The organism is Vibrio sp. 10N.286.51.B11 (assembly GCF_041469245.1).
GTDB classification, from domain to species: Bacteria; Pseudomonadota; Gammaproteobacteria; order Enterobacterales; family Vibrionaceae; genus Vibrio; species Vibrio crassostreae_C.
Genome location: NZ_JBFRKI010000010.1, coordinates 1 through 57,671 on the forward strand (window position 1 = coordinate 1; position 57,671 = coordinate 57,671).

The window sequence follows — 57,671 nt, forward strand, 5'->3', positions numbered from 1 at the left end:
ATGCTAATGGTCATTGGGTGTTCACCGCGAGCAGCGCGTTTAATCAGTTAAACGTCGGCGATAAAGTAGAAGAAACCTTCACGGTGTCGTCTGTTGATGGAACACCGTCCACTATCAAGGTGACAATCAACGGTACTAACGACACCGCTACTGTCAGCAGTGCGACCATCGCTATCGATGAAACTGACAAAGCGGTAACGACATCAGGAGCTCTCACCAGTACCGACGTGGATAATCCAGATAACGCATTCACACCGGATTCGATTACTGGCACCAACGGCAACCTCACCATTGGTGCTAATGGCCAATGGACATTCACCGCCAACAGTGCGTTTAATCAATTGAACGTCGGCGATAAAGTCGAAGAAACCTTTACCGTCTCTTCCGTTGATGGCACACCGTCGACCATCAAAGTGACGATTAATGGCACCAATGACCGCCCTACTATCTCAGGTACCTCAAGTGGCGCGGTGATCGAACAGGGCTTGAACACGGCAGGAAACCCCGATGCGACAGGGAGCTTAATCGCGACTGATATAGATAAGTCCGACACCGTTACGTGGGCAATCAATCAACCCCAAGGTCAATGGGGAACGCTGTCGATTGATCAGCATGGTCATTGGCACTATCAGCTAGACAATTCAACCGGCGGTGCCGCGGATAAACTCGCGGCTGGTGAACATCAGTCTGAATCATTCTGGATCACCGCTACCGATTCAACAGGAGCGACAGTCCCTCATAAAGTCGTTATCGATGTGCAAGGCAGCAACGACAAACCAATTGTCAGTGCGTGGACTCAGCTTCCTGCGGGTAAAGAGGATCAACCCGTAACCATCAAGGCTTCTGACTTGCTAACACATGCAAGCGATGTGGATAGTAGCGATGTATTGCACGTGACAAATTTGCAAGCGACACACGGTAGCCTGACTGATAATAAAGATGGCACTTATACCTTCACGCCAGATAAAGATTTCAATGGTGAGATTCGACTCACCTATGATGTGGTTGACGGCCATGGGGGCAGCGTCAGCACTCAAGCTAAGTTTGATCTTATCGCAACTCCAGATAACGCGATTATTACCGACGCACAAGCCAATGCAGACTTACGGGGAGTAACTGAAGATCGCGGCTATATAGATACCCACTACCAACTGCATTACGACGGCAGATTAAACATCCAAGACCCTGATAAGGGAGAGGCACAGTTTGATCCGAATATAGGCTCACAAACCTATCAAGGTATTGGCTACGACACCAAACTGGGTGGGCACATACTGCTCATGCGCGACGGTCACTACACCTATACCCTCGACAACCGCAATATACAGAACTTAGCGCAAGGCGAAGTTAAACACGATTCAGCCATTATACGCTCAGCAGATGGTACAACACACACGATAGAGCTAACGGTTCATGGTACCAACGATGCCCCAACCATCAATGCTCAGTCCCACTCAGTGACTGAAGGTGGAAGCGTTCTAAATGGACAAATGGTTGGCCAAGATATTGATACCGGTGCGGCCTTGACTTACAGCGCACCGCAGATTGATGGCTTGGTGGTTAATCCGGACGGCAGTTATAGCTTCGATCCTGCTCACTCTAGCTATCAATCGTTAGCATCAGGTGTCACGAAGACATTGACTGTTCCAGTAACAGTCACAGACGAGCATAATGCGAGCAGCACTCAAAACCTCTCAATAACGATTACAGGGGTTAATAATTCTGCCGTTATCGGCGGTGTCTATACTGGAGATGTTCATGAAGGGCATACCTATACAGCACCAGATGGTACAATGTCTGGTGGCTACGTCGATGATCGCTCACCAGATCATATGCATGGAAACATCGGCAAATTATGGAACGACGAAATACACACTGATGGTCACCTGAACATTGTTGATCCAGACTCCGGTGAAAGCCATGCCCAAACCGGCGTTTATTACGGCACTCATGGTCGTGTCATACTTCAGAGTAACGGAGATTGGAGCTACTACGCTTCCATAGGCCAAGACGCAACAGGTAGAAAGATTGATCACCTCGGCCAAGGTGAATCGATAACGGATACTGTCACCGTCAAATCGGCTGATGGCACCACTCACGATATTGTTGTCACCGTTCATGGCGATAACGACCGTCCGTATTGTTCTGGTGAAGTGCAACTGAACAACGGTAAAGAAGATCTTGCTCAAACCATCACAGCAACCGAGCTAATCGCTAATACTGTTGACGTAGACGCCAACGATGCAGGTAAGCTCACTATCGCTAATTTGCATGCTGACCATGGCTCGATTCAAGACAATCACGATGGAACCTTCACCTTCACTCCAAGCCACAATTACAACGGCAGCGTCCACTTCACCTACGATGTGAAAGACGCGCATGGTGGTACAACACACACTGGCGCATCAACGACGCTCTCGGCTGTTGGCGATAAAGCCCAAATCGCTGGCGTTGATACTGGTTCAATAACCGAAAACAGCGCGGGTGTCGACATGTCACCCGACTATGCTCACTCAGGCATCGCCACACTTGGCAATACAACACTCTATGCTGATGGCAAGCTGACCATCACAGACCCCGATGTAGGCGAGTCAGGATTTGAACGCCAAGGCAGCAATGGTTACGACTATCACGGCACCTATGGCGATCTAATCTTACTCACCGATGGCACCTGGCATTACCATGCCGATGCTGGGCATCTATCAGGTATAGGTGCTAGACCCACAACGCGTGGCACTGCAATTGACCAGCTTGGTGAAGGGCAAAGCCTAACCGATACGATTACAGTCCATTCAAAAGATGGTACAACACACGATATTGTCATCACCATTCACGGCAGTAACGACAGACCTTACTGTTCATCTGAAGTTGTGCTTGCAAATGGCAGTGAAGATACACGCCAAACCTTAACCACTGCGCAACTATTAGCGAATACCGTCGATGTGGATGCCAATGACGCCGGTAAGCTAACCATTGAAAACCTCCATGTCGACCATGGCTCTATTCTAAACAATGCCGATGGTACGTTTACGTTTACCCCAGAGAAAGACTATAACGGCGATGTACACTTCAGCTATGACGTTAAGGATGCACACGGTGGTGTGACCCACACCGGCGCAACCACCAACTTAGCTGCGGTTAACGACAACCCTGATGTGACGCCTTTAACCGACAGTGTCAGTGAGGGGGCCGATAATCATCACACCCTCAATCTGCTAGTAGGTGCCACAGATAAAGACGGCGACGCTTTAACTATCAGTCACCTTGAATATGCCATCGATGGTCAACCTCAGTCGGGCCAACTTCCAACGGGCATTACCTTAGATGCTGATGGGCATACGTTAATTGTTGATGCCACTGATCCCGCATTTAATCATTTGGCAAATGGTCAGTCGCAACAAATCGCTATCACCTATCAAGTAGAAGATGGCCATGGTGGAAGTACGCAACAAACCGCCACGCTTACGATTGCCGGGACAGATGATAAAGCCACACTGGTTTCTAATGTCATTCAGCTCACTGAAACACAAGCGCTGGATAGTGAATTTAAATTCTATAGAGGCCAGCTTCAGCTAATTGACCCTGATAGTGGTGATAACACTCAGTTTGTTTTTAGCGGGAAGTATTTAGGCCAAGGGGTTGAGCCTGGTCACCTTGATGTTTGGCCTAATGGCACTTATCAATTCAGATTAGAAGCTGTTACCAATCGTCATGCGGACGATCTCATTGGTAGCCTACATGCTGGCGAGTCGATGGAGCTCCCCTACGAAATCGAAACCAATGATGGTCAAAAGCTCACCATTATGGTGAAGGTGACCGGTGAAGATAACCAAGCAAAAATTGAAGTAACGCCCTACTCCAGCCTCAATAATCATGTTTACGAAGATCACACTTCCTTTGGCAATACCACTAATCAGCTCAGCAGTGGTGGCACGTTACACGTGATTGACCCCGATCACGACCAAGCCGGTTTTATTGCACAAACCATCACCACCGCCGAAGGTGGTCGGTTCAATATCAACGCAAAGGGCCATTGGTCATACGATATTGACAATGATAAAGTCCAACATTTAGGCGCAGGGGAAAGCTTCCAGCAAACCTTTACCGTTGAATCTATTGATGGCAGTGCTAAAAAAGATATCACAGTGACCGTTCATGGCACCAATGATGCGCCAATTGCCTCGGCTGAAGTGCGTTTAGCGAATGGCTTAGAAGATAGCAAAATTGTCCTCACCCCAGCACTGCTACTTGCTAACACAACTGATATCGATGATAACGATATTGGCAAATTATCCATTGAGAACCTACACGCCGACCATGGTTCGATATTAATTAATGGCGATGGCACCTTTACCTTTACGCCAGAAAAAGACTATAACGGCGATGTCCATTTTAGCTATGACGTCAAAGATGCCCACGGTGGTGTGACCCACACCGGTGCATCAACAACACTCTCGGCAGTTGGCGATGCTGCGATCTTCGCCGGAGATAAAAGCGGTCAAATAACAGAAGATCGCCACGTACAAGGTGATGCCCAACATACGATATTTGTCACTGGCGTGTTGAATGTTATCGATCCTGATGCCGGTGAAGATCATTTTTACGACACTCGTAATGCCCATGCGATCAGTGATCCCTATGGCGGTCATCTGACCATTGGAAAAGCCGGTGATTGGGCTTATTCGGTTCCCAATGCCAATATTCAGCACTTAGCGGCAGGGCAAGTCGAGCAGGTTCAATATGAAGTAACGACCGCTGGTGGTGATAAACAAATTATTACCATCAATGTGCATGGCACTAATGATAAACCAACAGTTTCTGAAGTTATCGCAGGTGCACATAACATTGATGAAGATGTTGCAAATGCGACCTCTGGGCAAATTATTATCAGCGATGTTGATCATAGCGATCAACATTCTGTCAGTATTGATAGCCAACATCAGCCACAGTATGGTTCTGTTACCTATAATAGCAATACACAAACTTGGGTCTACACACTTAATAACAGCAATAGCCATGTTAATGCTTTAAATAATGGTGAACAATTGACCGATAAGTTTTCTCTATTAGTCGATGATGGACACGGGGGCATTACAACTCAAGAAGTTGAAATGCGCATTGATGGACACAGCGATGTTCCACCAATGCCAACCCTAGTTGCCCCTGCAAAAATTACCGGCAGTGCAGGCAATCAGGACCTGCATGCCTCAATCGGAATTCCTCCAATTATTCACCAAGGAACGCCTACGCCAATGACAGGCTGGGGAATATCAGATCACCACGGACACTCTCTCACTGCATTACACGGTCAATTTGGTACTTTGCATGTCAATCCTGCAACCGGAGAGTTGAGTTACGATTACCAACAAACTTCATCAGGCGTCGTTAAGACACATACAGGAGGCTCTTACGGTAGTGGTACAGACGAAACCGACTCGTTTGTTTTAACCCTAGGAGGCGATCAAAACTCACAAGTCGCGGTGCACCTACATTTGCACTCGCAATCCGTCCATGGAAACAGCGGACATCACATTGACCAAACCACACTAACTGGCATGGATTTATCGCCAATCGCTCCACCACCTCCTCCAGCACCCGGCATGAGCCAAGCGGATGAACCGGATGCCTCTTTCAGCACCCCTGATGAAGTTACTCTTAATTTTGATGAGGTGACGGCAAACCTAGAACATACAGCGATAGGCGAACACGAACAGCGTTCTGGTGCCCATGCTTACCTAGACGCTCTGGGTATTAATGCTGACTCGCCGTCTATAGATTCACCGTCACACAATGTACCAGTAGCGCATGATATCGATATCATTTTCAGTGATGCCGAGAGTGCTTATGGGGCTGAGCAAACTGACGATGGTATGAGTGATGGGCTGTCTCACCATACCGATAACCCATCTATTGATGATTCTTTACACCATCATAATGACGTTGACGGACTGCCTGACATAGACCCAAATAACTAGAACATCACCCCTTCGGTTAGATAAAAAAAGGAGCACGGCATGTGCTCCTTTTTTATGCAAGCCAGAGTGGAGGACTTTACCTCTCTCCAAACGCCACGCTAACATTGGTATAAATCGGTTTCCATAAGTATTGGAACACCGACTTCTCGCCAGTTGTGATGTCTACTTCACCCGTCATACCCGGCAGTATGGAAAAGCTTTCAGGGTTATCACGGAAGTAAGGCGTATCAACCGACACTACAACTTCATAATAGATCTCGCCACGTTCGCTTTGACTTGTGGTCGGTGAAATACTCTCTACCGCCCCTTTTAAAGCCCCAAAGCGGCTGTAATCAAACGCATCAATCTTGACTCGAGTGGGCTGCCCAACACTCACAAAACCAATATCTCTTGGGGACAAACGTGCTTTGAAGTCAGCGTTCCCTCCGACAGGCACAATTTCAACTACCGTGCCACCCGGCTGAATAACACCACCATCCTGCGTGCTTGGTATGCTTTGCACCAAGCCTTGTAGCGGTGACACTAACATAGTGTTCGTCAATTTAGCTTGGCTTGAACGAACTCTAGCATTCAATGCTGATAAGTCAGATACGGCTTTAGAACGATCATCGCTCACTTTAGCTTTCGCTTCCGCCAGAAGCTGTATGATTTTTTGGTCATTACTGTCAGCTTGTCTAATCAATACCGACTTCTTACCACGAGCTTCTTCGATTTTCTGTTCGATACTGGCCAATTTTTGTCGCATTTCAAGCACACGTAAACGTGAAATGTTACCCGCTTTATAACCCTTCTCCAGTATGTTCAACTCTTGCTTAGTCGCATTTAACTCTTTCTCATAACTCGGCAAGGCCTTTTCTACGCTACGAAGCTGCTCTGCAATTTGCTCGCTCTCTTTCTCAAGCACCACACGCTTTTGGAAGTAGAGGGCTTTTTGCGCGTTCAGCTGCGCTTTTTGCTGGCTGACGATCTCTGGGTAATCGACCTCAAACTCAGCAAGGTTAGGCTCACGTTGCTCAAGCAGCGCATTCATACGTTCCACACTGGCTAGAAGCGTCACTTGTTGGGACTTTAGCTCTTCAAGGGCGGTACGCTGGAAAGTGGCATCAAACTCAACAAGCGGCTGGCCTTTCTCTACCAACTGGCCTTCTTTAACAAGAATTTGCTTTAACTTACCGCCAATCGCACTTTGTAATACTTGCTTCTCGCCTTCCGGAATCACAGCACCTTTGGCTTTGGCGATTTCATCAACTTGAGTGACTACAGACCAAGTGGCAAAAGCAATAACACATAAGGCAACCGACCATGTGGCCAGCGCCAATGTACGAGCCGTATTTTGTGATTCAACAAGCTCACCGTAGCGCTTGCCCTTCTCGATAGATTGTTTAGTCATTAGCGACTCCTTGCTTAGACTCTGATTGTTCTTGTTGGGCTGCATTTTGTTGAGCAGACGCCTCTTGAGTTGACGGCTGTAGCTCTTGAGATAACGGTTGCTCAGATAACTGCGGTTCTTGAGAAGCTTGAGGCTCTGAAGGCTGTTCCTGCTTCGAAGACTGCTCCGGCTCTAATGGACCGGCATAAACCACTGCACCTTCATTTAATACCACCACTTTATCGGCAAGCTTGATTAAATCCGGATCGTGGGACGTGTAAATCACCGTTGCTTTTCCTTTTTTCGACTTCACAAACTCACCAAATATACGTTTAGCATTTGGGTGAGCATCAGGCACAGGATTATCCATTAAGAACATTGGGTAGTCATAAACCAGCGCTTTTGCATCAATTAGGATCTGTGCGACGCTGCCAGACAACATGTCAAAAAGGCTGTCCGGCTGAATACTGCTGATGGAAGTATCGAGCCCACCTGATAATGTCTCGAACCAACGCTTTCCGCCGACCATTTCAATTGCAGAGATCATTTTCTGATCTTCGACTTTGTGACCGTCGTTTAGCCACTCTCGAATACTCAGCGTAAGCAAATCAGGATATGCGGCTCGAATGAAACACCAGTGGCGATAAAGCTGCGGGTCGTATTGAACGAGGTTAACGCCTTCAAGCTCGACCATGCCATTTTGGATAGGCTGCAAGCCAGACAGCACTTCAATTAATGTTGATTTACCGCTCCCAGAAGGGCCGGTAATCGCGACAACTTCACCGGCTTCAATATCAAAACTCACACCATTCAAAGCGGGGCGACTCTGTTTGGGATAGCGCAGCGTCACTTGGTCTAATTTCAAGTTAGGCGCTACCACGGGTAACGGGTGATGCTGGTAACTGAATTCACGCTCAGACGGCTGAGACAAAATACGGTTCACTTGCAGCTTGGATTGATTAAAGCTATTAAAACGCATCGCGCTGTTTGCCAACACCTGAGCAGGACCCGTCACCTTAGATATCAACATCATTGAAGCAATCAAACCACCGGGCGTCATCACTTGTTCAAAAATAAGTCCTATGCCTAACCCCATCACGGCGAGTGTCGAGCCCACACCAATGAAATAGTAAATCGAGGTGTACCGACTCTGGAGAACCGATTGATTAAAGGTCACTGTTGAAGCAAGAAGATTGGCTTTTTTGAAACGTTGAATCCAGTGCTCTGAGAATCCAGCACTGCGAATAAAGGCAAGCTTGGATGACAGCTCATTAGTCATGTTTTGACGATTCGTACCTGCGACTGTCGATTGCATCGAGCGCTTGCTGCTAGAGCGTATCGAGCGTTTTGCTAGCAAGTAATAAAGGATTAAAGAGACGACTGGAACCAGTACCAACCATCCGCCTAAAACTCCTATCGCTAGTACAAAAATTAGAATGAATGGTAGGTCAAATAACGCATTTCCTAATGGCCCCGATAGCACACCTGAAATACGCTCTGACAACATCACTTGGTTTTGCTGACTAGAAGAAGCTGTTTGCTGATTTTGAGCATAGCTATTACGAAGCAGACGCTGCACGAGGGATTGAGAAATCTCACGACTTACTCGGTTGGAAACTGAAGCAAACACTCGGCTACGTAATGTTCTCAACCAACCCATCATCACAAACAACAACGCCGCGCCAATGGCGATACCTTGCAACTCATGCCCTGCATCACCACCAATCACATGGTCATAAATCGACATCGTGATGAAGGGAACAGCAAGCGCAAATAAGTTAGTGATAAAGCTGACCAATAACAATTTAGGAATGATGGGACGAAACGCATGTAACCTTTCACCAACCCAATCAGGAGAGGCCTTCTCTAATGGTGGCCCTTCGATAACAATACAAAACTGAGGGACATCGGTGATGTCGTTATTGGCATTAAAGGCAACAAATTGCTTGGATTCCAAATGACCAGAGACCAGCTCATGTTCACCAAGTACCAGTAAGACCAATTTATGTTCACCAACTTCATCTAGGTTGGCAACCAAGCGATAAGGCAGTGCAAGCCTGTCGAACAAGGCAAACATATCGTCGATTGATTCAATGCCATTTTCATCGACCCATTGATGTGCGAACAACTGGATATTAGCATTAACTTCCAACTGCTTAAGAACGGAAAGGCTCTCGGTTTCTAAATGATTCATCACCTCTTGTCGACCGCTGGTATCTGCACGGTTGTTCGTACCTGAAGGGTTACCAATATCTAAACGATTCATACGACGGCCTCCTGATTGCTCTCGCTGTCGACCGTAATAGCTCGACTTTCCACTGTAATGATTCGATTAGCAAATTCGCGAAGCTTCGAATGGTAGCTCACCATCAGTATCGTGCGTCCTGCCGTTACTTCTTCTTCCAACACCTTAGCTAGATTCCCAAGGGCGTCTAAATCAAGTGAAGAATCCGGCCTTTCCAACATGATTATGGGTTTATCACTTGCCAATTGAGCCGCGATATTGAGCATTTTCACGTTACCCATACTCAACAAAGAAGCACTCGTATGGCCAATTTGTGTCTCTAGTCCATCGGGTAATCGAGTAATCTCTTTGGTTAAACCCAAACGCTTTGCATAGTCACTGGCGCTTTGCGTTTTCTCAGGGTCAAACCCGCACAAGTTGTCGAGAATAGTACCCGACACCAACTGCCCTTTAACGCCACAGTAGGCAGCAATATTGGTTACGGATGCGATTGAAACTGCAGCTCCGTTAATGAAGCACTCACCCGCTTTTAGATCATCAATACCTGCAATCGACGACAATAAATGACTGTTGGTGTGGCGATCCTCACTCTCTAACAAAACCAACTCACCTTTATTCAGTGTGACATCTGCATGAGAGAGTTCACCATATCTTTCAACGGTCGCTTGCTTGATTTCCAACGTCTCAAAGTCAGATAAGTGGTTCTCAACTTGCTCAGAATCTGAAGATTCCGATAATGATAAGTCACTCAATTTTTCTATTGCCTGATTGGCACTGTGTATTGAATTAAGCTTGATTCTAACCCCAACCAGAGCACTCAAAGGCGCAACCGCTCTGCCAGATAAGATAGAACATGCCGCCAAGCCACCAGTAGTTAACTGACCATCCAACACCCACAAGCTCCCCGTAATTACGAGTAAAACTGACGTGGCTAATGCGGCAAGCTGAATACATTCTTGGGCAAAGGCGTTCTGTTCTTCTTCTCTCGCTTTAGACTGAGAGCGAACGTTATTGAGGGATTTAAACTGATTGAAGATTCGAGACTCAACAGCCTGACGTTTGATTCCTTGAATGGTTTGGCTCAGTAAAATCAAGAACGCTTTTCGCTCCTGCTCATCTTGGGAAGCTTCTTCACTTAAGCTTTTAACGCGAATAGAAGATAACCAAACGATTCCGAGAGTAATCAGCCAAACTGCCAAAGGTATCGCCACCAGCTCACCGCCGATGTAAGCCACCAAGCCCAAGAAGATCAAGGCAAAAGGCAAATCAATAAAGCCTGCAATCACACCACCGGAATACCAATCTTTGACTTTGGATACAGAACCAAGCCCCTCTTCCACGCCGCCAACACCAATGTGGCGGAGATGGCCTGATGAAGCCGTTGTTACTCTTTCAACCAAAGTTTGATAGGTCGCTTTCTCGGTATTGCTGGCCGCGGCTGACAAAAGCCAAGTACGCACAAACCGGATCAATGCTTCCATGGCAACAGCCAACGCTGCACCCGCCAACAACAAAGTGGCAGTACCGTAACTTTGGTTAGGTAAAATACGATCGTAAATTTGCAAAACCGTTAACGGAACGGCGAGAGAGAGAAGATTTATGAGTAAAGAAGGCAGTAAGACTTTCCCCACCACCCCTTTGTTTTTCATTGAACTTGCGGGCATACACAATCCTTATCCATGCTTATGAAATAAGATTGGTACACCATGTTGAGTATTGCAAGGTAACGGACTGATTTAACGTGTTTTTCAATATAAATATGACACAGATCTTTCTACACAAATCTGTGGCTATACCCGTACCTTAAAAACGCTCCTTACAAACGCTCGTTACAAGTGCTCCTTACAAGTGCTCCTTACAAACAATTGTCGTAATCCGTTATCGCCTGCTTTAACTTTGAAAAGTCTGAGTTACATAAATACGGTTTCAGCGCTTCAAATTTATCTGAGGGCCACTCGTATATTTTGAATGACATGAGTTCGTCAATAACGGACTCATCAAAGCGGTATTTGACGACTTTAGCTGGAGAACCACCGACAATGCTGTATGGAGCGACGTCTTTAGTCACCACACTATTCGCTGCAACCACAGCGCCTTCGCCAATCGTCACACCGGGCATCACCATCGCTCTCATGCCTAACCACACCCCATCTTCAATGTGAGTGTCACCTTTGCCAATGTAGGCATCGTCGATTACATCCATAAATGGATACAGCGAAAACCAATCAACTCTGTGGGTATGGTTGCCACCCATTAAAAACACAACCTCTGCGCCAATGCAGACATAATCGCCGATATGGAGTTCGTCGATTTCCCATCGAGGCTCCCACTGGCGGCTGACGTCGTCGCCGTGTAAATAACGCACTACCGATTGTTCAAAACCATTATCCCAGCAATCGCTGTAATAACTGTGTTGACCTTTTACGTGAATATTGGGGTTGGTTACGACTTCATGCAGCAACTCGAATTTGGACCAATGCTTTTTTTGCATTTTTACCTCTGAATGATCTATTAAGTTTTATTCGTTAGCTATCAAAATGTTCGACGATGCAAATCCAAGGTGCACAAACTAACGCCCTATAAACACAGGGTTCACTGGGATGAATAGTGAGTATCACGCTTAAATCATAGCAATGTCGCTAAAACTAAAGAGACGTCAGTGGATTCGAGGTTGCTTAAGAAGAGGAAGTAGTTTCAAAGTTTGCTCAGTTTTTATCGATAACTTGGTTGGATAATTTACAGGCGTAGTGTATCTGTTTAGTCGCACCAATTTGACAGGAAGATGTGATTAATAAGGTTTCAAATTTCGTTTCGTAGAATACGGCATGAACAAGAGCCTGCGCGATTACACAGGCTCAAACTTAGACTCAGCTATAAATTTCGGCTCACGATTGGAGCCGGGTTCAGCGACTACATTCGAGCAAGCTGTACTTTTCTGTCTTTATTCACCACGCAGAAGTTACCGCGCTTAGTACGACACTTAGAGCATCGTTCGCATTCAACAGGGCTTCTATCCCCTTCCTTCCAACGCTTCACTAAATGGGGTTCAGAAAGCAGCGGTCTTGAAAGCGCGAAGTACTCAATGCCCGTGTTGTTTGCAATCGCTTCGATAGCATCAAAATCCGTTAGACCACCAACCGTGATCACTGGGATATTAACGTCTTGGCTTATCGCGTGACCATACTCATGGAAGTAGCCTTCAGCTTGAATGGTAAAACCATCGTGCGACTCGCCAATCATAGTGTCTGCTTTACCATGAATATTACCTGACACGACAATGCCATCCACGCCCATTTGTTCAAGCTTTTTACAAACAATACGTGTTTCGTCAAAGGTGACACCACCTTCAAAAAACTCCGATGCAGTGAGTTTAACTAAGATAGGGAAATCATCACCCACCAGCTTACGTGTCGCGGTATAGATCTCTAACAAAAATCTCATGCGGTTTTCTAAGCTACCGCCGTATTCATCTTCACGTTGGTTGTAATAAGGGCTTAGAAATTGGTTAATCAGGTAAGTGTGAGCGGCATGAATTTCAACGCCATCAAAACCTGATTTCTGTGCTCTCAAAGACGCTTGAGCAAACGCATCAACAATGTAGTCGATCTCGTCTTTGGTCATCGCTTTGCCTAGAGTTTGAGTTCCTTTTTCTGGAACCTCACTTGGTGCGTAGATTACTCGCTCGCCAAGGTCATGCGTGGTTTTGGTGCCACCATAAGCCAACTGCATCACGATTTTAGAGTCGTTGTCGTGCACCAGTTGAGTCAGCTTTTGATACTCTTCAATGAATGAGTCGTTATACATACCCATCATGCCTGCATTCGGCTTTTCTTCTTCAACAATGTTCGCGTAGCCCGTCACGATCAGGCCGACTTCACCTTGAGCCAACTCTTCATAGATAGCGTACAGTTTATCTGTCATATGCCCATCTTCGGTGGCCATATTTTCCCACGTTGCACTTCTCATGAAGCGATTCTTTAGTGTCATCTTGCCAATGTGGGTTTCTGTAAACAAAGTGCTCAAGTGTCTTCCTCTCAAAATCGTGTTACGCAAGTTACCCATTAAGCATGGGCACTGATTCAGGCGGATACTACAGAGAATAAGGCAGCGAAAACTTAATCTAGATTAAGAGAGCGGCACTCTCATGTGAGAAAGATATAGAAAGCATCAAAAAGAGATAAAAAAGATTGGAGAAATGGTAACAAAAGAAAGTCGCTAAGTTTTAATAAGCGACTTTGTTCAATTTAATCTGGACTAAGTCAATGGTTCTTACGAGAGGTGTCCACCTGCGAATTTCTGCCTGCTAACAGTTATTTGAACTCATAGGTGTAAGACGCGCCAACACTGTTATTTTCACCGAAATCGTCCTCAGCAAAAATAGTGAAGAAGTTGAATGATTGAGCGTCACTCAACTTGTAGCTAGCACCGACGCCTGCCCAATACCCTGAATAATCATCAGACCCCATTGAACCGCCACCGAAGCCCATGATAGACCATTCATCAGTAATCGTTTTTAAACCAAACGCACCAATGTAGCCACCGTGTGTTGAGCTCGACATCAATACATAGTCAGAACCAACATTATCATCATCGAAAACCGCTACTTCGCCGTCATTATAGCTGTAACCAGCCATAGGGAAGATTTGCCAACCGAACGGCTCAATATCGAAATAGCTCAGTGGTATAAATGTGCCAATACTGTAGTTGTTCTTATAAGCATCGTTGTCATATTCAGAACGGCTAAAGTTGAAGTTAACAATACCCATAGGCAACAGCCATGAGCCGCCTATTCGCCATTCTTCGCCATCTGCGTTAACACGAGCATTGATCATTCGTGCTTCATCAAGCCCAATAGACCCAGAGAGCTGCAGATCTTCGTTATAAGCAACGCCAGCTTTGGTTACGATTTTAGTCGGATCATCAGGGTGCTTCTCTTCAGCAAAAGCACCCGTTGAAAATAAAGACACTAAAGTAATGATTAGTAGATTACGTAATGTCATTAGAAGGTCGCGCTAACACCAACAAAGTGGATACGGCCATCGAACGAACCATTCAACAGATTAACTTGACCAAATCGACCATATCGATCCATCTCAACTGAACCCAAATCAGCGTATTCATAGAACACATCAATTAAGATGTCGTCCCAGTAGGTAGATGCGCCAACTGAGTAGCGGTACTGTTCACCCACAGGAAGGTCAACCCATTGCATTGACGGATCGTCTTGCGGAGAAGTTTCGTAAGAGAAGCCAGCTTTCAAACGCCAGTCTGAATTCAATTGATAATCCGCACCTACCGCAAATTTCCAAACGTCATCCCAGTCACGCTCAATCGGAACACCATTAATTGGACTTCCTGCTATTCCAAAATCAAGAACGGTTGTATCCCATTCACTCCAACGGTGGAACTGAATACTAGCAAGCAGGTCAAGTTGAGAGTTCAAAGCATAGCTCGCACTGACATCGATGATTTCAGGTAAAGCAATATCAGTTGATAATGAATTCAATACGCCTTGGTTAATAACGCCATTTACATCATTGTTAAACTCATGCTCTAGCTTAGAACGGTAACTTGCGCCCAGCTTAAGTTTATCTGTCGGTGTGTACATTACGCCAAGGTTATAGCCGTATGCCCAGTCAGTATCTTGCTTCGCAGTAAGCATTGACGTTGTTTGTTGGAATGCAGCCCAACTGAATTGCACACCCGCGCCTACTGACCATTGGTCATTCAGCTTATAACTCAGTGATGGGTTCACTTGCATTGCAGTAAGAGTGATATCTTCTAGAAGTGCAGCACCCGCCCAATCACTGCCGTAATCAAGGCTAGAGCCGCCAACAGCGCCAAGCGCGATACCAAGGTGTAATTTGTCTGTGACTTGATGAGCGTGGAAGGCACCAAATGACGGCATTACGGAATGAGCTTTACCATCTGGATTACCACCGTTATCTTGATACTTCATTTCAAGATCGAATGCCATGGTGTTGATGGTCGTTTTGCTTTCGCCCATGTGAGACATAGTGGCAGGGTTTGTCCACATCGCCGCTGCAGATCGAGTGTAAACACCATCACCAGCGCCAGTAGTACCAGCGTTGGCAACGACAGCTTCTTGCAAAAACAGGCCACTTGCGAATGCATTTAAGCTCGTAAAAATTGCAGTGGCAGCTAGAGAGTAAGTAAAAGTTTTGTTCATCAGAGCGCTCATTTAGCCTTAGACATTAAATTGCTCTAAGGTTACCGCAAAGCTCAATAAACAAAGGGAATATCCATTATTCCTGTACAAGCGCTATTTAAACTTTCTGGCGACGTAAGGGCGTGGTTTGTCTCGATGAATTTCACGTTGAGCAGCAATCGCCCTGTTCTTACCTAAACCAACCTTTATCTGATACCAAGTTTCGCAGAATACAGCCATGCCCGGGCTTGACCACCAAGTCTTGTTGTAGAGCTTCTTGTTAGCAGCGACAACATCTGGCGACCGATTCGCGCACTCAAGTGCCAAAGCATAGGCTTCAGCGTAAGGGTCTTCGGCAACCTTGGTCACCAGTCCATATTCTTTCGCGGTTTCACAGTCGATCACTTTGGCCGTCATCGCCATTTCTAGGGTGTGATCTTTACGCATCAGCTCTCTAAATGCGATAGCGCCTCCCATGTCTGGAATCAAACCCCACTTTGCTTCCAATATCGAGAAGTTCGCATCAGGGCTAGCAATTCTAAAGTCACCGCCACTGACCAATTGCAGACCACCTCCCCAACAACGACCATGAATCGCAAAAATGACAGGGCATGGAATATCTCGCCAACCCAATGAAAAGCGTTGTGCAGCGTTAGGCAATGTCGGTAGCCATTTAAACAAGAGCTTCATCGCCCCAGATTTACTGGTTAATAGGGACTTAACATCAAGCCCTGAACAAAAATCAGAACCCTCACCTTTTACTATTACGGCACGAATCTCGGTGTTCTTTTTCAGCTGAGTCACCATGTTATTCACGCCTTGAAACATTGCCATATCAATAGCATTGAGCTTATCGGGTCGATTCAACACAACCGTCGCAATTTGGTTTTCATCGATAGAACAAGTAATACGATCGAGGTTTGGCATGGTGGCTACCTTATCAGTGGTCAGACCTTTAGGTTATACATTTTATTAACATATGCCAAACTTGCACATTAAGAAGCGAGACCTGTGTTGCTTAACGTCTTTCCCTTTACACAAACGACATCAACAAAAAAGCAGTGATGGATCGCTCCATTCACTGCTTTTCATCCGTAGCTTTTATCGCCAATGGCTTTGATTGCCAGTAGCTTTGATTAGCAATGGCTTTCGGTCATGAGCAAAACCTATGTTCTTCGAGATTTCAGTAGCAAGAAGATAAAGTAGCTGCCAGCAATAATGGAAACTAACGTCCCTGCCGCAAGCTGCGCTCGGAACACTACCACTTGCCCTAAGCAGTCAGAAAATAGCATATATTCTGGTAACTTAAACCAAAGCGCTGAACATTAAAAAGGCCATTGAAATTCATCATTTCAATGGCCTTCTCGTTCCTACTAGCCAGGCAGCTAGCTAATTACCTAAGCAACTAACTGAGCTGAGACTCTCTCGCTTCTTGGCTACTGAAACCACGCAAAATGTTAAACAGGGTAATCAATGTGAACAGCATGATAACGAGCGATAAATGCCACGCTTCCCCTAACCCTAACTGAACCAGGCCCATACTCACTATTGAAGACACCACCATCTGCCCGCCACCAGACATCGCAGCCGCCGCGCCAGCGTTCTTCTTATAAGGCAACATCACTAACGCCTGAGCACAAGGTAACGCAATACCATTGCCAAGGATCATCAAGAACTGGCCAAGCATTAAATACAGTGGTTCAAGTGGGCAAAAGAAAAGCCATAACGCCGCAGCAACATGTAATACAGGTGTGCATAACAGAGTTTTCTTGTTACCCAACATAGGGCGAATACGGTTACATAAGCTTGTTCCGCCAAGCATGCCTAATGCTGGAATCACCGCCCACATTGCGTATTCATCTGACGTCATACCAATCTGGTTCTGCATGATAAATGGCATCACCGACACAGTGGTGATCATCAAGCTAAAGTTAAGCCAACCGATACTCGCAAAGCTCATAAAATAACGAGAAGTGAGTAACTCTTTATATTGAGAAACCATTTTATTCGGTGAAGGGATCGCCGAAACCTGAGTGACAGTTTCTTTAAACTTGAACGCCAGTACACCCCAAGCCAATGAGACATAGCCAAGTAGTGAGATGAACACCATGCTCCAACCGAAGTGGAAGTTAATGAATCCACCGATAACGGGCGCGATCAAAGGTGTTATAGACGCAACCATAGCAATGTAAGACATCGCCAAAGGCAAGTCTGCCCCACTGAATCTGTCTCGCGTAGAAGCACGAGCAAGTACCGCGCAACAACCGGTTCCTAAGCCTTGCAGGAATCGCCCCATCACCATGCTAGTAAACGAATGGCTGAAGAAGATGATCATCAATAACCCAAGCATGGCAATCAACAAACCGCTTAGCAGTACCTTCTTGCGTCCCAAAGCATCGGAAATAGGGCCATAAATAAACTGGGAAGGGCCAAAGCCTAATAAATACACACTCACCAAAAGCTGGGCTTGCTCTAGCGAGACATCAAAATCTTTTGCGATCCAAGGCAAAGAAGGAAACACCAAGCCCATACTGAGCTGGCCGATACTGATGACCAAGCACGCAAGTAAGATCGATTTAAAATCAAATCCACGACTCATCGTTTAATAGGTCCGTTCGAAGAAAAATCGTGCGTATCTAACTCACAACATAAAAACTGAGAAAATAGCGAAAATGCTGCTGGTGAGTTGTTCATAATGCTCCGACGGGATCAAATAGAGAAAGGCACAGTAAACATACGTGAGCTTGTATAATCATACAATAGGCGTTCAACTAAATATGTGAATAGTCACTTTTCAGCAACCTCGGCTTTCCGCCAATCGGTCACAAGCGCTAGACTAACACTAGATGCTCATAATCAAGGGATTTCAATGAACACTCATCACCGTATTTTTTCATGTGCTTTGGCGCTGCTTGCCTCTGGTCCTATAACGTCAGCCTTTGCATGGCAGGCAGAGAAGATCACCGACGGACTCGTGATCCCTTGGGGACTGGCTTATGTCAACGATAAGTCCATGTTAGTCACAGAAAAATCAGGCGTCATTAAACATGTCGATTTAAAAACAGGCAATCAAAACACACTGTTCAGGCTGCCCAATGTATGGGCGAAAAGCCAAGGTGGATTATTGGATATCGCACTCTCCCCTTTTGAAAACGGAAAGTTCTACGTCACTTACAGTAAAGACGTCGATGGTGAAGGCGTAACGACACTGGCTTTTGCTAATTACAGCAATAATGAAGTCACCAATTGGACAGATGTGTTTGTATCTAAATCTAGAACGGACACCGGACGTCACTTTGGTAGCCGTATCACCTTTGATGATAGCCACCTGTATTTTTCAATCGGCGACCGTGGTGATCGAGACAACGGCCAAGACACCATGACTCACGCCGGATCAATATTACGACTGAATGCCGATGGAAGCACACCAAGCGATAACCCATTCACGGATAACAACAAAGTGCTCAATGAAATTTGGAGCTTTGGCCATCGTAATCCACAAGGTCTGTATTACGATTTCCCGACTCAAAAGCTTTGGTCGATTGAACACGGCCCTCGCGGTGGTGATGAAATTAACCTAATAAAAGCGGGTGCCAACTATGGGTGGCCTGTCACCTCACACGGAAAAGAGTATTGGGGCCCTATCAGCGTTGGCGAATCGGAAACCAAAGATGGTATTGAAGCGCCAAAAAAAGTCTATGTTCCTTCAATCGCTCCGGGCAGTTTGCTTGTTTACCAAGGAGACAAATACCCAGAGCTGAAAGGCAAACTGCTGGCTGGCGCACTAAAACTTACTCACATCAATATTGTGACAGTCAATGAACAAGGTGAGGCAATCGAGGAAGAACGCATTTTAGAGGACTTGGGCGAAAGGATAAGAGACATCGAAACTTCACCAAACGGAGACATCTTCTTCAGCACTGATAATGGCAACCTGTACCGCTTGAAAAAGTAGCCGAGACCTCGTTCAAGTAAAGGCACTTACCTTACAACGACATTTATAAATATAAGCCGTTAAAAGTGGGCTCAACGCCCAGTTAGCGGCTTTAAATTTGCAAAAATGAATGCGCTAAAACAGTGCATTTACTCCAAATTCGTCATCAATTTCGACCACCTTTTTCACAAAAACTACAACAAATCACCATACAACTGTAACTCCATGATATTTAAGGAATGCAAAGTTTGACTACCCCCAAGTTTCTGCAACCTTTCCCTATGTATTCGATTGACTATCCCCTGATTTGATTTAGACTCGTTTCCGGCTAGAAAGAAAGTTCTTTGTATATAAACATTTCGTTGGATTACTAGTAACCCCGTTGTGTTGTACGCAATAGCAATAAACTTTTCCGCGCTATCAGTGCCACAATTGGCTCAAAATAAAAATTTAATTTTAGGATATCATCATGTCTAACACAGTTACTGGTACAGTAAAATGGTTCAACGAAACTAAAGGCTTCGGCTTCATTCAACAAGAAAACGGCCCAGACGTATTCGCACACTTCTCTGCTATCACTGGCGACGGTTTCAAAACTCTTGCTGAAGGCCAAAAAGTTGAGTTCGTAGTATCTCAAGGTCAAAAAGGCCCACAAGCTGACAGCATCAAAGTACTTTAATTTAGTATTTTAAAGCTTTCTAAAAATAGCCAGCCTCAGCTGGCTATTTTTTTACCCGCTATTCAGAGATTTAAGGTAATATTCCCCTTCACTATTTCTACCTAAGACACCCTCTCAATGGCTCTTAAACCGACAATCTACAAGTTTCGTATCTCTTTAACCGATATGAATCGCGACTATTACGACTCTTTCAATCTAACGGTTGCACAACACCCTTCTGAAACAGAACAGCGAATGATGGCTCGAATCATGGCTTTCTGTATCAATGCATCTCCTGAACTTGAGTTCACTAAAGGATTGTCTAGCATTGAAGAACCCGATTTATGGCAGAAGTCGTTAGACGATCAAATCCTAGAATGGGTCGATGTGGGCGAACCCGATCCAGAGCGTGTTAAGAAGGCAACTCGCCTATCTAAATCAGTACGCGTATTCAGCTTCAACACTAAATCAAACGTTTGGTGGGAGCAGAACAAAGGTAAATTCGGCTACCTAAAAGCTCAGATCGTTCGTCTAGACAACGATGGTATTGAGCAGCTAGCGGCGATGACACAACGTACGATGGATCTTTCAGTCATGCTGACGGGTAACTCTGCTTTCATTAACAGCGATACTCAATCGGCAGAAGTAACGTGGGAAGAGCTACAGAGTAATGACTGAGCGTCCAACCCCGAATAATTCGCAAACAGCAGCTAGCCAGCTAGAAGAAGCCAAGCAACAAGCCGACGCGCAGCAAGAAATCAAAGCTAAACAACAAGCTAGAACCAAGCTTCACCAGTGTTTAAAAGAAGCAGGTTTAGGTTCAGTCAAAGCGCTCTCGACAGGCTACGAGAAAGAGCTGTCGTCATTTATTGATGAAAACCACGCTTTGTTTAAACACGCTTGCGAGAACAAGCCGGAGAACTCTGCACGTCAGACGTTGCTTGGCTTGCTAACCAAGGTACATATCGATGCAAGCTATCGCTTTGAAAGCAATAAAGAAGCGAATGAGGCGATGCAAAATGTATTCGATAATACAGTGGGAACTGAGCACAGCGACAAGTTACAAAACTCTAACGCTCAACAGTTAAAACTAGTCACGCATTTGTGGTTGTTCATTCAAGGACGACTAGGAATGGATTACAGCCTAGCCAATGATCACGCAGCTGTAGCCGCTACGCTACTGTCTCGTATATCGAGAAGCAGTGATGATGAGATTCGCGTAGAGTTCATGGCGAGTTTTTACGATGGTTTGAGCATCTATCAAGCCGAGAACAAGCCATCCGGTATTGTTCACCACTTAAAGCGTTTGTTTAACCTTTCTTAAGCACTCCACCAGCGACTGATTCTAGTTACGCTCTATATGCTTTCAACAAACGTTAAGATATAGAGCGTGCTTTTTCTGCTTGGCCGCAACAGATTCCCTATTACGTTCATTCCTCACTTTAGGGAATGGCGAAAGTGAATAAGTCGCTCATTCTTCACTTTAGGGAATAACAGCATTCTCAGCCATTACAGTTGACTTCATTGCAGGCGTAAAAAAGCCCCGCATAAAGCGAGGCTTAGAATATATTTCAATGAACATCAATTTACAGAGGCTAAATTGAATTCATCTAATAATGCAGTGAATCAACGCAGGCCGTGTAAGAACTCGTGGCGCGTTGCTGGGTTTGATCTGAAGATACCGCCCAGAGCTGTTGTTGTCGTTTCGCTAGTCGCGTCCATTACACCGCGTGATTTCACGCAGTAGTGAACCGCATCCATGGTGACAGCAACGTCATCAGTTTCGAGTAGCGTTTGCAGTGCAACAAGGATCTGCTGCGTCATACGCTCTTGAACTTGTGGGCGCTGAGCAAAGAATCGAACAATACGGTTAATCTTTGAAAGACCAATGATTTTTCCACGCGGGATATAAGCGACCGCAGTCTTACCATCAATCGTCACTAAGTGGTGCTCACAAGTACTGGTCACGGTAATGTCTTTTACTCGTACCATCTCACGAACGCCCATCTTGTTTTCGATTACCGTAATTTTAGGGAAATTGGCGTAATCCAAACCAGAGAAAATTTCATCCACGTACATTTTAGCAATACGTTGCGGTGTTTCTTCCAGACTATCGTCCGTAAGATCAAGTTCAAGGAGAGTGAGAATCTCACGCATATGGTGTTCGATTCGTTCCTTTTTCTCTTCTCGGCTAACCTGGTTTGGACTCATTGGTGTCTCTAAACCACGGCTTGCTAGCGCATCTTTAACCAACTTCGCTGATTCGCTAAGACCTGACATTGAACTTCCTCTTTTATTACCCCTTCTGGATGGCAAACAAGGATACTCGGAATTTTGAATAAATACACCCATATTTTAAGGGAGGTCATTATTTACGGGGCTTAAACTGTGCTAGAGTGGCTAGAATTTCGTTGGCGAATCAGGTGCTCTGATCATTATTTAACCACCATTGCCAACCACAAAATCAAAACAATAACGATCAAAGGATTTCAATTATGGGCTGTTGCGACGCTCCGGGCTTGATGCCAATTGAAGAAGCACTAGATAAGCTGCTATCGCCAATTCAACCTATTCAAACGACCTTATCACTGCCATTGGCAGAAGCATTGGGTTACGTACTTGCTGAAGATATTCTATCCCCTATTTTCGTACCTCCTTTTGATAACTCAGCAATGGACGGCTATGCACTGCGCTTAGCAGACCTAGAGAACAGTAAAGTGCTGCCTTTAGCGGGCAAGTCCTTTGCAGGTCAACCTTTTGAAGGTGAATGGCCAGCAAACACCTGTATTCGCATTATGACTGGCGCAAAGATCCCGGAAGGTTGTGACGTCGTAATCATGCAAGAAAACACTGCTGAAACTGACGCTGGCATTGAGATTCAGCAAGACGACATCAAGCTGAACAATAACATTCGCCCTACCGGTGACGACATCAAGCAAGGCGATATCGTTCTTAGCCGTGGCGAACGTTTAACACCTCGTGACATTCCAATGATTGCTTCGCTCGGTGTGAGTCATGTAACTGTGGCACACAAACCTAAAGTCGCTTTCTTCTCTACTGGCGATGAGCTCAAGCCATTAGGTCAGCCTCTTGAAGATGGTCAGATCTACGACAGCAACCGCTACGGTATCAAACCACTGATTGAAGCGTTTGGTTGCGAAGCAATTGACCTAGGTATTATTCCTGATTGCCCTGCAACGCTTAAAGAAACCTTTGTAAAAGCGCAAGAACTGGCAGACGTAGTTGTCACTTCTGGTGGCGTAAGTGTCGGCGAAGCTGATTACACCAAAGACATTCTTGAAGAGCTTGGCGAAATCGGCTTTTGGAAACTAGCAATCAAACCAGGTAAACCATTCGCATTTGGTGAGCTAGACAACGCTTGGTTCTGTGGCCTACCGGGTAACCCAGTGTCTGCAATGATGACCATGTACGTGTTAGTTCAACCTATGCTGGCTAAACTTGCCGGTCACACTGCGTGGACAGCACCAGAATCGATTCCTGCGATCACTAAATCTGCATTCAAAAAAGGCCCAGGCCGTACTGATTATCAACGTGGTATTTACTCGATTGAAAACGGTAAGTTTGTAGTAGAAACAACAGGTAACCAAAGCTCTGGCGCTTTCCGCTCAATGAGCTTAGCAAACTGCTTTGTGGTACTAGAGCGCGAACGTGGCCGTGTTGAAGTCGGTGAAACGGTTCAGATTCAACTGTTTAACTCCACGCTTTACTAACGAGGCTTGCTGATGGAAATACTGTCTGACTCAGAGATGCTTCGCTATAACCGCCAGATCATTCTCAAGCAGTTTGATTTTGAGGGTCAAGAAGCGCTGAAACAGAGCTCGATTTTGGTGTTAGGTGCGGGTGGTTTAGGCTGTGCCTCTGCTCAATACCTTGCGACTGCGGGTATTGGTAAGCTAATGCTGATCGACGACGATGTTGTCGAGCTTTCAAACTTGCAACGACAAGTGCTTCACACCGATGCTGATATTGGTAAGAAGAAAGTCGTTTCAGCCGCTGAATCATTACAGGTGTTAAACCCACACCTTAGAGTTGAAACGGTCGACCACAGACTTGATGACGAGGCACTAGCAAAGCTCATTGAAGCGCATTCGTTAGTACTTGATGCCAGCGACAACGTTGAAACGCGCAATCAACTTAACCGTTTGTGTTACGCCTCAAAAACGCCACTTGTATCGGGCGCTGCGATTCGCATGGAAGGTCAGATTAGCGTATTCACTTATCAAGATGAAAATGCACCTTGCTACCAGTGCTTGAGCGCTCTATTCGGCAACGCTGCTCTAAGCTGTGTTGAAGCCGGTGTGATGGCACCTGTTGTTGGCATGGTTGGCGCGGCTCAGGCTTTGGAAGCTATCAAGGTTATTGCCGGGTTTGGACAACCAAAGCAAGGCAAGCTTTTGATTCTCGATGCCATGTCTCACAGCTGGCGTGAAATGAATTTAATGAAGATGCCTAATTGTTCGGTGTGTGGATAAGCTAAATCATATCCCCTCTTATCGAAAACTTAAGCCTTGACTATATGTTGGGGCTTTTTTATATCTCAACGTCAGCATCTCAACTCGCTTTATCAATTTGAAATACTCTATGAGAGATTAGTTTCATTTGAGTTCTCATTTTGAGAATACAATAAAAAAATCAGCACCACAAAATATAATCTTTAAAAATCAAAATGTTAAATTTGGCACATAACTTGTAACTGTATCTGTACCTTCCATCACAAGGATGTAGATATGAGAATTACAACGTTAAGTTTGCTATTAAGTGCCCCTCTAGTCGCCAACGCAGCGCCATTCGATACCTGCCCTAGCCAAGCATACCTCTTTCAGTCGAAACCCGTTGAAGTTTGGGGTGTAAACCTAGTAACAGGTTCAACCACACTGTTAGAAGACGATACGGGTATGAATGCCAATATCAATGCTGTCGGTTTCGACTTTCAAGACAGATATATTTATGGCTATGACACCACCAACAAACGTTTAGTGCGTCTTGGTCAAGACTTCCAAGCAGAAGTTATCAATACCAGTGGCTTACCAACCGATCACACTTTCTATGTCGGCGACGTCTATGACCATGTTTACTACTTGTATCGTACAGGTAAGGGACTATTTACTGTTGACCTCTCTCCTTTAGACTCTGATCCGAATGCGACCGTCACGGTCAACAAAATCGCAGGCAGCCCTGCAACTGTAAAACTGACTGATTTTGCTTTCCATCCAAGTGATGGCTCTTTATATGGTATCGACAATAACTCGGGTGGCTTGTACAGCTTCAACCCAACTACAGGTGCAGAAACCTATATTGGTGATACCGGAGAAACAGGGACGTTTGGCGCAGGTTATTTTGATGTAAACGGCTACTATTACGTATCTCGAAATCAAGACGGTAAGATCTACCGTATCAACCTATCCCCAGATAACGCTGCAAACATCGCTGCAGGTGTCGTTCCTGCTGTAGAGTTCGTATCGAATGGCCCTTCTTCGAATCAAAATGATGGTGCTCGCTGTGCGAATGCGCCTGTCGTAGATGAAGATTCCAACATCGACTTCGGTGACGCTCCAGATACCTATCTAACGTTATTAGCAAGTAACGGTCCTCGACATGAACTAGATGGCGTGACTTGGTTAGGTACAGACGCGCCCGACGCCGATCTTGACGGCTACGTAACACCGCAATCGGATGAAAGCGTGGGTATTGATGATGAGTGGGCGAACGGTGGTATCGGTTTTGTAACCGCACTTGAAGCTGGTCTTGATTCAAAAGTGGTGATTGAGGCTTCAACAACCGGTTACCTTTCGGCTTGGATAGATTGGAACCAAGATGGCAGTTTCGATGGCGCCAACGAGCAAGTATTTACCGATTACCTGTTAGATACGGGTGAAAACGATCTGTTCCTAAATGTCGATATCAACGCTCTGACCGGTACGACGTGGGCTCGCTTTAGATTCAGTCAACAAACCAACCTAAGTTACTTTGGCGGTTCAACCTCTGGTGAGGTGGTCGATATTCAAGTCGATGTTCTTAACGATGGTGCCACTGCTCGTTACTTCCCAAGTGCTTCTGGTTACGCAACGCTCGCGTACGAAGATAACTGGCCTTATAAAGCTGACTACGACATGAACGATGCTGTTCTTATGTATCGTATTACTGAAATCCTTAAAGATGGAAAAGTCGTTAAATCAACTATCGACGGCCGCCTAGCTGCTGTCGGGGCATCGTACAGAAATGGTTTTGCTGTTCGACTTCCTAACCTCGACCCGAGCTTGGTGAGTAGTGGTATCTCTTACATGAAACACAACGGCGTATTCACTGACCTTGACCTAGAAGATGGACGTAGCGAAGCAATCTTTGTTATCGCCAATGACCTGACAGAAAAAATCAGCACTGGCTGTACCTTCTACCGCACCAGTAATGGATGTAAAGAAGATGAGCAGTTCTCGTTCCAAATTGGTATTACTTTAGCCGGTGACGGTGTGAGTACTGGCAGCTGGACCGATATGCCTTACGACCCGTTCATCTTCGCAACGCCTGGGTATTATCATGGTGAAAACCTACCTCTACATCCAGGACGCAGCTGGGAGGTTCACTTGCCAGACCAAGCTCCAACCGAAGCATTTGATACCACTAACCTCTTTGAAGCTGGTTTAGGCGTCGATGACAGTAATCCATCAACAGGTAAATACTTCAAAACAGTAGAAAACCACCCTTGGGCACTAATAGTGACTTCGGATGACGAATGGGAGTGGCCTTTAGAGTACGTCGATATTGTTACCGCTTACCCAGGGTTTAAAGAATACGCAGAATCCGGCGGTGAAACGAACCAAACATGGTACCAATCACCTGCAGACAACCAACGTTACGAACCATAAGGAGAGACGTTATGACTATTCACACTAAACAATATCGAGACAATCATTGCGTTGATTCAAGTCGCAATCTCTTTGAGGAAAAACGTATGTCTGTACAAAGCACTTGGAACATCAAGAAGTCACTAGCCGTTATTTTAGCTGCAGCGCCATTAGTATTAGCCGGCTGTGGAGGCGGCGGCGGTGGGGGCGGAAGTACATCTACGGCATCACCATCTACACCCTCGACACCTGCAACTCCGTCGAATCCGGTAACAGCAACGACTCCGGTAACAGCAACGCCTTCGCCGTCTCCCGCGAAAAGTGCGGTAGCAGCGCAGAGCTATACGATGAGTGATTTGGTGGTACCTGATGGATTTGACTACAACTCTGTTGAACAGTTTGATCTCAACATTGACATCAGCAGCATTTCGACAGACCGTTCTTTTGTGACCGTTTATAGCCGCTTTAGTACAAGAGATGACTCAACCTTGAAGCCGGATTACTCCAGCAAGGTCATTGCGGGCCCACTAGATAACGGTGTGTTCGCCTCCAACTTTGCAGCACCAGTAAACCATGACGCACTCTTGATAGAGATTTGGTTTTACGATGGTCAACCTCCATTACAACAAGTGGTTTCTAGCGGCGACTCTCAGATTGTCTGGCAGTAAATTGTTTAACAGCAGGTAACTTGTCGTTAGCGAGATCTCTGACGAAACAGAGTCAAAATGGATTGTTTGTAAGTAGGAAGTGAGCAGAAATGCTCACTTTTTTATTTTCGTCGAAGAGCAGTTAATTCAGCTTTCTTAGCGAGTAGCATTCACTTTACCACCAACCTCACTTATATTTTCAACATAACCTTCAAAGACTTACTCTCATGAAACAGTTAAAAATAGGTCTATTTATCTTAATGTGTGGCGTAGGCGTGTTAGTTGCCCTTGCCTATTTCCCGCTAACATCAGAGACGGGGCAACGTATTCAAGCCAAAGTAATTTCGAACACGCTTACTCAATCCTTAGATGGGCACAGGCGTTATCTGACGGTTCAGACAAAAGATAATGACGTATTTCGGCTCTCTATTGCTCCTACCACAGACTGCCCTATTGATTCTGTGGTCGCGCTTGATACATTAAACAATCAAATAACCGGACAAAGCAGTTATCAGTTCATCCACTGTCGAGCTGCACAGTAGCCATCGATGCAACAACTGTATTCGCAAAAGCAACAGTAATCGCTCTACCACTGTATTCGCTAAAACAGTAAGAATCGCTAAAACAACAAGAATGGATATAACAATAATGAATCAGCCACTCATCTCACCACAACAACTTCAACAACGTTTGCTAGCAGAAGACAATATCATCATCCTCGACGCCAGCATCGATTTTCAAATTCCAAGCGAGTCAGAAAAGATCAAAGGACAAATGATTCCTGGTGCTATTCGTTTTGACTACGACAAAGACTTTTGTAACAAGCACACTCTGCTTCCTCACATGTTTCCGAGCGAAAAACACTTCAACACTCGCGCAAAAGAAATTGGCATCAATCAAGACAGTACGATTGTGGTTTACGATAACTCCGGAACCTTCGCTTCTCCTCGTGCGTGGTGGATGTTTATGGCAATGGGACACAACGACGTATTCATCTTAGATGGCGGTTTGCCAGCTTGGATCGAAGCCGGTTACGCGACCGAGACTGACTATCGCACCGAAGTAAAAGCGGGCAATTTTGAAGGCCATATTCAAGACAACTACTTTGTCAGTGCTCAGCAGATTGAAGGTTACTCAACTGACAAGAGCGCAAACATTGTAGATGCTCGTTCTCAAGCTCGTTTCGATTCAGAAGTTCCTGAACCACGTGAAGGCTTGCGTAGTGGCCATATACCGAATTCTATTTGCCTACCATTTGCCCAAGTACTCAAAAACGGCAAGTTAAAGTCCCAAGAAGAGCTTATTGATATCTTTTCAACGCTAGAATTAACGCCTTCTCAACCTATGTTCTTTAGCTGTGGCTCTGGCGTAACAGCTTGCATCATATTATTAGCCGCTAAACTCGCTGGCTATAACGGTGAAATGGGTGTTTACGATGGTTCATGGACGGAATGGGGTGCTAACGACAAACTCCCTATCGCCGTGACTAAAAAGTAATTCAACTTCGCTTAATGCAACTATTAGAATATACTGCGCATGCATATAGAGCTTACTGATAATGATGGCCCCACGTCTCATGAAGTAAGCCTCTATGTCGCAGTTAACGCTATGTTCATTTGAGACCAAGACTCGATTCACGCCGTTTGATTTGTAACCCACATCAACTTGCTAACCATAATTCGTGATTAATCATAAACTAATCGTTATCGACGTTATGAATACTAATTTTTCACTCAAGAATCTCTGCTCGTAGTCGTTACACTATTTAATCATTAATACTTTCATCATTGATGTTTGTATTTTTCGTTGCATGAATCGCGCTGACAACCCAATAGTTTGTCACTTGCAGTCTGTTAAAAGTAGTAACCAACAAAGGCATCTCATGGCTCTATTTAAGCAAAATATCTGGTCGCTGTACGCGTTTGTCGTACTACTGACCCTGATACTTTTCGCCGCGTTGGGAATAACAAACTGGAAAGCAAACAGAGACGACTTCATAGAGCAGCAACACATTCAGGTTGAGCTTTTTTCTAGCTCCGTCAACTCGCTGCTGACCAGTCAAGAAGCCTTGTTAGAAGTGGTTGGCCATCAACTGGCTCAACAGTCTGATTTCACACGTACTGCATCTATCCAGATTAGGCCAATATTAGACAAGCTACTTGAGACCCACCCTGCGATAGCAGCGTTTGGCTTGTTGAACACCGACGGTGATTACCTCTCGATTAGCTCAAATCTCGAACTTGCGAATCAAAGGAACTTGCTGCAATACGCGCCAACCAGAGGCTCCTTCCTAGACGCCCTATCAAGCAGTAGCATGGAGCTTGGCCGTACCTATTTTCAAGATTCGTTGAATAGCTTAGTCATCCCGCTGAGAAAATCCATTTCAATCGATGGCAAGAAAACCGATGCAGTAATGACCGCAGGGCTACGATTAGACGCAACGATCGTATTTGAAAATAATGCTCACGCCGGAAGTTTCAATACACTAAGCCTGATCAGAAAAGACAGCTATCGCCAGTTTTATTCAAGTGATATTGAATCTGAGAGTGCCTATTCCTCTCCAGTCGGCAAAGATGTCATACAGCGTATTGCAAGTATCTTTACCGACCACTTCGGAATTAGCGTACAAGAAGCGATGAATGGGCAAGAAACCTATTCTTTTGTCGTCGACGATGAAGAGTACCACTCTTTGATGAGCGCGAAATACATCCCAAACTACAAATTATGGGTGGTAGGACGTACGGATCTAACTCACGTCGATAGTATATTCATACAAGAGTTCAGCATTCTTTTCGTTGCCTTTATTTTTCTTCAGTTTGGTTTCTACTTTTTGGTTAAGTCGATTGCCAAGAATGAACAACGGACTCGTAGCCAACTCATTTATCAGGCGAACCATGACCCTTTAACCTCTCTGCCAAACCGTTTGTACATGCGTAGAAACATTGGTAAATGGATTGACGATGAGTCAGAGCCGTTTTCGCTGTTGTTTATCGATATCGATAACTTTAAATGCGTCAATGACACCCACGGGCATGACTTTGGAGATAAGGTTCTCAAACAGATCGCTTTGCGTTTGATGAGGTTCCGATCTCGCCTCAGCCTATTGGTACGTGAATCCAGTGATGAGTTTTTGTTCTTGACGCCCTTGTCGAATGAAGCTGAAATTAAACGACTCGCCAAGCGCATTATTGAAGTGCTTTCTCAACCTTATGAAGTTGAAAGCGCTCAGTTTTTGTTAGGTTGCAGCATCGGCGTAGCGCGTTTCCCAGAACACGGAAAAGATCTGGATAGCCTGTTACGTTCTGCCGATATTTCAATGTACAAAGCGAAACAGCAGCAAAACTCGTACAGTATTTTCACAACGGAAATGCAAGATGCTCATCTCTACAAAATGAAAGTAGAACAAAGGCTACGCATCGCTATCGAGAAACAAACGCTGTTCATGGTTTTCCAACCGCTGGTTCGTGCAAATGAAAGTATTCATGGTGTAGAAGCACTCGTGCGCTGGATTGATGAGGAATTGGGTTTTGTTCCGCCAGATGTCTTTATACCGATAGCAGAGAACACGGGTTTAATGCAAAAACTGGGGACTTTTATTATTGAGTCCAGCATTATGCAGATCGCCCACTTGCACCGAACAACAGAACAAAAGATCGGGCTGTCGATCAACATATCAGTGCGTCAGTTTTCTCATCAATCCTTCTCTGAGCACTTGTTCGCGACACTAGAAAAGTATCAACTCTCTCCTAGCTGTTTAACGCTAGAAATTACCGAGAGCTTGTTCATTGAAGATGTGACTTTGGTGAAACCGACTTTTGAAGCCCTCAAAGAGAAGAATATAAAGATCTCTTTAGATGATTTCGGGACAGGTTATTCATCACTAAGTATGTTGAAAGCACTGCCTATCGATGAACTTAAAATCGATAAGAGCTTTATTGAGAACATTGCTGTAGATCAGCAGTCACTCACCATGGTGCAAAACATCATCGCAATCGGTAAGAACTTCGGCATGGTGGTATTAGCAGAAGGCGTAGAATCAAACGAACACTTCGCAATTCTAAAGGCATGTGGATGTGACTTAATGCAAGGCTATTACTTCTCTCGCCCTATTCCTTATGATGAGCTGGCTACTCACCTAAACAAGAAAGTGACCGAGCACGCGGAATGTTCTGTTTAAGAACGTGAGTTAAATAGACGAGCTAAATAAGGTAGGCGGCTAAACACCTACCTTATTTTCTAGGTATTTTCTGTTCAGTTATTTATTCATTTCACTTTTTATTCATTTCACTATGCATAACATCGATCAACTGCCCGGAAGGATCTCCTGATAATTCCCAAGTAAAAATGCCGCCTAGGTCTGATTTCTTCGCCCATTCTGCCTTTGCTTTAATAGAACGCTGATCTTCAAAAGATATGAATACTTTTTTATCTGGGTTCCACAAATAAGGTGCTTGAGCTTGCTCATCATACTTATACTCATAACCTTGTTTACTGCTGTAGTTATTCATAAGATCCCAAAACATGAAGTAACCGTTTTCACCGGTACCAAACTGCGCCCCTTGTTCAGAAACTAGGTCACCTTTAGGCAGCTCTCCAGCAAAGTCTTTTGTCCCTTGCCAGCCTCGACCATAAAAAGCCGCCCCGATCACGAGCTTCTCGCTAGGAATACCTTGCTCTATCATCTGATTAATGAAGACATCAGCTCCCATTCCCCACCAACTGCGCTCTGTGGCATGTAAGTTTGTTGTGTGACCTGTTTGAGTTCCCCAGCCTCCGAGGAAGTCATACGTCATCGCAAACATGTTCGTCAAATATGGGCTAGCTGCGTTCCAATCAATTTGGGCAGCCTTAGCGCCAACACCGACAGCCGTTGAAAGCTCATAATCTCTTTGAGTCGTCTTTGATAGAGCGTCCAAATCACTTCTGATTGTTTTTACTAAAAGAGTAAAAGCTTCACGCTCTAGCGCTTTTTGCTCATCCGTTAGTTTCGTCTCTGGGTTCCAAGGCGAAGTGGTTAAGCCGCCGCCTCCTGGGTATTCCCAATCAAGATCAATACCATCAAAGAAGTCGTATTTTTGGATCAATTCAACAGCAGTTTTTGAAAAGTGCGCAATGGCTTGAGGATCTTTCGCCATCGCATGGAAAGGTTCAGACATTGTCCACCCTCCAAATGAGGGCAAAATTTTGATATTTTGATTGTCGGCCTTCAGTTGAGCTAACTGGGCAAAGTGACCTTTATAGGCGACATCAACACCCACGTCTCCGAAATCGACTTCTAACGCAGCTTCTTTATCCACAATAATCGCGGTATATGGTTGTTTGTCTGCACATTGCTGCTGAATTTGTTTTTGGACGGGCTCACCAGCACCGCTATGAGGACCACACATGCTCAAGAAGGCGTAAATAATATGTGAGAGCTTGTCTGCAGGTATGTCGTCAACGGTATAAGGGTTGTCTTTATTCAGATATTGCCAATCCGCAAAATACCCTGCGACGACTTTATCATCGGCATGTGCCTCAGGTGTGAGCATACAAGCCGTGGTGATTAAGCTAAGCGCAATGACGGAATTAGATTTAAAGATAGAACTTGATTGGTCACTGTTGCTAGAAATAGCGCGTGTGATAAATGACAGTTTCATAATTATCTCCTTTAGTGTGGCTTAACATTAAAGAGTGATAATTCTTTCAACCGCTGAACAAATTCACTATTCGAGTCATGTCTAATAGTTATCCCCCTTATTGCACTGGTTTCATCAGGGGAATTTCCATGATTACTCAAATAGTGAATTCAACGAAGCTTAAGTATCTTACGATTCACTGCTGTTTGGTTTATTCACGCTAAGTTGTTCGTCCAAGTTAAGTACCGTCAAAGCATTACTTACGCTGGTCGCTATCACATCGACCACACCGGTTCTTAGTGCGCCTAATAGAGCTAATGGCTTACTGTTCTCCGCTGCAATGGCAATGACTTCCGCTATTGGGCGAAATTCTTCCAAGGCCAAACCAATCACACGGTCACTCATTACTGTGTTTGCTGTTTTACCGTGAACATCGAAAAAGTCATAACCCGCAAAGTCACCGACGACACCTTGTAATAAACGAGATTGAACGACCTCACCTGCGGTAAACCAGCCTAAGTCGACCATATAGCTGTTTTCGCTCATATCACCGATACCGACCAAAGCGACATCGGCTTTTCGAGCGAGATCGAGGGTCTGCTTAACGGTGCTGTTTTCCATGAATGCGGTTTTTTGCGCTTTATTCTCGGCATAAGCGGGCGCGTATAAGGTTTCAGAAGATCCACCGTACTTTTTGGCTAACTGCCTGCATATATGGTCGGCATTAAACATACCGCCTCTTGGGTGAATACCGCCGATACCACACACGAATTTGCAGTCTCGTGGCGTAATGACGCCAGTGTGATGAGCAACAGACGATACGTTTCGCCCTTGTCCTACTGTCACTACCATGCCGTTTTTCAGTGTACTGGTAAGGTAGTTAGACACTAAACCAGCAACCTGTAATCGCTGCTTCTCTTCATTTGGTTGGTCTAGTGCCACAAGCGCACGCTTTACACCAAATCGTTCGATCAAACGTTGCTCGATCTTCGCACTAAAGACGGGGTGATATTTCACGGTGATCTCAACAATGCCCTCATCTCGGGCTTGCTTGAGCATTCGACCAACCTTTGCACGGGAGATAGAGTACTTTTTAGATATCTCTTCTTGCGTGGCACCATCTTGATAATAAGCAACCGCTACTTCAGTGAGGAGATCAGTGTTTTCTTCGGAAACATCTTGGATATTCTTACTCATATACCACTCAACCAATATTTAACAATTATTTTACCTGCTTGAAGAACAAATGTTCGATGCTTAAGCAAGTGATACACAAGTTTACACCCCAAACATATGTAACAGCAAGGTACATTTGCTCATAGTCATAACCATGGTTTTGTTGTTGATTAATTCACCTCACTTTGCTCGTTAAACGTTTGCTTGCATAGCCCATGATTACTAGAGCGAAATATATTTGACTGAAGTCACCATACAGTACTATTTACCGTTGACTTTGGGGCTAGATCGGATAAATATGGCTACATCATTTACTCATCGAGCGATCAAATGTTCTGTGCAAATGTTCGTTCGGAGAAAAATTTAAATTAATGTAAGTTTGGCTCACTGGTACAACCATTGAGAACTTCATTAGTTAGCTTGCAAATGCCCACACCTCTCCCATTAATGAGGTGTTATGCGATACATAGGATGATCAAAATGAGCAATAAATTAGAGCAACTTCGTAAACTAACAACTGTTGTAGCTGACACTGGCGATATCGAAGCTATCAGCAAGTACACTCCTGAAGATGCAACAACTAACCCATCTCTAATTCTTAAAGCTGCTCAAATTGCTGAGTACGCTCCTCTAATCGATGCTTCTATCGAATACGCAAAAGCGCAAAGCGGTGATAAAGCACAGCAAGTTCAAGATACTTGCGACATGCTTAACGTGAACATCGGTAAAGAAATCCTAAAAGTTGTACCTGGCCGTATCTCTACTGAAGTAGATGCTCGTCTTTCTTACGACATGGAAGGCAGCGTTGCTAAAGCTCGTCAACTTATCAAAATGTACAACGACGCTGGTATCACTAACGACCGCATCCTTATCAAACTGGCTTCTACTTGGGAAGGCATCCGTGCTGCTGAAATCCTAGAGAAAGAAGGCATCAACTGTAACCTAACGCTTCTATTCTCTTTCGCTCAAGCTCGCGCTTGTGCTGAAGCTGGCGTATTCCTAATCTCTCCTTTCGTTGGTCGCATCATGGACTGGTACAAAGCGAAAGAAGGTCGTGATTTCGAAGCTTCAGAAGATCCAGGCGTAATCTCTGTTTCAGATATCTACAACTACTACAAAGACCACGGCTACAAAACTGTTGTTATGGGCGCAAGCTTCCGTAACATCGGCGAGATCCTTGAACTTGCTGGTTGTGACCGTCTAACTATCGCTCCTCAACTTCTAGCAGACCTAGAAGCAGCAGAAGGCGAAGTAGTAGAGAAGCTTATCGACTCTAACGGTACTAAAGAGCGTCCAGCAGCGATGACTCACGCTGAGTTCCTATGGGACCACAACCAAGATGCAATGGCTGTTGAGAAACTGGCTGAAGGCATCCGCAACTTCGCCGTTGACCAAGGCAAACTAGAAGACATGATCGCAGCTAAGCTGTAATCACTCTTACCAAATTCAAATAGGGGAACGTTCAGTTCCCCTACTTTTATCAATTTTGTTTTTCTTAATTTTTATTCGGAAGTTCTTATGAATCGCAAACATCTAGCTAACGCTATTCGTGCTCTAAGCATGGACGGCGTACAACAAGCAAACTCTGGTCACCCAGGCGCACCTATGGGTATGGCAGACATCGCTGAAGTACTTTGGCGCTCTCACCTAAACCATAACCCAGCAAACCCAGAGTGGGCTGACCGCGACCGTTTTATCCTGTCTAACGGCCACGGCTCAATGCTGATTTACTCTCTGCTTCACCTAGCAGGTTACGAGCTTTCAATTGAAGATCTTAAAAACTTCCGTCAACTGCATTCTAAGACTCCAGGTCACCCAGAGTACGGCTACGCACCAGGCATCGAAACAACGACTGGTCCTCTAGGTCAAGGCATCACTAACGCTGTTGGTATGGCTATGGCAGAGAAAGCGCTAGCAGCACAGTTCAACAAAGAAGGCCACGACATCGTAGACCACTACACTTATGCATTCATGGGTGATGGCTGTCTGATGGAAGGTATTTCTCACGAAGCATGTTCTCTAGCAGGTACGCTTGGTCTTGGTAAGCTGGTTGCTTTCTGGGATGACAACGGTATCTCTATCGATGGCGAAGTTGAAGGTTGGTTCTCTGACGATACACCTAAGCGTTTCGAAGCTTACGGCTGGCACGTAATCCCAGCGGTAGATGGTCACGATTCTGACGCTATCAACGCAGCGATTGAAGCGGCTAAAGCAGACCCTCGCCCTACTCTAATCTGTACTAAAACAGTGATTGGCTTTGGTTCTCCAAACAAAGCAGGTACGCACGACTGTCACGGTGCTCCACTAGGCGCTGAAGAAATTGCAGCAACACGTAAAGAATTAGGTTGGGAGCACGGTCCTTTTGAAATTCCGTCGGAAGTTTACTCAGAGTGGGATGCGAAAGAAGCAGGCGCAGCTAAGGAAGCAGCGTGGAACGAGAAACTTGCAGCTTATGAAGCAGCATACCCTGAGCTGGCAGCTGAATTCAAACGCCGCGTAAACGGTGACCTACCAGCTGAGTGGGAAGAGAAAGCATCGGCAATCATCGCTGATCTTCAAGCTAACCCAGCAAACATCGCATCACGTAAAGCATCTCAAAATGCTCTAGAAGCGTTCGGTGCTATGCTACCTGAATTCATGGGCGGCTCGGCTGACCTTGCGCCTTCTAACCTGACTATGTGGTCTGGTTCTAAGTCTCTTGAAGCAAACGACTTCTCTGGTAACTACATCCACTACGGTGTACGTGAATTCGGTATGACGGCTATCATGAACGGTATCGCTCTGCACGGTGGTTTCGTACCATACGGCGCAACTTTCCTAATGTTCATGGAATACGCTCGTAACGCTATGCGTATGGCTGCTCTGATGAAAACTCAGAACATCCAAGTTTACACGCATGACTCTATCGGTCTTGGCGAAGATGGTCCAACTCACCAACCAGTTGAGCAGATCGCTTCTCTACGTCTAACTCCAAACATGAGCACATGGCGTCCATGTGACCAAGTTGAGTCTGCTGTTGCTTGGAAACTAGCAATCGAGCGTAAAGATGGTCCTTCTGCACTTATCTTCTCTCGTCAAAACCTTGCACAACAAGATCGTGACGCTGAGCAAGTAGCAAACATCGCTAAGGGTGGTTACATCCTGAAAGATTGTAAAGGCAAGCCAGAGCTTATCCTTATCGCAACGGGTTCTGAAGTTGAGCTAGCGGTTAACGCTGCTGCTGAGCTAACGGCTGAAGGTAAGAAAGTACGCGTAGTTTCTATGCCTGCTACTGATGCGTTCGACAAACAAGACGCGCAGTACCGTGAGTCTGTACTTCCATCTGACGTAACGGCACGTATCGCTGTAGAAGCTGGCATCGCTGACTTCTGGTACAAGTACGTTGGTTTCGGTGGCAAGATCATCGGTATGACAACGTTCGGCGAGTCTGCACCTGCAGGTGAGCTATTCAAGATGTTCGGTTTCACTACTGAAAACGTAGTAAACACAGCGAAAGAGCTTCTAGCTTAATCTTGAATACATTGTCTCGCCCTTCAATGGGTTGATGCATACAGAAAGCCCCGCATGAAAATACGGGGCTTTTTTTGTCTTTTCTCTCATTCGGATTAAATCTAACGGCTATTTTTCTTCGAAACGCTTTGCCAGTTGGTAGAACTCATTGACTTGTTCTTTTAGCTCTGTGGAGTGGTCTTTCACAGAATGCGTTGCCACTAAGTTTTGTTCTGCGGTCGAGGCGATAGACTGCATATGCAGATTGACCTCACTCGACAGCTCACGTTGCTTATGAGCAGAACTTTCAACAGACTGCATGAGTTCATTCATGGATTGCATTAGGTTTTCGACTTCCGACAAGCGCTCTGCACTCACCTTCGCAACATCACCACATGCGTCCGTTTGCTTACGGTTCGCCAGAATATCTTTTTGCCACCCTTCAATCGTCGTTAGCATGGTATCGATGCTCTCTTTGATCTGAACCGTAGCCTTTGAGGTTCGACCCGACAATGCACGGACTTCGTCGGCAACAACGGCAAAGCCTCGTCCTTGCTCGCCCGCTCTCGCCGCTTCAATCGCAGCGTTCAGGGCCAACAAGTTGGTTTGTTCGGCGATTCCACCAATCTCTTCCATTATCTTGCTTACGCTCTGCGCTTGATCGCTCAGTTGGTAAGTCGTTTGAGTCGCCTTTTCAGCCTGAGAAGCTAGGCTCTCTAAGTTTTGATGAGTTTGATTAATGCTTTCTTTAGCGCCAGCACAGGTTTGCAAAGTCACATCAACAATCTGGTGCGCTTCTTCTGTGCGAGAAGAGACCTCATTGGCGGTGACTTCAACCTCTTCAGTCGCCTCTCGTACTTGAAGAATGTCTTTTGTTTGTTGATCTAAGGCTTCTGATACTTCAAATGACGTCGCATTTAGGTTGTCAGCCAAATCTTGTAACGGCTTGGCTGAGTCTGTCATGCGACCTAATACGGTGTGGATTCTTGCAGACAATAGTTTTAAGTGAAAATCGGCAATAGAGAACTGACTATTACCTGAATAAACAAGACGACTAACACTATCGAATTTAGATTGCAGCTTTTTCAACTGCAGTGGAGTATCAATCAGCTCTTGTCGGAAAAGCAGTGCTAATGCTGAAACAGGAAGTAGGCTCAACAACCATTGTGATACTTGCCCTACTTCAATGAGATTTGAAATTAACGGCGCAGCCAAAGAGCCTAGCAACACGGCGTAACGAACACTGTCACTGATCTTTAATGACCATTGGCGACCCGACTTTTCAGCCTTCAAGAGGCCTTGGTAAGCCTTATCTGCAACTTGTATCCATTCATTCTTTGGCTTAACACGAACAGATTGGTAGCCACTCACCTTACCATTGTCGTAAATTGGAGTTACATAAGCATCGACCCAGTAAAACCCACCAGATTTGGTTTTGTTTTTTACGATGCCACGCCAAGCTTTACCTTGCTTTAGGTTAACCCACATATCAGCAAAAGCGGCTTTCGGCATATCGTTATGCCTTACGATATTGTGGTGTTGCCCTAGCAATTCTTGTTGGCTGTATTCCGCTATGCGACAAAAAGCATCATTACTGTACGTAATCACGCCTTTTAAATCAGTGGTAGAGACAAGTTGTTCGTTTTCGCTGAGAAGCGTTTCACGAGATTGAGTAGATGAGCTGACAGTCATTATATTAACTTAGGTTAATTATTATTTTAGGCGAGGAATATATACAATTATTAAAGTTATGACAAAATGTGAACGTCACATTTTGTGTAAATGCCTGCTATTTATACAAATATTAGCTAAGTACCTCACAAAGCTAATAACTTCACTATCTTCTCATGCCAACAGTCACGACTCATCTAAGTTTACGGCAGTGGTAAATTTCACGGTTCTCATTGAGACAGAGGTATGGAATTTACGAATATTCAGATCTTTGCGTAGTACTCGCTCCACAAAGTCTTCGTAGGCTTGAATGTCTTTGACCGTCACAATCAGCATGAAATCAAAGCTGCCTGATATCTGATAGCACTGCGTGACCTCTTCTGCCTTTGAAATAGAATGGCGAAAGATTTGGTAAATATCCGCTCGATCACGCTCCATTTCCACGGACACAACCAAAGTCATCTTACTGCCGGTCAGTTCTGGATTAATGATGGACACACCACCGACAATCACGCCCTCTTCTCTCAGCCGTTTCACTCGCTTTAAGCAAGCAGGCGGTGACAACCCGACCAGCTCTGCTATTGTTAAATTTCACGTCATTGAAACACTGAAAGTTACTCTCAATACCCTAATTATTGATATTTTGAGTAAAAATAATTTGAGCATGGGTATTTACTAATGACTCAGTTATTACATGCGTATTTTAAAACACCGATAATAAAAAATTATCTTATTAGTTAGAACCCAACGCCTTGTATAAAGCGCCCTCCAGAATAATAACCACGACCTAATCAATGTTATTAAACATCCAAACTATCAACTATTCATTCAACAAAACCCATTAAATAACTGACAATAGAATAAATAACACTCCTTATTTTATATTAACTCTAAATGTTGAAACCGGAACGAATAATTAATTGTAATAATTATCCATTTGATTGGTAGATTTTATAAATATATTTTGTTACATAATCAAAACTGATGGCTTGATATAATAATGTCACACAAAACAATGGCTTTAATGGTTCTAATTTTTTCCTCACTGTCACAGGCTTCCACTATTGAGAACGACGGACTATTGCTGAAGTCATTGATTAAACAAGGTGTTATCTGTTCAGGCTTAACCTATGAGGAAAATCAAGAAGCTTTGCGTATCTATCTCAACGCTAAAAAAGTGAAGAGCACTCCGTTTGATTCAAAAAATAGAAAAGAGACAACCAATACAAAAGAGATAGAAGGTAAAAAACATACAACAAACACACGTCAGTTAAATAAGACACCACAAGAGTGTATTAGGCCAAACTCGGACAACAGATCCGAATAAGGCAAGTTGATACTGATATCGACATGGAAATACAAAAAGGAAATATAATGAAAATGATGAGAAAAACATTGTTGGCTTCAGCAATGCTTACTCTATTTAGCGTCAGTGGTTATGCAAAAACACCTATTGATTTAGGCGTAGTTAATGAAGACAAACTCATTGAAATGCTAGTTAGACAAGGCTTAGTCGACCAAGATGCAACCGATGCGGCAAAGCGCGATGCGCTTGACCGTTACTTGAAAAATAAAATCAATTCCGGTTTCAAAGGCGATGCTCAATTCGGAAAAAAAGCACTTGAGCAACGCGCAAAAATACTCAAAGCCATAGAAAAAGGGTCTGGCGTTAAAAAAGCGAGTGTCTTTGCTTTAGAAGTCGGCACCAAGCGCACCGATAAAGTACTCGCTCTATTGGTCGATTTCCCTGATTTGAACTGGGATGACAACAAGTTGACCGAAGAGCACACGCAGATGCTCTACGAGAGCTACAACCCTGAACATTATCAAGAGTTGTTGTTTTCAAATTCTGGCTACACAGGGCCAAATGGCGAAAACCTAATCTCGATGCGCCAATATTACCAAAGCGAATCAGGCGACAGTTACAGCGTTTCAGGTCAAGCGGCAGGTTGGTATCGCGCCTCTAAGCCTGCGTCATTCTATGGTGGCAACTCCCCTACCACCGACAACGACCTAAACGCCCAAGAACTGGTTCGTGAAGCGCTGAATCAACTGGCTCAAGATCCGAGTATCAACCTTGCCGATTACGACATCGAAGATCGTTACGATTACGACGGTGACGGAAATTTCCGCGAACCCGATGGTGTGATTGACCACCTGATGGTGTTTCATGCATCGGTAGGCGAAGAAGCCGGTGGTGGCGTGTTAGGCCCTGATGCGATTTGGTCTCACCGATTCAACCTTGGTCGCACTCATGTACTGGAAGGTACTTCTAGCTCGCTTCCAGATCGATTTGGTGGCCAATACGCGGCGTTCGATTACACCATTCAACCGATTGATGCGGCTGCAGGTGTTTGTACCCACGAATATGGTCATGATTTAGGCTTACCAGACGAGTATGACACGCAATACACAGGCAGAGGCGAACCGGTTTCTTACTGGTCAATCATGTCTTCGGGCAGTTGGGCTGGTCAAATTGGTGGTACACAACCAACGGCATTCAGCTCTTGGGCAAAGCACTTCCTACAAAAATCGATTGGTGGTCGCTGGGTTAACGATGATCAAATCTCGATTGATGACCTAGAAGACAATCCACAAGTGTATACGCTGTTCCAAACAACGGATAACAGTCGTCCTAACATGATCAAAGTGGATCTTCCTGAAAAGCAGATTGAAAGTCTGAAACCCTTTGAGGGCGAGTATTCATTCCACTCTCAAAAAGGCGATGATCTGAAAAACAGTATGACTCGCAAGTTGATGATCCCAGCGGGTGATTCTGCACTGCTGTCTTTCAAAACTTGGTATGAGATTGAAAAAGACTACGACTTTGCGCGCGTGCTAATCAACGGACAAGCCATTGCAGGAAACATTACCTCAATGGACGATCCATACAACACGGACCTCGTTCCTGCTATTGGCGGCGAATCTGGCGGATGGGTCGACGCTGAGTTCGACGTTTCACAATGGGCAGGCCAAGAAGTGGAACTGTCTTTTGAATACATCACCGATGGCGGCTTAGCAATGGAAGGCTTCTATTTAGATAACCTTGCTGTTGTTGTCGATGGTGAAGTGACCTCAATAGACGATGGTGAAAGCAACTCCACCTTCGCCCTTAATGGTTACAAGCTGAGTAATGGATTCCATCAAGCGCAGCACTACTATCTATTGCAATGGCGCAGCCACATGGATGTTGATGAAGGCCTAGCGAACATCAAACGCATGGGACAACTGATGTCATTCGACCCTGGCTTGATCATTTGGTACGTCGACGAATCACTAACCGACAACTGGGTAGGTAAACACCCTGGTGAAGGTTGGTTAGGCGTGGTCGATGCAGACCAAAATGCCATGGTGTGGGCAAACTCTGGTGAAGCGGCTCAAACACGCTACCAAGTTCGAGACGCAGCGTTTTCACTCAAAGATCATACTCCAATGCGTCTTGTAAACAGCGACAACGATGTACTCGAAGATACCAGTTTGGTTGGCAATGCTAGCTTCTCGGATGACCAAGATTACACATCGCCTCAAGCACCAGATTCAGGACGCATCCTGACGGAGTTTGGTTTAGCGGTCGATATTGTGAATCAGAGTGATAACAACGAATACGGTGTGGTTCGCTTATCTAAAGTAAGCCAACACAACATCGTTCCTACTGCGAACTTCGAGCTTAATGTGACTGGTCTGACTGTTTCTGCAAACAACTTCAGCTCAGACCAAGACGGTGAGATCGCCCGTTACCTATGGGACTTTGGGAACGGCACAACAAGTAACGAAGTGGCACCAACTTGGTCTTACGAGCAAGCGGGCGAATACACGGTGAACTTGACTGTTGTCGACGACAAAGGCGCTACCGCTTCATTTAGCTCCGTAGTGAGTGTTGAATCTCCAAACGCCCTTCCAGAAGCGAGCGCGAAGTACATTCACTTGGGCCGCTGGGTAACCATGTGGTCTACAAGTTCAGACAGCGATGGTCGTATTGTTGACACCGAGTGGACACTTCCAAACGGAAAGGTGAAACGAGGTCGCACATTCACGTCAATCTTCCCTTCATACGGAAAGCACGAGGTGACACTGAAGATAATCGATGACCAAGGTGGGATTACCACTAAGACAATTTTGGTCGACCTGTAAATCATCGCTGGCTCTGTCATGCGTATTTACAACACAAGCTTAAGTACTGTTGTCACAGGATATAAGCCACGACAGCAGTTTTAAGAAAACGTTATTATTTAAGCCGTAAGCAAAGGCCCTACCGATTTGGTAGGGCTTTTTATTGGTCGCAGTTCGAGATACTAGGGTTTTAATCACAGTAACGAATTTACTGAACCACCATTAGATGATCCATTACACAGGCTGCTTTTGAATACGCGATTTACGAGCACTAAATGCGAACAGCAAGATAACAGCTAACACGAATGGTAATACATAGATATTGAGGTTCTGCCATCCAGCTGTTGACTCTAACCAACCAGAGAGCATGGCGGTAATCGTCACACAGCCAAAGACAATAAATTCATTAAACGCTTGTGCCTTAGCTTTATTCTGCGATTGGTAGGACTGACTAAACAAACCTGTTGCCGCGATAAACATGAAGTTCCAACCGACACCAAGCACAACTAGAGCCGCTCTGAAGTGCCAAATAGATTCGCCATGAATGTTAATCGCGATACAGACAACGAACAGCACCCCACCCGCTAAGATCATCATTCTTGAGCCAAACTTCTCGATAAGTGAACCAGTAAAGAATGCAGGAACAAACATCCCCAATACGTGCCACTCAATGACGCCCGCTGCTTTGGTAAAGTCAAAGCCACAACCAATCATTGCCAATGGCGTTGCTGTCATCAGGATATTCATCACCGCATAAGCGACCATGGCAGCAAACACTGCGCCAATAAAGTTAGGCGCTTTTACTATCACACTGAGAGGATCGGATTTAGGTGCCTGACTATTAAAAGAGACTTTTGGAAACTGAATTGTTTGTAAGATGAGTAACGCAAGAATGTTCAATCCAATCAAAGAAGCAAAAGCACCAATGTACAAGCCATCTTGCGACCACTGTTGCGACATAATCGCCAAATTTGGCCCTAATACCGCGGCTAAAACGCCACCAGCCATCGAGATAGAGATCGCTCGATGACGTGCATTTTCATCACACACCTCGATTGCAGCAAAACGATAAAGCGTGCCAAAACCTATGCCTATCCCAAGTAAGAACGTAGCGAAACAAAACAGATAGAAATTTTGCTGAGACAGTGCGTAGGTGGCAAGACTAGCTCCTGTAATGCCAACCACATTACCAATGCTAAATCCTCTCTTTCTCCCTAACTTGCCTGAAATTAAAGATGCAGGAATAGTAGCTGCCATTAGACCCAAAAACTGCAGTGCAACCGGCAAGGTGATCATGCTGACACTGGGTGCAATCTGCTTACCGATCAAACCAATCACAGAGATCAGTAATATGTTACCCGTCATCAACAAGGCCTGACACAGTGAGAGCAGCCAAACATTTCTATTCATCTTCGTTCCTAAATATGAGCACAGTTGGTCAATAGACCAAAAATTCAACAAAGTCGCAACACTTTGTTACTCATAGCAACTCTACAAAGCGACCAATAGACCAATAGACCAATATAAAGTGCTACCACCACATGACTTTGATTAGCGTTACTTAAGACGCTAGAGTTGAAATTATCATTACTTAAGATAATAATAATTTTCTATTATTTATTGGCTTTGTTATTTATAGGCTTTAGTATTTGAAGGTGAGTATGATTAATCCACTTTGGCTCAATACGTTTAAGACTCTGGTTGAAGTTGGCCATTTCACCCAAACGGCAGAAAAGTTGTATATGACACAACCTGGAGTCAGCCAACACATCAAGAAGCTTGAACAAGCTTGTAATTGTGACCTGCTATCTCGAGAAAACAAGAGCTTCGAACTGACCGAACAGGGTCGGATTATGTATCGCTATGCGATCAAACTAGAGAAAGACCAAGAAGATCTTTTTGAGTCTCTGAGTTTTGATAACCCTTATGCTGGGCAATGTCACTTGTCTTGCTCTGGCTCACTCTCTTTGCGTCTGTATCCCAAGCTTCTTGAACTTCAACAGCAACACCAAGAGCTCAGCATTAACTTAGAAGCCGCTCCAAACAAAAAGATATTGAATGACCTAAGCGAAGGCACTACCGATATCGGCATTGTTAGGCATTCCCCGAACGACAGCTACTACCAAAGCCAAGTCATCGGCAAAGAAGCACTGTGTCTTATTGTTCACCACAGCCTTGCTGATTTAGAGATAACGCCGCAAGTATTGAATGACATTGGCCTGATTGCCCACCCAGATTCTGCACACTATCTGTCTTTGTATTTCGACCTTTGCGGAGATAAAGACTTAGCGAACATCAACGTTAATGAGATACCAAGATCTGGCTACATCAATCAGCTTCACCAGATCTTGCTACCCGTATCAAAAGGATTAGGTTTTACCGTGTTACCGGCTGGCGCGGTTGAACACTTCCCAGATAGAGACAAGCTACACGTTGTGCCGCCAAAGGTAGAAGTAGAGGAAACGCTGTATCTGGTTCAAAAACGAAACCGAAAACTGCCGCACCGATACGATACGGTTGTTGAGCTAATCAAACAGAACGTGAGTCGTTAGTTCGGTATAGATAGATTTAAAGCCTTTAGCTAGCTCGGTATTTCGCTATAAGAGCTAAAGGCTTTAATGTTGAAGTGATATTTATAAAAGACAACTACTCAGAAGCGCCAAGCCCCTCTTTTGCTCGTTCAAAGTCATAATTATCTAACGCACTTCGAACATCTTTGAGAACAACAGAATGTGGATACTGTGCCAGTAACTCAGTCACATATTGAGTTGCATCGTTATCATAAGCATCCAGCAGTGATAGCAACTGAGCATGCTGTTCTGACGTGATGCTCGGTGAATCAGAGGTATCAGCAAGACTCGCATCGGCTTCTTCAGTACTTGTCGTATTGAATCCCCCAACACCAGACACATCAAAGCTGATCTCAACTGCTTTAATCAGTTCGATTAACCCAAGTTCGCCTTGCTTAAGATCTGCTTCATCACACGCCTTGTTATGCGCTTTGCTTTCTAAATCACTGAGTAACTCTGCCAATCGCAATCCACCAATCGAAGCTGCCATGCTTTTTAAGGTATGTAGATTACGCTCTAACGTCGCCCATTCATCTTGCACTAGGTTGTCGAAGGTTTCCGACATAATGTCAGGCGCCCCTTGGCAGAATCTACCAAGCATCTTCTCTTGCAGTTTCGCATCATGATGAGTCAGTTGCTCAAACCTCGACTGAGAGAAAACAGGCTGCTCTGTTTGAGTATCGGAGTGTAATTCCGAACTATTATCAGAATCACTGGCCAGTATCGTATCTGAAGAGGTGTCTGATGGCGCTCGACCTTCAACTAAGACCTCAGGAACAATGTATCGAGTAATCAAAGACATCGCTTTATCAATAACAATAGGCTTATCCAAGAAGTCCGTGATGCCCGACTCCCTCGCTCGTTGTTTCGCATCATCAAAAACATTGGCTGACATTGCAATAATCGGTACATCTATATCGAATTCACGAATCAAACGGGTAGCTTCAAAGCCGTCCATAATCGGCATTTGAAGATCCATGAAGATTATTTCGTAGTCGTTGTTTTTAGCTAACTCCAGCGCTTCCTTTCCGTTTTCAGCAAGATCGGCATTTAATTTAGAGCGACTGAAAAATGCTAAGGCGAGATCTTGGTTCAGCTCATTGTCTTCAACCAATAACACTCTTTGGCCTTTGAACTCTATCTGGTAATCCAGTTGCAGTTCTTGGGCTTTGAAGTCGGCTAACGCATCCGAGCTTGATCGTGGCAATGTCAGTACAAAGGAGAACTCACTGCCTTGCCCGTAAACACTCTCCACCGTAATTTGACTGCCCATCGCATGCACTAATTTCTGGCTAATGTTGAGTCCAAGCCCTGTACCGCCAAACCGCCGTGTCGTTGTGGTATCCGCTTGGCTAAAGGCTTCAAACAGCTTGTGACGGTTCCCATCCGAGATGCCTATCCCGGTATCCATCACACTCACCTTCATGGTTAGACTGCTATCGTTCGAGTCAACATGCTCCACCGTTAACGCTACGCTGCCTTTTTCCGTAAACTTAATCGCGTTACCCACAAGGTTGAGTATGACTTGGAACAACCTCAATGGATCGCCTTGCAATGGCGTGTCTAACTCAGAGTCTATGACCATCGACAAATTGAGCTGCTTCTCAGCCGCTTTCGACTCCATCAGCTCAATCACATCTTTAAAGGTCGTTACGGGATCAAACGGGACGTTATCAATAACAAGTTGTCCAGCTTCTATCTTTGAGAAATCAAGGATGTCATTGATGATACCGAGTAACGAATGGCCAGAACGGTGCACTTTCTCAATATAATTTCGAGCGACAGGATTAGATATTTCGCCAATCGCCAGATAAGACAAGCCAATAATGGCATTCATTGGGGTTCTTATCTCATGGCTCATATTAGCTAAAAATTCCGATTTAGCTTGGCTCGCCAAATCGGCTCTCTGTTTTTCTTCTTCCAATTGTTCGTTAAGGCGCTTCATTTCTGAAATATCGAATGCCCAAAATAGTGTGGCGACTTCACCATCAATCTCAAAAAGATAGTAACTGACCAAAGCAACAAATCGGGTTCCATCAGACTTTCTGAGTACCAACTCCCTATTTTCAACTTTACCGTTAAGGTCGAGCTCTTTATGCACGCCATCACGAACGCTCAGCGAGTCATGGATAGCAGCGACGTCGATAGAAGACAACGCCTGATTATCCACGCCAAACAAACGTTTCGCCGTATCATTCGCGTAACGAACCTCTTCTTCAAATACCACGCTGGCTGCAATTGGAGAGCTATTTAGCATGTTGTAGAGTTGGTTCTGCGCCTTTTCCAGAGCTTCGGTCGCTTCCTTAGCAATACTGATCTGCTTCGCTAATTTACGATTCCAGAAAATAATAAGAAGAAGGATCACCAGAGAAAAAACCGAAATGGTGTAAACCAATTGATAATCAACTCTTTCTATCGCTTTGGGTGCAGCCCATTTTGCAGAGATCTTCTGGTGTTCTTCAGCTGAGATACTGCCTATCGCTTTGTTCACAATAGACAACAGCAAAGGTTCAGATTTGATGACATGTAAGGTGGGTGAAAGGAAAAAATCAAGTCGTCCGACAATTCCAATCTCTCGATGACCAAATGAATCAATGAGGTAATTGAGGACATCAACAGTGTCGACCATGCCGTCTAAGGTTTTATCATCCAATCGGTTGAGCCCATCGGCCGTGGATTCTACCTCTACCCACTCAACGTTCGGGTACTTATCTAAAATCGCGTTAGTATTTGCCGCATTCTTCAATATACCGATTTTCCAACCATCAGCTTCTTCAAGTACCAAGCTACTAACGTCTCTTCTCGATGCAATGGCCAAACGACTTGAAAACAAGCTTTTAGCTGCTTTGACGTTATCTCCTAACGAACGATTCTCTTGAGCTGCTGAGACCAGTTCCACTTCATGATGATCAACCAAGCTTCGGGTCTCAGACCAATTCGCCACGTCAACATGCTGAATACTTAGCCCTGTTTTTTGTTCAATCAGCGTTAGATAATCATCAATCATCCCGATGTATTCACCGGTATTGGATACCGCTTCATAAGGTAACGAATTCGGATCGATACCTATACGTACATCCGGATTATCTTTAATCCACGCCCTCTCTTTTTGGCTTAGATTTAGGATCTCTCCAGTCAAGTTACTCGCTTGATAAACATCCGCAATATAGCGTTTCGCCGCATCTCCGAATGAACTAAATTGTTCGACCGATGGAAAATAAACATAGTTCCGCTCTAACGAATTAACATCAAAGTAGAAAGTCATCGAACCAGAGTTGATACTCCCTCCCTTGGTCCTATAATTCGCCACCTTGGTGACTGATGAAAAGTGAGAGGTATTTTTCTTCTCTCCATATTGATCAACTAGGTTGCCTATGTACCAAGATTTGATCGGGCGACTATTGTTATCCGCTTGTGCGGTGATCACCTGAAAAGAACTGTCCGTGTCGAAAATTTCAAACACTTCCGTCAACTCTTCAAAGCGGTCGTTGACGATAAAATACGCAGATATTTGCGCGATAATATTCGCTTTTTTAAGGACTAGGCTTAAATCACTCTGAACCTGCATCTCGATAATTTGGTTTAAGCCGTCATCCTCCTGTTTAAGCCTTTTAATTGCGGCATTGAAGCTATCTCTGATTTCTTCACTCTTAAAGTCCACATAGATCGGATACTCAACTTTATACTCGTCATGTAGCGTTAGCTCTGCCATTTCAATAAAACGAGTATTGGTGATAAACCACTCTAGCACTCTTCGTTCAACCATTAGCAGGTCAACATTTTGAGCCCTCAACTGCGAGAATGCTGATTCAAGATCTTCGTAATCTTCAACACGATCAATGTCTAACTTACTCTTCAGAACTTCAACAGAGTTTTTAATTGTGGATGTTTCGTCGAACAATAACGCCCCTAATGATAGGTCTTTTGGGGATTGAAGTTGGAGTTTGCGGCGAGTTAGTGAAACAGGAACAAACTCAACATTAAAAACGTTATCACTTAAAAAGTGCGCATTAGGATCATCAAACTGAACACCAGAAAAAAAGGCTATAGAATTATTGTTATCGATGGCTTTTTTAGCGGCGCTAGGTGGAAGTGTGACAACGTCACCTAGTTTATATCCCATGTCATTCAGTGCACGCTGAAGAATGTCGTACTGTAGCCCGACTGCGGTGCTGTCTGGGTAAATATACGGAGGGTTACCAAAGCCAAACACGCCTTTTAGCGGCACTCGATAGGGGGAACTGTCTAGCCACTTCGATAAAATCTGGTTCTTGTTATCAACGTCGAAGGTTTCAATCTGTTTGTTGATTAGCGTCAGCAGTTCTGGTTCATCGGTTCGAATCACCATTGATGCTTCAAACCTTTTCCAATGCTCCAGAACATAATTTACCGCTAAATCATGAACGCCAATCTTTTTCGCAAGATCCATAGTGGTGATAGGTTCACCGACCATGCCTTCGACATCCCCGGCCCCTAACGCACGTACTGCATCAATAACGTTATCAAAATCCACTCGCTCAATAGAACTCAATTTGACACCGGCTCGCTCCAAATCGATATTTTCATTAACCATCGCAATACGGCGTTTATTATTTTGATCTAGGTTTCCATCGAGTTTGTTGTCGATGGGAACAATCACTGCGACCTGATAAGGAATATAGGGAGCACTCGCAAGAAAACGGCCACCTTCACTTGGGTCGAACTGTTGGAATGGAAATACATCGCCTCGCCCGTCGACTAACGCGGCTTTAGCCTCGACACGCGAGTTAACTGTGACAAACCGAACATGAACACCAAAACGCTGTTCAAGATCTAATGTCCAATCTTTGATGATCCCAGAAACCTGCCCATCATCATCGATGAATGAGTAAGGATAATGGTTGGCCAAGACAACAAAAGTTACCGTTGGTTGGTTTCCCAACCACTGATTTAACTCAGTATCTGTTACCTCAGCAGCATTCGTAGATCGCATTAGCAGCGGCCACACCACAAGTGTAATGACCAGAAAAACAACCAAACGATTTAGCGACAACATCAAGCCATCACTCATCTCTAAATTTCTCTTTAATTGCTAGAATCTCAGGTAACTTTAGAAAAAACATATCGACGATAGTCGGATCAAAATGCTTGCCTTTCTGTTCTTCAAACAAGCTCAGTGCCTCATCGACACTCCAAGCTTTCTTATAAGGACGCTCTGCTGTCAGGGCATCAAATACGTCAGCAACGGCCGCAATTCGTCCAACCAATGGAATATCTTCGCCGGCTATCTGCTTTGGGTAACCACTGCCATCCCACTTTTCATGGTGATACTGCGCGACTTGAATGGCCATACGCATCAGTTTGGAATCGCCCTGCCTACCAAGGATTTCAACACCGAACTCGACGTGTTTCTGCATGGTAGTCCATTCATCGGCATCCAATTTCCCTGGCTTCAGTAACACACTGTCAGGAATGCCAATCTTGCCAATATCATGCATTGGTGCTGCATCACGCAACGTCTCGGCATCTTCGTCAGTCATTCCCAAGGCTTTAGCTAGCACTTCACAGTAGTGACTCATACGCTTAACGTGCATGCCTGTTTCATTGTCTTTAAATTCAGCAGCTCTACCCAGTATGTTCAGTGTTTCTAGCTTACCGAGATTGATCTCTTGAGTTTTCTCTTTTACCTGACTAAACAACGCGCGTTGTTGGTCATAAAGTGCGATATGCGTTTTCACACGCTGGAGTGCAATTGCAGGGGTTATCGGCTTGGTTAGGTAATCGACAGCCCCCAAGGAGAGCCCTTTTACTTCGGCTTCTGGACCAATTGTGGCGGTCACGAAAATGATAGGAATGTGAGCCGTATTCGGCTGAGCTTTAAGTTGGCGACATACCTCGTAACCATCAATGTCAGGCATCATGATATCAAGGAGGATAAGGTCTGGCTGCGGCACCATCTTCGCGATCTTGATACCAATTGTGCCGTTAATCGCTACTTTCACTTGATAAGTATCTTTGAGTATTGCCGTTAACACATCCAAGTTACTTGGGGTGTCATCCACGACTAACACTATAGGTTTCCGACTCATTGATACCTCGTATACAAATCAAACAGTTATAACCCTAGTGTAGAACGGTTTCCAGAGGTTAAGCAGAAAAAAAGCAATTGATTTTCAAAAATGAAGAGTAGATCTGTGAGTGACTTCAAACTGGCGTTATTAGAAGTACGACCAGTCAATATTACGTCAGTTAAGTTATTATTATACAAGGGGAATTACCTTTGCATTGCAACATTTCACCAACAACACAGATACTATCCGAAAACAAAAAGAGCTCCTCATATGGGAGCTCTTTTCGTTCAACGGCTAGAAAGCAAAACAACCGAGTTATTCAGTAATCTAACGACCAGAATAATACATACAGATTCGAACACCATCGAACTCACGAATCTCAAATGGGATCTCGTAGATAGACTCCATCACTGATTTTTCAACCACTTCCGAAACCTTACCCGACTTAACCACTTTGCCTTTCTTCATCGCAACAATGTTATCTGAGTAACAAGAAGCGAAGTTGATGTCATGAATCACGATAACGACCGCTTTATTGAACTCATGCGCCAAACGACGAAGCGTCTGCATGATTTCAACCGAGTGTTTAATATCAAGGTTATTCAGAGGCTCATCTAAGAACACATAATCCGTATCTTGCGCCACAACCATCGCGATAAACGCCATTTGACGCTGACCGCCACTCAACTCATCAAGGTATTTGTTTTGGATGTCAGTAATGCCAAGGTGTTCTAGTGCTGTATCGACGATCTTATGATCTTCGTCTTTCAAGCGACCTTGAGAGTGTGGGAAACGACCAAAACAGACCAATTCACGAATCGTAAATCGCATGTTGATGTTATTTGATTGTCTTAACACGGCAAGGTGCTTGGCTAGCTCTTTGGTATCCCACTCAGCCAGTAACTTATCGCCAATGACCACTTCACCCGCGTCGCTGTCTGTTAAGCGGCTCGCCATTGAAAGCAGTGTACTTTTACCCGCACCATTTGGGCCAATGATAGAAGTCACTTCGCCTTTCGGGAACATAGCACTGGCATCATCAACCACGAGTGACTTGCCATACTTCTTACTTAAACCTGTTAATTTAATCACTACTTACTACCTTTACTGAATTCTGGTGCGTAACAACAAGAACATAAAATACAAACCGCCGACCAAGTTAATAATCACACTCACAGTGGTTTCAAACGCCATCACTTTTTCGATAAACCATTGGCCAGAAACCAATAGCACGATCGCTAATAAGCTGCTTGCGATGATAAGCACACGATGCTGATAAGATCGGAATATCTGGCGAGCTAAGCTCACGGTGATTAAACCAAAGAACAGCACTGGGCCCACCAAAGCAGTCGATACCGCGACCATCACTGACACAATCACCAAGGTAATCTGAGTCAGTCGTTTGGTGTTCACACCCAAGCTTGTTGCGTTATCAACACCAAGCCAAAGTACATCAAGCTTAGGCGCTAACAACCAAAGGCCAAGCAAGCTCAAACCTAATGGAATAAGGCTGAGGTAAACCAGTTCGCCTTTCACATTATTGAAGCTTGCGAACATCACATTCTGCAGCACCGCGAACTCGTTCGGGTCAATCAACATCGCCAAGAAGTTAGACAAACTCGAGAATACGCTGCCACATACGATGCCTATCAACAGCAGTGTGAATACGTTGTTTCGCTTGCTCTTAAAGTAGAAATGGAACAGAGCAAACGAGAACAAGATCATCACAGTCACAGACATCGAAAAGTTTGCGATTGAATCAATCACCCAGAAGCTAGCACTGCCAAACACAAACAGAAGTACCGTTTGAACCAGCATATACAAGCTATCAAAGCCCAAGATGGATGGGGTTAAAATTCGATTATTAGTAATGGTTTGGAACACCAATGACGATGCAGAAATCGCCACCGCCGCCAACACAATTGACAGTAGTTTAGGTAGTCGCAGAGACAAGAAGAACTCGTAGTTATCCCACGTCAGCCCCTGCCCGATGAATAGCGCTGTCATACCCAAAGACGCGATAGCCAGAATCGCAATTTTTACTGAATCACGCATTCGACTTGTCTCTCATGATTAGGTAAATAAAAATCATGCCACCAAAGATGCTGATTACCATCGAGATTGGAATCTCATAAGGGAAGATGACGATTCGAGCTAGCAGGTCACAAGCCAACACCAAGATCACCCCCCAGTAGGCAGTCCAAGGCAGAATCTTCTTCATGTTATCGCCCATCATCAGCGACACGATATTCGGCACGATAAGGCCAAGGAATGGGATAACACCAACGATCATCACCACAGAGGAGGCACTGATAGCCACTAACGCAACACCAATGAAGACGATCTTCTGATAATTCAAACCGATGTTTTTCGCGAAGCTCTCACCGATGCTCGCCGCACTGAACTGGCTCGCGAAATAGTAAGCCAATACACAAGCAGGCACCGCGAGATAAAGGATTTCATAGCTGCCCTGCAACACGCTCGCAAAGTTCGCCATAGTCCATGCCGACATGGTTTGTACTAAGTCGTACTTATAAGCAATAAAGGTTGTTAGAGACGAAACAACGTTGCCATACATAATGCCAATCAAAGGCACCAATACCGCGTTCTTAAACTTGAGGTGTTGTAGGAAGCGAACCAATAGCATGGTGCCAAACACTGCAAACGCGAAGATAAAGCCTAAGTAGCTCCATTGCGCAGCATTGCCTAGCACTAGAATGCCGACAATGTAACCCAACATCGCACAGTCAATGGTGCCCATCGTCGAAGGCGCGGCAAACTTGTTCTGTACGATTTGCTGCATGATCAAGCCAGAAACACTCAATCCCGCTCCGGCAAGCACGATCGCGAGTAGTCGAGGAATCCGACTAACAATATAAATAGAATTGGCGTGTTGGTTGCCATTGAAGAAGTCACTAAAACTGATTTCAGCGACTCCAATCATCAATGACGCAACGCATAACACAACAAGAAATACAGCAGCTGCAATGGGTTTCAACATAGGAATAATACTAAAGATAGGTCTCGGGTAGCCCGTATAAAAAAGTGAAAAAGGGCTTATAAGAACACTCTTATAAGCCCGAAAATCTGATGGTTAGTAACTATTGAATCGTACGTTCAATGTCACTAAGCATTCTATGAATCGCTGTCACACCGCCACCAGCCAAATACCAAGCACTTGAATCAAGGTAAACGATATTGCCGTGCTGCGCTGCAGGTGTTGCCGCAACCAGTGGGTTATCAAACAGTTGTTGTGCGCGTCCTTCTGATTTACCAATCGCTTTTTCGCGGTCAAGCACGTAAAGCACTTCAGGTTTTGCATCAGCTATGTATTCAAAAGAGATTAGGTTGCCGTGTGTTCCTTTAATCGGAGCCACGGTTGCACTCTTTGATTCCACGAAACCAAAGTCATCAAAGATGATTGAGAAACGGCTGCCTTTGTTGAACATCGCAATGTTGTTACCGTTGTTCATTAGCATCATTGCTGAAGTTTCGTCAGACGCTACTTTGTCGTTTACCGCTGTGATAGAAGCTTGAGTCTCTTTAATGATCGCTTCGACTTCAGCTTGCTTACCAAAGATGTCGCCTAGCACACGCCAGTTTTGCTGAGCATCAGCCCAGTACTTGTCGCCTTCAATAGAAAACATGACAGTAGGAGCAATTTGTGCCAGTTTGTCGTAAACCTTAAGCATGCGGTTTTCCGCGATGATGATGTCAGGCTTCAACATGTAGATAGCTTCAAAATCAGGTTCGCTTAAAGAGCCTGTATTTGCCGTCGTATCTTTGTACGAAGCTAGGTAATCAGGCAGCAAGCTATGAGGCGCGCCAACTGGCTGTACACCAATTTTATCGAGCACGTCTAAGCTACCGTGGCCTAGAACCACCACTCGCTGTGGTACTTCAGTAAACTGCGCTGTGCCTTTCACATGCTCAATGGTGACGGTTTCCGCATGCGCGGTCATCATGAATGATGATGCTAGAACGATGGCAAGCCCGCTCAATAACTGGCGAACTGAATTGATTGTTTTCTTCATGTTTCTTCCTTTGCCATTGATACAAACCACCACTCATGACAATGAAAGTCACATTACTCATAGACGAGCATGGGGCGTACACAACTGCTAAATAACGATAATTTAAAGTCTGTCATTGGATTGACAACAAACTTGTAACGCAAGTGAGAACTATTATCAATTATATTTGCACTAAATTGGCGATACAACAACTTTATTATTCAGAAATGTAAAAGTGAGTATTCATATTTTGCGTAGTCAGGAGAGGTATTAGGAATCAGAAATATCAAAAAGACGCGAAGAGGAAAATACTCATCAACCTGAAGAAAAAAACAGATGGGGAAAGCACCCAAAAACCCTGTAATTACAACGCTGAACCCCAAAATCATGGATTGTAATTTACAATGTAAAGATCATATACAACAGAGACTTAATCATCACCAAATTAGCTGATCAATTAAACCCACTAATGACAACGAATACGAACAGCTGAAAAGCCAAGACTCAGTCAGATATCATGGTCAAATCCCTGACCTTCGCTCATTTAACCTTCAGTAACCGATGGTAAATCACCCAAAAATATTTTTGAATTTAATTGAATATAGGGTTGTAATTTTGAAAACTAGGCGTATAGTTCGCCACCTGGCTCTAATCTATAGAGCTGTTAATGCTAAAGTAAGTCCAAGTTCCACATAGACAGTTCTCGATTCCCTCGTTACACCATCTCTGCGTCAGCTTTCACCCAGATAGTCATTCAATAGCTTTTAAATTCGATCCTACTACCGATCTATCGTCATTTGCTCTTTTGTCAGCGAAGTCAGAATAGATCGAGCACTTAAATACAAATGTAATAAACACAAGGCACAGTTATGTCACGCAGAACAACACGACAAACCCATTGGTACCAACTATCACGCGAAAAAACAGTCAATAAACTAAAAGGTAATAAATGCTCAAGATTAAAATAGATTTACACAAAGAAGAGATTTCATGGGTCACCGAGATTCGACAGCTCAATAGCGATATACTCCACCGCCACATATTGCCCAAGCTACAACATCACAGCTATCTCATCGACTTTGAATTTAATGAACGAGAAAGCATCGGAACTATC

Annotated in this window: 38 protein-coding genes and 1 pseudogene (1 of these 39 running past the window's edge); 18 read left to right on the top strand and 21 right to left on the bottom strand. The window is 44.7% G+C overall.

What is annotated here, in order from left to right; translation table 11 throughout:
• Positions 1-5,975: VCBS domain-containing protein (locus tag AB4154_RS05935; protein WP_372122455.1), on the top strand; the 5,975-nt coding region annotated here is incomplete at its 5' end.
• Positions 5,976-6,051: 76 nt separating this feature from the next.
• Here AB4154_RS05935 and AB4154_RS05940 read toward each other — a convergent pair.
• From AB4154_RS05940 to AB4154_RS05980, 9 genes are all read right to left on the bottom strand, one after another.
• Positions 6,052-7,365 (bottom strand): HlyD family type I secretion periplasmic adaptor subunit, encoded by a 1,314-nt coding sequence (locus AB4154_RS05940; protein ID WP_017061737.1) that lies wholly within the window; start codon positions 7,363-7,365, stop codon positions 6,052-6,054.
• Positions 7,358-9,610 carry an ABC transporter transmembrane domain-containing protein gene (locus AB4154_RS05945; RefSeq protein ID WP_372122457.1) on the bottom strand — a complete coding sequence of 751 codons (2,253 nt, stop codon included), beginning with the start codon at positions 9,608-9,610 and terminating at the stop codon, positions 7,358-7,360. Before AB4154_RS05945 ends, AB4154_RS05940 begins: the two co-directional genes overlap by 8 nt.
• Positions 9,607-11,253 carry an ABC transporter ATP-binding protein gene (locus tag AB4154_RS05950; protein WP_017066510.1) on the bottom strand — a complete coding sequence of 549 codons (1,647 nt, stop codon included), beginning with the start codon at positions 11,251-11,253 and terminating at the stop codon, positions 9,607-9,609. The genes AB4154_RS05945 and AB4154_RS05950 overlap by 4 nt, the downstream gene beginning before the upstream one ends.
• Before the next feature lie 191 nt (positions 11,254-11,444).
• Complete coding sequence (locus tag AB4154_RS05955) at positions 11,445-12,080, bottom strand: CatB-related O-acetyltransferase (RefSeq protein ID WP_372122459.1); 636 nt, start codon at positions 12,078-12,080, stop codon at positions 11,445-11,447.
• A gap of 419 nt (positions 12,081-12,499) precedes the next feature.
• Complete coding sequence (locus AB4154_RS05960) at positions 12,500-13,612, bottom strand: NADH:flavin oxidoreductase (protein ID WP_108208384.1); 1,113 nt, start codon at positions 13,610-13,612, stop codon at positions 12,500-12,502.
• Between the two features lie 287 nt (positions 13,613-13,899).
• Positions 13,900-14,589 carry a hypothetical protein gene (locus AB4154_RS05965; protein ID WP_372122461.1) on the bottom strand — a complete coding sequence of 230 codons (690 nt, stop codon included), beginning with the start codon at positions 14,587-14,589 and terminating at the stop codon, positions 13,900-13,902.
• A complete protein-coding gene (locus tag AB4154_RS05970; protein ID WP_017064441.1) occupies positions 14,589-15,779 on the bottom strand; it encodes an OmpP1/FadL family transporter in 1,191 nt (396 codons plus the stop codon). The genes AB4154_RS05965 and AB4154_RS05970 overlap by 1 nt, the downstream gene beginning before the upstream one ends.
• A 93-nt stretch (positions 15,780-15,872) precedes the next feature.
• Positions 15,873-16,685, bottom strand: a complete 813-nt coding sequence (locus tag AB4154_RS05975) for a crotonase/enoyl-CoA hydratase family protein (protein ID WP_372122463.1) — start codon at positions 16,683-16,685, stop codon at positions 15,873-15,875.
• A gap of 478 nt (positions 16,686-17,163) precedes the next feature.
• Positions 17,164-18,357, bottom strand: a complete 1,194-nt coding sequence (locus AB4154_RS05980; protein WP_136974516.1) for a multidrug effflux MFS transporter — start codon at positions 18,355-18,357, stop codon at positions 17,164-17,166.
• Positions 18,358-18,627: 270 nt separating this feature from the next.
• Between AB4154_RS05980 and AB4154_RS05985 the strand changes: the two genes are divergently transcribed.
• The 4 genes from AB4154_RS05985 (at position 18,628) to AB4154_RS06000 (ending at position 21,674) form a co-directional block, all read left to right on the top strand.
• Entirely contained in the window at positions 18,628-19,713 is a 1,086-nt protein-coding gene (locus tag AB4154_RS05985) for a PQQ-dependent sugar dehydrogenase (RefSeq protein WP_136974515.1), read from the top strand.
• 448 nt (positions 19,714-20,161) lie between these two features.
• A complete protein-coding gene (locus tag AB4154_RS05990) occupies positions 20,162-20,371 on the top strand; it encodes a cold-shock protein (protein WP_010430417.1) in 210 nt (69 codons plus the stop codon).
• Between the two features lie 117 nt (positions 20,372-20,488).
• A complete protein-coding gene (locus AB4154_RS05995) occupies positions 20,489-21,028 on the top strand; it encodes a YaeQ family protein (protein WP_017061727.1) in 540 nt (179 codons plus the stop codon).
• Positions 21,021-21,674, top strand: a complete 654-nt coding sequence (locus tag AB4154_RS06000) for a hypothetical protein (RefSeq protein WP_229648331.1) — start codon at positions 21,021-21,023, stop codon at positions 21,672-21,674. Before AB4154_RS05995 ends, AB4154_RS06000 begins: the two co-directional genes overlap by 8 nt.
• A 302-nt stretch (positions 21,675-21,976) precedes the next feature.
• On the opposite strand, the gene folE is transcribed toward AB4154_RS06000, so the two are convergent.
• A complete protein-coding gene (gene folE / locus AB4154_RS06005) occupies positions 21,977-22,630 on the bottom strand; it encodes a GTP cyclohydrolase I FolE (protein ID WP_017061725.1) in 654 nt (217 codons plus the stop codon).
• Positions 22,631-22,845: 215 nt separating this feature from the next.
• On the opposite strand from folE, the gene moeA reads away from it, so the two are divergent.
• The 7 genes from moeA (at position 22,846) to AB4154_RS06040 (ending at position 32,037) form a co-directional block, all read left to right on the top strand.
• Positions 22,846-24,081 (top strand): molybdopterin molybdotransferase MoeA, encoded by a 1,236-nt coding sequence (gene moeA / locus AB4154_RS06010; RefSeq protein ID WP_102393097.1) that lies wholly within the window; start codon positions 22,846-22,848, stop codon positions 24,079-24,081.
• A 12-nt stretch (positions 24,082-24,093) separates the two neighbouring features.
• Positions 24,094-24,843 (top strand): molybdopterin-synthase adenylyltransferase MoeB, encoded by a 750-nt coding sequence (gene moeB / locus AB4154_RS06015; RefSeq protein WP_372122465.1) that lies wholly within the window; start codon positions 24,094-24,096, stop codon positions 24,841-24,843.
• A gap of 255 nt (positions 24,844-25,098) precedes the next feature.
• Positions 25,099-27,234: an LruC domain-containing protein gene (locus AB4154_RS06020; RefSeq protein ID WP_372122467.1), complete on the top strand. Its 2,136-nt coding sequence runs from the start codon at positions 25,099-25,101 to the stop codon at positions 27,232-27,234.
• An 11-nt stretch (positions 27,235-27,245) separates the two neighbouring features.
• Positions 27,246-27,881 (top strand): hypothetical protein, encoded by a 636-nt coding sequence (locus AB4154_RS06025; RefSeq protein WP_372122469.1) that lies wholly within the window; start codon positions 27,246-27,248, stop codon positions 27,879-27,881.
• A gap of 206 nt (positions 27,882-28,087) precedes the next feature.
• Complete coding sequence (locus AB4154_RS06030; RefSeq protein ID WP_017061706.1) at positions 28,088-28,402, top strand: hypothetical protein; 315 nt, start codon at positions 28,088-28,090, stop codon at positions 28,400-28,402.
• Positions 28,403-28,508: 106 nt separating this feature from the next.
• On the top strand, positions 28,509-29,357 hold the full coding sequence (locus tag AB4154_RS06035) for a sulfurtransferase (protein ID WP_372122471.1): 849 nt from the start codon (positions 28,509-28,511) through the stop codon (positions 29,355-29,357).
• Positions 29,358-29,742: 385 nt separating this feature from the next.
• Positions 29,743-32,037 carry a putative bifunctional diguanylate cyclase/phosphodiesterase gene (locus tag AB4154_RS06040; RefSeq protein ID WP_372122473.1) on the top strand — a complete coding sequence of 765 codons (2,295 nt, stop codon included), beginning with the start codon at positions 29,743-29,745 and terminating at the stop codon, positions 32,035-32,037.
• 91 nt (positions 32,038-32,128) lie between these two features.
• On the opposite strand, the gene AB4154_RS06045 is transcribed toward AB4154_RS06040, so the two are convergent.
• Both AB4154_RS06045 and AB4154_RS06050 read right to left on the bottom strand, forming a co-directional pair.
• The gene (locus AB4154_RS06045) at positions 32,129-33,499 is read right to left on the bottom strand and encodes a glycoside hydrolase family 18 protein (protein WP_372122475.1); all 1,371 of its coding nucleotides are present in this window, start codon (positions 33,497-33,499) and stop codon (positions 32,129-32,131) included.
• Positions 33,500-33,667: 168 nt separating this feature from the next.
• Positions 33,668-34,675: a sugar-binding transcriptional regulator gene (locus AB4154_RS06050; protein ID WP_017061711.1), complete on the bottom strand. Its 1,008-nt coding sequence runs from the start codon at positions 34,673-34,675 to the stop codon at positions 33,668-33,670.
• 459 nt (positions 34,676-35,134) lie between these two features.
• On the opposite strand from AB4154_RS06050, the gene tal reads away from it, so the two are divergent.
• A complete protein-coding gene (tal, locus tag AB4154_RS06055) occupies positions 35,135-36,085 on the top strand; it encodes a transaldolase (protein WP_009845571.1) in 951 nt (316 codons plus the stop codon).
• 87 nt (positions 36,086-36,172) lie between these two features.
• Positions 36,173-38,164, top strand: a complete 1,992-nt coding sequence (gene tkt / locus AB4154_RS06060; protein WP_136974482.1) for a transketolase — start codon at positions 36,173-36,175, stop codon at positions 38,162-38,164.
• A 108-nt stretch (positions 38,165-38,272) separates the two neighbouring features.
• Here tkt and AB4154_RS06065 read toward each other — a convergent pair whose 3' ends face one another.
• Positions 38,273-39,835, bottom strand: a complete 1,563-nt coding sequence (locus AB4154_RS06065) for a PAS domain-containing methyl-accepting chemotaxis protein (RefSeq protein WP_102393621.1) — start codon at positions 39,833-39,835, stop codon at positions 38,273-38,275.
• A gap of 165 nt (positions 39,836-40,000) precedes the next feature.
• A pseudogene (locus AB4154_RS06070) lies at positions 40,001-40,405 on the bottom strand (Lrp/AsnC family transcriptional regulator); the annotation flags it as partial.
• Positions 40,406-40,814: 409 nt separating this feature from the next.
• On the opposite strand from AB4154_RS06070, the gene AB4154_RS06075 reads away from it, so the two are divergent.
• A complete protein-coding gene (locus tag AB4154_RS06075; RefSeq protein ID WP_372122478.1) occupies positions 40,815-41,141 on the top strand; it encodes a hypothetical protein in 327 nt (108 codons plus the stop codon).
• 47 nt (positions 41,142-41,188) lie between these two features.
• Positions 41,189-43,945 carry an immune inhibitor A domain-containing protein gene (locus AB4154_RS06080; protein ID WP_372122480.1) on the top strand — a complete coding sequence of 919 codons (2,757 nt, stop codon included), beginning with the start codon at positions 41,189-41,191 and terminating at the stop codon, positions 43,943-43,945.
• Positions 43,946-44,158: 213 nt separating this feature from the next.
• On the opposite strand, the gene AB4154_RS06085 is transcribed toward AB4154_RS06080, so the two are convergent.
• Positions 44,159-45,334: an MFS transporter gene (locus AB4154_RS06085; protein WP_017064421.1), complete on the bottom strand. Its 1,176-nt coding sequence runs from the start codon at positions 45,332-45,334 to the stop codon at positions 44,159-44,161.
• 251 nt (positions 45,335-45,585) lie between these two features.
• Here AB4154_RS06085 and AB4154_RS06090 point away from each other — a divergent pair, with 251 nt between their 5' ends.
• Complete coding sequence (locus tag AB4154_RS06090; protein WP_017061891.1) at positions 45,586-46,476, top strand: LysR family transcriptional regulator; 891 nt, start codon at positions 45,586-45,588, stop codon at positions 46,474-46,476.
• 94 nt (positions 46,477-46,570) lie between these two features.
• Here the strand turns inward: AB4154_RS06090 and AB4154_RS06095 are convergent, their stop codons facing one another.
• The 6 genes from AB4154_RS06095 to AB4154_RS06120 all read right to left on the bottom strand — a co-directional run bounded on the left by AB4154_RS06095 (position 46,571) and on the right by AB4154_RS06120 (position 56,578).
• A complete protein-coding gene (locus AB4154_RS06095; RefSeq protein ID WP_372122510.1) occupies positions 46,571-51,466 on the bottom strand; it encodes an ATP-binding protein in 4,896 nt (1,631 codons plus the stop codon).
• 70 nt (positions 51,467-51,536) lie between these two features.
• Positions 51,537-52,562 carry an HD-GYP domain-containing protein gene (locus tag AB4154_RS06100; protein WP_372122482.1) on the bottom strand — a complete coding sequence of 342 codons (1,026 nt, stop codon included), beginning with the start codon at positions 52,560-52,562 and terminating at the stop codon, positions 51,537-51,539.
• A 309-nt stretch (positions 52,563-52,871) separates the two neighbouring features.
• The gene (locus tag AB4154_RS06105; RefSeq protein ID WP_017061894.1) at positions 52,872-53,636 is read right to left on the bottom strand and encodes an ABC transporter ATP-binding protein; all 765 of its coding nucleotides are present in this window, start codon (positions 53,634-53,636) and stop codon (positions 52,872-52,874) included.
• Between the two features lie 12 nt (positions 53,637-53,648).
• On the bottom strand, positions 53,649-54,599 hold the full coding sequence (locus tag AB4154_RS06110; RefSeq protein WP_136978264.1) for an iron chelate uptake ABC transporter family permease subunit: 951 nt from the start codon (positions 54,597-54,599) through the stop codon (positions 53,649-53,651).
• Positions 54,592-55,545, bottom strand: a complete 954-nt coding sequence (locus tag AB4154_RS06115; protein WP_017061896.1) for an ABC transporter permease — start codon at positions 55,543-55,545, stop codon at positions 54,592-54,594. The genes AB4154_RS06110 and AB4154_RS06115 overlap by 8 nt, the downstream gene beginning before the upstream one ends.
• Before the next feature lie 100 nt (positions 55,546-55,645).
• Complete coding sequence (locus AB4154_RS06120; RefSeq protein ID WP_017061897.1) at positions 55,646-56,578, bottom strand: siderophore ABC transporter substrate-binding protein; 933 nt, start codon at positions 56,576-56,578, stop codon at positions 55,646-55,648.
• Between the two features lie 928 nt (positions 56,579-57,506).
• Here AB4154_RS06120 and AB4154_RS06125 point away from each other — a divergent pair.
• A protein-coding gene (locus AB4154_RS06125; RefSeq protein WP_004731601.1) for a hypothetical protein crosses the window boundary here: on the top strand, positions 57,507-57,671 show its 5' portion. Its footprint extends 45 nt past the window's final position; the window shows 165 of its 210 coding nt (coding positions 1-165); the start codon lies at positions 57,507-57,509; the stop codon falls past the right edge of the window.

Excerpts from the sequence above, each read along its gene's own strand:
- AB4154_RS05990 (WP_010430417.1), top strand. The coding sequence starts at position 20,162 with ATGTCTAACACAGTTACTGGTACAGTAAAATGGTTCAACGAAACTAAA.
- AB4154_RS05980 (WP_136974516.1), bottom strand. The coding sequence starts at position 18,357 with ATGAGTCGTGGATTTGATTTTAAATCGATCTTACTTGCGTGCTTGGTC.
- AB4154_RS06045 (WP_372122475.1), bottom strand. The coding sequence starts at position 33,499 with ATGAAACTGTCATTTATCACACGCGCTATTTCTAGCAACAGTGACCAA.
- AB4154_RS06050 (WP_017061711.1), bottom strand. The coding sequence starts at position 34,675 with ATGAGTAAGAATATCCAAGATGTTTCCGAAGAAAACACTGATCTCCTC.
- tkt (WP_136974482.1), top strand. The coding sequence starts at position 36,173 with ATGAATCGCAAACATCTAGCTAACGCTATTCGTGCTCTAAGCATGGAC.
- tal (WP_009845571.1), top strand. The coding sequence starts at position 35,135 with ATGAGCAATAAATTAGAGCAACTTCGTAAACTAACAACTGTTGTAGCT.
- moeA (WP_102393097.1), top strand. The coding sequence starts at position 22,846 with ATGGGCTGTTGCGACGCTCCGGGCTTGATGCCAATTGAAGAAGCACTA.
- AB4154_RS05965 (WP_372122461.1), bottom strand. The coding sequence starts at position 14,589 with ATGACATTACGTAATCTACTAATCATTACTTTAGTGTCTTTATTTTCA.
- AB4154_RS06120 (WP_017061897.1), bottom strand. The coding sequence starts at position 56,578 with ATGAAGAAAACAATCAATTCAGTTCGCCAGTTATTGAGCGGGCTTGCC.
- moeB (WP_372122465.1), top strand. The coding sequence starts at position 24,094 with ATGGAAATACTGTCTGACTCAGAGATGCTTCGCTATAACCGCCAGATC.
- AB4154_RS06080 (WP_372122480.1), top strand. The coding sequence starts at position 41,189 with ATGAAAATGATGAGAAAAACATTGTTGGCTTCAGCAATGCTTACTCTA.
- AB4154_RS05950 (WP_017066510.1), bottom strand. The coding sequence starts at position 11,253 with ATGCCCGCAAGTTCAATGAAAAACAAAGGGGTGGTGGGGAAAGTCTTA.
- AB4154_RS05995 (WP_017061727.1), top strand. The coding sequence starts at position 20,489 with ATGGCTCTTAAACCGACAATCTACAAGTTTCGTATCTCTTTAACCGAT.
- AB4154_RS05945 (WP_372122457.1), bottom strand. The coding sequence starts at position 9,610 with ATGAATCGTTTAGATATTGGTAACCCTTCAGGTACGAACAACCGTGCA.
- AB4154_RS06020 (WP_372122467.1), top strand. The coding sequence starts at position 25,099 with ATGAGAATTACAACGTTAAGTTTGCTATTAAGTGCCCCTCTAGTCGCC.
- AB4154_RS06030 (WP_017061706.1), top strand. The coding sequence starts at position 28,088 with ATGAAACAGTTAAAAATAGGTCTATTTATCTTAATGTGTGGCGTAGGC.
- AB4154_RS06115 (WP_017061896.1), bottom strand. The coding sequence starts at position 55,545 with ATGTTGAAACCCATTGCAGCTGCTGTATTTCTTGTTGTGTTATGCGTT.
- AB4154_RS06040 (WP_372122473.1), top strand. The coding sequence starts at position 29,743 with ATGGCTCTATTTAAGCAAAATATCTGGTCGCTGTACGCGTTTGTCGTA.
- AB4154_RS06095 (WP_372122510.1), bottom strand. The coding sequence starts at position 51,466 with ATGCGATCTACGAATGCTGCTGAGGTAACAGATACTGAGTTAAATCAG.
- AB4154_RS05955 (WP_372122459.1), bottom strand. The coding sequence starts at position 12,080 with ATGCAAAAAAAGCATTGGTCCAAATTCGAGTTGCTGCATGAAGTCGTA.
- AB4154_RS06025 (WP_372122469.1), top strand. The coding sequence starts at position 27,246 with ATGACTATTCACACTAAACAATATCGAGACAATCATTGCGTTGATTCA.
- AB4154_RS06110 (WP_136978264.1), bottom strand. The coding sequence starts at position 54,599 with ATGCGTGATTCAGTAAAAATTGCGATTCTGGCTATCGCGTCTTTGGGT.
- folE (WP_017061725.1), bottom strand. The coding sequence starts at position 22,630 with ATGTCAGGTCTTAGCGAATCAGCGAAGTTGGTTAAAGATGCGCTAGCA.
- AB4154_RS06000 (WP_229648331.1), top strand. The coding sequence starts at position 21,021 with ATGACTGAGCGTCCAACCCCGAATAATTCGCAAACAGCAGCTAGCCAG.
- AB4154_RS05970 (WP_017064441.1), bottom strand. The coding sequence starts at position 15,779 with ATGAACAAAACTTTTACTTACTCTCTAGCTGCCACTGCAATTTTTACG.
- AB4154_RS06085 (WP_017064421.1), bottom strand. The coding sequence starts at position 45,334 with ATGAATAGAAATGTTTGGCTGCTCTCACTGTGTCAGGCCTTGTTGATG.
- AB4154_RS05975 (WP_372122463.1), bottom strand. The coding sequence starts at position 16,685 with ATGCCAAACCTCGATCGTATTACTTGTTCTATCGATGAAAACCAAATT.
- AB4154_RS06090 (WP_017061891.1), top strand. The coding sequence starts at position 45,586 with ATGATTAATCCACTTTGGCTCAATACGTTTAAGACTCTGGTTGAAGTT.
- AB4154_RS06075 (WP_372122478.1), top strand. The coding sequence starts at position 40,815 with ATGTCACACAAAACAATGGCTTTAATGGTTCTAATTTTTTCCTCACTG.
- AB4154_RS06065 (WP_102393621.1), bottom strand. The coding sequence starts at position 39,835 with ATGACTGTCAGCTCATCTACTCAATCTCGTGAAACGCTTCTCAGCGAA.
- AB4154_RS05985 (WP_136974515.1), top strand. The coding sequence starts at position 18,628 with ATGAACACTCATCACCGTATTTTTTCATGTGCTTTGGCGCTGCTTGCC.
- AB4154_RS05940 (WP_017061737.1), bottom strand. The coding sequence starts at position 7,365 with ATGACTAAACAATCTATCGAGAAGGGCAAGCGCTACGGTGAGCTTGTT.
- AB4154_RS06100 (WP_372122482.1), bottom strand. The coding sequence starts at position 52,562 with ATGAGTCGGAAACCTATAGTGTTAGTCGTGGATGACACCCCAAGTAAC.
- AB4154_RS06035 (WP_372122471.1), top strand. The coding sequence starts at position 28,509 with ATGAATCAGCCACTCATCTCACCACAACAACTTCAACAACGTTTGCTA.